We start from the raw sequence: 50151 nt of genomic DNA on the forward strand, positions 1-50151 counted from the left end.
GGAGATGCTGCCCGTCGTCGTCGTGCCGGACGGCGAACCCGTCCGGGACGCCCTGCTCGAGCTGGTCGAGGGGGACGACGCCGCACCCGACGTCATCGTCACCTCCGGCGGCACCGGGATCTCGCCGACGGACGCGACCCCCGAGGCAACCCGCGCCGTGCTGGACCGCGAGGTGCCCGGCATCGCCGAGCTCGTGCGCGCCAGGTCGCTGGCCCCCACGGACCCGGACAAGAAGGCCGTCCCCGGTGCCGCGCTCTCCCGGGGGATCGCCGGGGTCGCCGACCGCACCCTGATCGTCAACCTGCCGGGGTCGGTCGGCGGAGTCGTCGACGGGCTCGACGCCCTGGCCGACGTGCTGCCGCACGCCGTCGACCAGCTCGCCGGCCGCGACCACGACGGCGGGCACTCCCGCGGTCATGGCCACGGCCACCACCACCACGACACCGGTGCCTCGCGCGGTCGTACCGTCCGTCCCGGGGTCGCACCCGCCGGGTACGACCCCGGGACGGACGGTACGACCGCGGCGGACGGGGGTGAGGCAGGAGTCGCGAACGAGGCCGGGACGGCGACGGACCGGGCGACCGTCCTGCGCGCCGACGTCCTGGACACCCCGCTCGACGGCCTGCTGGTCGAGCTGAGCGACCTGGTCCGCGACGACACCTGCGGGGCGGTGGCCACGTTCGTCGGGCACGTCCGCGACCACGACGAGGGCCGCGGCGTGACCGCCCTGCACTACGAGGCCCACCCGCAGGCCGCCGAGATCCTCCACGAGGTCGCCGAGCGGGTGACCACCCGCACGGCCGCGGTCACCGGTGACACCGTGCGCACCGCCGTCGTGCACCGCACCGGGGACCTGCAGGTCGGGGACGTGGCCGTCGTCGCCGCCGTGGCCGCCGGGCACCGCCAGGCCGCCTTCACCGCCGCGAGCGACCTCATCGAGGAGCTCAAGGCCGAGGTGCCGATCTGGAAGCAGCAGGGGTTCACCGACGGCTCCAGCGAGTGGGTGGCCTCGCTCGGCTGACCCCGGGCACTCATCCGCTGTTTACCCTGGTGACAGGTGGTTGACGCCGTCCCGCCACGCAGCGTTCCTAGCGTCAGGGCTGGTCATGCCCCCTCTGCCCAGGAGAGCCCGATGACGATCACGCCCGAGTCCCGGCCGCAGCTGCCCGTGGTGGCCACGCCCCACTACGCTCGCGGCAAGCGTGCTGCGGCGACGTGCCGTTTCAAGTGCGCCGATGCCTGCGCGCACCCCGCGCCGAACCTCAGCGCCAACGAGTACTTCCGTGACATCGCCTCGCGGGCGCTGAGCCGCCGCGTCATGCTCGGCGGCGCCGCCGCCGCGGCCGCCGCCGTCGTCGTCGGCGCCCAGGCCCTCGGCGCCCCGCCCGCCGCGGCTGCCACCGTCGCTGGGAAGAAGCCGGTCAAGGGCCTGGCGTTCGGTGCCATCGCCGCCCAGCCCATGGAGCAGGACGCCTTCGTCGTCCCCGAGGGCTACGCGTGGTCGCCGATCATCCGGTGGGGCGACCCGATCCTGCCGAGTGGACGCGCCTTCGACCCGGCTCAGCAGACGCCAGAGCAGCAGGCCCGGCAGTTCGGCTACAACTGCGACTACCTGGACATCCTGCCCGAGGGCCCGCGGCACATCCGGTCCATGGTGGAGACCCGTCGCGGGACGAAGGGCGTGCTCGTGGCCAACCACGAGTACACCAACCCGGACATCATGTTCGACGCCTCCTACGACGCCGCGACGCGACGGGCCATCGAGCGGGCCGCGCACGGCATGTCCGTGGTCGAGGTGACCCGCGACAAGACCGGTACGCCGTGGGAGTACTCGCGCATCGCCCCGCTGAACCGCCGCATCCACCTGGGCACGGAGTTCACGATCGACGGCCCCGCCGCCGGCGACGACCTGCTGAAGACGATCGACGACCCGACGGGCACCAAGGTCTTCGGGACGCTCAACAACTGCGCCGGCGGCACGACCCCGTGGGGCACCGTCGTCTCCGGCGAGGAGAACTTCCACGGGTACCTGCGCGTCAACGGTCAGGACGCGCGCGACGCCCGCTACGGCCTGCGCAACACGGCCACCCGCTACGGCTGGGAGCTGGACGACCCGCGGTTCGACGGCAACAACCCCGGCTACGAGAACGAGAACCGCCGCTTCGGCTGGGTCGTCGAGATGGACCCGTACGACCCGACGGCCGCGCCGGTGAAGCACACCGCGCTCGGCCGGTTCAAGCACGAGGGGGCCAACGTCATCCTGGCCGCGGACAAGCGCGCCGTCGTCTACATGGGCGACGACGAGCGGTTCGACTACGTCTACAAGTTCGTCTCGACCGACCGCATGCGCGAGGGCAACAGCGCGGGGGCGCGCGCCCACAACAAGACACTGCTGTCCTCGGGCGACCTGTACGTCGCGCGTTTCGACGGCGACTCCCCGGCCTCGGAGATCGACGGGTCGGGCGCGGTGCCCTCCGACGGCGCCTTCGACGGCACCGGCGAGTGGCTGCCGCTGGTGCTCGACGGCGAGTCGCAGGTGGACGGCATGTCGCTCGCCGAGGTGCTGGTCTTCACCCGCGTGGCGGCCGACACTGTCGGTGCCACCAAGATGGACCGCCCCGAGGACGTCGAGCCGAACCCGTTCACCGGCCGCATCTACGTCGCCTGCACCAACAACTCCAACCGCGCCCGCGACGGCTACCCGGGCGTCGACGAGGCCAACCCGCGCGGGTCGAACCGCGACGGCCACGTCGTGGAGATCATCGAGGACGGCGGCGACCAGACGGCCAGCACGTTCACCTGGAACCTGCTGATCGTCGCCGGCGACCCCGAGGTCAACGACTCGACCTACTTCTCCGGCTTCCCGGCCGACAAGGTCTCGCCGATCTCCTGCCCCGACAACGTCGCCTTCGACGCCGACGGCAACCTGTGGATCTCCACCGACGGCCAGCCGTCGTCGATCCAGAAGAGCGACGGCCTGTTCAAGGTGACGCTGGACGGCGCGGAGCGGGGCCGGGTCGAGCAGTTCCTCGCCGTGCCGCGCAGCGCCGAGACCTGTGGTCCGGTCGTCGACGTGCGGGACTCGATGGCGTACGTCAACGTCCAGCACCCGGGCGACGACGGCAGCTGGGGCGCGCAGACGTCGTACTTCCCGGACTACCTGGCCGACGGCGAGACGGTCCCGGCCGGTGCCTGGCGCGGGCCGCGGCCATCCACGGTCCAGGTGTTCCCGGCCGGTGCCGGGCAGATGCCGCGCGGGCAGCACCAGGGGCCCGGCCCCTTCCGCGAGCCCCGCGGCGGCCGCTGAGTCAGGACACGCTTCGCCGAGTCAGGGCGGATCCGCACGAGTCAGGGCCCGGCCCGTGCGGATCCGTCGGCGGTGGCCGGGGAAGGGCCCCTGACTCGCCAGGACCGGTACTGACCCGCGAAGATTTGTCCTGACCCGCGGAAAAGTGCCCTGACCCGCGGAAAAGTGCCCTGACCCGGCGAGATCGGTCCTGATTCGCGGAATGCGGGACGGGGGCGTCACGGTTCGTAGACTTGATGACCGTGACAGACCCCCGGGCGCCCGGCGCCTACCTCGACCACGCCGCCACGACACCCATGTCGTCGGCGGCGCTCGAGGCGTACGTCGCCGAGGCCTCCCGCACCGGGAACGCCTCGTCCCTGCACTCGGCCGGACGCTCCGCCCGGCGCACCGTCGAGGAGTCGCGCGAGACCGTCGCCGCCGCCCTCGACGCCCGCCCCAGCGAGGTGATCTTCACCGGCGGCGGCACCGAGTCGGACAACCTCGCCGTCAAGGGCATCTTCTGGGGGCGCCGCACCCAGGACTCCCGCCGACGGCGCGTGCTGATCTCCGCCGTCGAGCACCACGCCGTGCTCGACCCGGCCTTCTGGCTCGCCGGGCACGCCGGCGCCGAGATCACGCTGCTCGACGTCGACGACGAGGGCCGCATCGACCTCGACGCCCTCAAGGCCGAGCTCGCGAACGCCCCCGAGGAGATCGCGCTCGTCTCGGTGATGTGGGCGAACAACGAGGTCGGGACCGTCCAGCCGATCCGCGAGGTCGTCCGGCTGGCCCACCAGCAGGGCATCCCCGTGCACACCGACGCCATCCAGGCCGTCGGCCAGGTCGAGGTCGGGTTCGCCGCCTCCGGCGTGGACGCGCTGACCGTGACCGGGCACAAGCTCGGCGGACCGGTCGGCGTCGGCGCGCTGCTCGCCCGCCGCGACCTCCCGCTGGAGGCCGTCTCCCACGGCGGCGGCCAGGAGCGCGGCGTGCGGTCCGGCACGCTCGACGGCGCTGCCATCGCGGCCTTCGCGGTCGCGCTGCAGGACGCCGTCACCCACCGCGCCGAACGTGCCGAGCGCCTCGCCGCGCTGCGCGACGCCCTGGTCGACGGCGTCCGCGCCGTGGTGCCCGACGCCGTCCTGCGCGGTCCCGACCCGGCCGCCACCACGTCCTCGGGCGGACCGGCCCGCCTGCCGGCCAACGCCCACTTCACGTTCCCGGGCGCCGAGGGGGACTCGCTGCTGTACCTGCTCGACTCCGCCGGCGTGCAGGCCTCGACCGGCTCGGCCTGCCAGGCCGGGGTGCCCCAGCCCAGCCACGTGCTGCTCGCCATGGGGGTCGACGAGGCCGACGCCCGCGGCGCCCTGCGCTTCTCCCTGGGAGCGACGTCCACCCGCGACGACGTCGACCGGCTGCTCGAGGCGCTGCCCCAGGTCGCCGACCGCGCCCGCGCCGCCGGTCTCGTCTCCACTCGCCCGCTGACCGGAGGTGCCGCATGAGAGTCCTGGCCGCCATGTCCGGGGGAGTGGACTCCGCCGTCGCCGCCGCGCTCGCCGTCGAGGCGGGGCACGAGGTCGTCGGGGTCCACATGGCCCTGAGCCGCAACCGCGACCAGTTCCGCACCGGGTCGCGGGGCTGCTGCTCCATCGAGGACGCGGGGGACGCCCGTCGCGCCGCCGACGTGCTCGGCATCCCGTACTACGTGTGGGACCTGTCCGAGACCTTCGAGGAGACCGTCGTCGCGGACTTTCTGTCCGAGTACTCCGCCGGCCGCACGCCCAACCCGTGCGTGCGCTGCAACGAGCACATCAAGTTCACCGCGTTGCTCGACAAGGCCACCGCCCTGGGCTTCGACGCCGTGGCCACCGGCCACTACGCGCGCATCGAGCACGGCCCCGACGGCCCTGAGCTGCACCGCTCGCCGAACGACGCCAAGGACCAGTCCTACGTGCTCGCCGTGATGGGACCGGAGCGGCTCGCCCGCTCGGTGTTCCCGCTGGGCCACTTCGCCAGCAAGGACGAGGTGCGCGCCGAGGCCGAGCGCCGCGGGCTCTCGGTCAGCGCCAAGCCGGACTCCTACGACATCTGCTTCGTGGCCGACGGCGACACCCGCGGGTTCCTGCGCGACCGCCTCGGGGAGAAGCCCGGCGAGGTCGTGGACACCGACGGCACGGTCGTCGGCGAGCATCGCGGCGCGTTCGCCTACACGATCGGCCAGCGCAAGGGCCTCGGCCTGGGCCGCCCCGCCGCCGACGGGAAGCCCCGCTACGTCGTGGACGTCGACACCGAGTCCAACACCGTCGTCGTCGGCCCCTCCGAGCTGCTCACCGTCGACCGCATCGACGCGGGCCGGGCGACGTGGCTCGTCCCGGCCCCGACCGACTGGACCGACGTCACCGTCCAGGTGCGCGCACACGGCCGGGCGGTCCCCGCCCAGGTCCGGGCGACGTCCGACGACGGCGCGGCAGGCCTGGAGGTCCGGCTCGGCGAGCCGCTGCGCGGGATCGCGTCCGGGCAGTCGATCGTGGTCTACCGCGGCACCCAGGTGCTGGGGCAGGGCACCGTCTCCGGCGCGCGCCGCGCCGGTGCCGTGTCCAACGCCGCCCCGACGGCCACCGTGGCGCACGCGTGACGGCGGTCAGCGGGCACGGGCCCTGGCCGGGGGGAGAGCGCGACGTGCTGGAGGCCCAGCAGACCGTGCTTGGGGACCTCGCCGACCTGCCCACCGGCGTCGAGCCGATCCCGTTCCTCGTCCAGCTCACGGGCCGTGGTCCGGGTGCGGGGGCGACCGCCCGGACCTCGCTGCTGCTGGCCGAGCACACCGTCGAGCTCGGCCCGCACGGCTGGAAGCTCGCCGACCACGACGGCGTCGACGCCCGGCGCGCCCGCTCCCTGCTGGCCGAGGACCTCGCCACCCTGGCGATCGCCGGGCACGGGTACACGGGGCCGCTGGCCGTTGAGGTGACGGGCCCGTGGACCCTCGCCGCCGAGCTGTGGTCCGCGCGGGGCGACCGGGTGCTGGCCGATGTCGGCGGTCGGGCGGCCCTCACCGAGGCGCTCGCCGTGGGACTGGCCGACCACGTCGCGCAGGTGCGCGACCAGGTGCCCGGCGCGGACGTCGTCGTGCAGCTCGCCGAACCGCTGCTCGGGCAGGTGCACGCGGGTGTCCTGCCGACCTTCTCCGGGTACTCGCGCATCCGCGGGGTGCCCGGTCCGGAGATCGTCGAGGGTCTGCGCCCCGTGGTCGAGGCGGTGCACGACGCCGGTGCCACGGTCGTCGTCCACCTCGGCGGCACGTGGGTGGGGATCCCGCCCGTGGTGCTCGCCGGTGCCGACGCCATCGGTCTGGACCTGGCCGACGTCGGCCCCGAGGGCTGGAACGAACGGGCCTGGGAGCTCGTGGCGCGGGCGACCGAGCGCAAGGTCGGCCTTTGGGCGGGCCTGCCCCCGGCCACGGTGTCGCAGTGCGCGGGCCCCGAGCTGGGCGGTCTCGTGCGGCTCGTCGCCGAGCCGTGGCGCCGCATCGGGCTGCCCGCCGCCGGGCTCGAGTCGGTCACCGTCCTGGCGGCCCCGCGGCGCACGCCCGGCTCGGTGGACGACCACCGGGCGGGACTGGCGAACCTGGGCCGGGTGGCCGAGGCGCTCGCCGAGCGCGCCGCGGACTGACCCCGCGCCACCCGTCGCAGATGGTTGCCTCAGCCATCTGACCTGCGGATGTGTCCTGCCTCTCGCCCTGACCACTTGTGGTCTGACCACATCTTGTGAAAGTCTTCACTTGTCAGATCCGGAGGCCGAGGAACGGCCACAGCCCCTCAGGGGAGGGCGACATGAGCACCGACACCACCACGACCAGCGCCGCACCGGAGGTCACGCCGACCGACGTCCCGACGGTCGAGCCCCCGGCGCCGGAGGTCGCCGTCGACGCGATGGTCCAGCGCGGGCTCAAGGCGCTGGCGGCCTACGCGACGCTGACGCAGGAGGACGTCGACCACATCGTCAAGAAGGCGTCGGTCGCGGCGCTGCGGGAGCACGGCAACCTGGCCCAGCTCGCGGTCGACGAGACCGGGCGTGGTGTCTTCGAGGACAAGGCCACCAAGAACATCTTCGCCTGCGAGCATGTCACCCACTCGATGGCCGAGCTCAAGACGGTCGGTGTCGTCGCGCGCGACGAGCTGCGCGGCATCGTCGAGATCGCCGAACCCGTCGGGGTCGTCGCCGGCATCACCCCGGTCACCAACCCGACGTCGACCGCGATCTTCAAGAGCCTCATCGCCCTCAAGACGCGCAACCCGATCATCTTCGCCTTCCACCCGAACGCCCAGCGCTCCTCCGCGGAGGCCGCCCGGATCGTGCGCGACGCCGCGATCGAGGCCGGCGCGCCCGAGGACTGCATCCAGTGGGTCACCGAGCCCAGCCTCGCCGCGACGAGCGCGCTGATGCACCACGACGGCGTCTCGCTGATCCTGGCCACCGGCGGCAACGCCATGGTGCGCGCCGCCTACTCCGCCGGGAAGCCCGCCCTCGGCGTCGGCGCCGGCAACGTCCCCGCCTACATCGAGAAGACCGCGAAGATCGGCCGTGCCGTCAACGACGTCGTCCTGTCCAAGGGCTTCGACAACGGCGTGGTCTGCGCCTCGGAGCAGGCCGTCATCATCGACGACGAGGTCTACGACGAGGTGATGGACGGCTTCCGGACCATGCACGCCTACGTCGCCTCCCCCGAGGAGAAGGCCCGGCTCGAGGAGTACCTCTTCGGCGCCTGCGCCGACACGGCCGCCTGCAGCGGTGCCAAGCTCAACGCCGCCGCCGTCGGCAGGCCGGCGGCCTGGATCGCCGAGCAGGCCGGCTTCGAGGTCCCGGAGGACACCTCGGTGCTCCTGGCCGAGATCTCCGGCGTGGGGCCGCAGGAGCCGCTGAGCCGCGAGAAGCTGTCGCCCGTGCTCGCCGTCCTGCGCTCGCGCAGCACCGACGAGGGGGTCCGGCTCGCCGAGCAGATGGTGGAGTTCGACGGTCTCGGCCACTCGGCGGCGATCCACACCACGGACGCCGAGCTCGCCGAGCGGTTCGGGCACGCCGTCAAGGCGGTGCGGGTGCTGTGGAACCAGCCGAGCGCCCTGGGCGGCATCGGGGACATCTACAACGCGCTCATCCCGTCGCTGACGCTGGGCTGCGGCTCCTACGGGCACAACTCGGTGTCGAACAACGTCAGCGCCGTGAACCTCCTCAACATCAAGCGTGTCGCGCGGAGGAACAACAACATGCAGTGGTTCAAGGTGCCGCCGAAGACGTACTTCGAGCCCAACGCGATCCAGTACCTGGTCGACATGCCGGACGTCGAGCGCGTCACCGTGGTGACCGACGGCGTCATGCAGTCCCTCGGGATCGTCGACAAGATCCTCGACGTGCTCCAGCGCCGGACCAACAAGGTCGCCGTCCAGATCATCGACACCGTCGAGCCGGAGCCGAGCGTCGAGACCGTCGAGCGCGGGGCCCTGCTGATGCGGGACCACCGCCCGGACACGATCATCGCGATCGGCGGCGGTTCGCCGATGGACGCCGCGAAGGTCATGTGGCTCAAGTACGAGCACCCCGAGGTGGCCTTCAGCGACCTGCGCGAGAAGTTCTTCGACGTGCGCAAGCGGGCGTTCCGGTACCCGGAGCTCGGCGAGAAGGCCCAGCTGGTCTGCATCCCGACGTCCTCGGGCACCGGGGCGGAGGTCACCCCGTTCGCCGTGATCACCGACCACTCGACCGGGTTCAAGTACCCGCTGGCCGACTACGCACTGACCCCGTCGGTGGCGATCGTCGACCCGGTGCTCACCGCCACGATGCCGGCGAAGCTCGCCGCCGACTCCGGCATGGACGCGCTGACCCACGCCACCGAGGCCTTCGTGTCCGTCTACGCGAACGACTTCACCGACGGCCTGGCGCTGCACGCGATCAAGCTGGTGTTCGAGAACATCGGCACCTCCGTCCTCGAGGGCGGCGAGGCGATCGAGGCGCGGGAGAAGATGCACAACGCGGCGACGATGGCGGGCATGGCGTTCGGCAACGCGTTCCTCGGCATCGTGCACGCGATGTCGCACACCGTCGGTGCCACGTTCAAGCTCGTGCACGGGCGCACCAACGCGATCTTCCTGCCGCACGCGATCCGCTACAACGGCCTCATGCCGGGCAAGGTCACCGGCTGGCCGAAGGCTGAGCGGTACGTCGCCCCGGAGCGGTACCAGCAGATCGCGAAGCACCTCGGGCTGCCGGCCGCCACCCCGGCCGAGGGCGTCGAGTCCTACGCCCGGGCGGTCGAGGAGCTGACGCGAAGCATCGGCATCGAGCCGTCGTTCCAGGCGCAGGGTGTCGCCGAGGAGGCCTTCATCGGCGGGCTCGACACGCTGGCGATGCGGGCCTACGAGGATCAGTGCGCCCCGGCCAACCCGCGGCTGCCGATGCTGCAGGACATGAAGGACATCATGGTCGCGGCCTACTACGGCACCACCCAGAAGGCGGCTGCCGAGGCCCGCAAGTCCGACGGCGGGTACACGTCGCTCGGTCGCTGACCACGACGACCCTCGCACGTCCCGGCAGGGCACCGGACCACGGGCCGGTGCCCTGCCGGGCGTGCGCGGCGTGCTTCACCGGCGGTTCGCGCCCCAGGTGCCTATAGCCTGGGGTGGGGGCCGGTCGGCTCCCGTGCCGACCCGAAGGATCCCGGATGCCCGCCCTGCGTGCCGTGCTCTTCGACCTCGACGGGGTCCTGACCCCGACGGCCGAGGTCCACATGCGGGCCTGGGAGCGGCTCTTCGCCCCCTACGCCACGGCCCACGGCCTGGAGCCGTACACCGAGGCCGACTACTTCGCCCACATCGACGGCAAGCCCCGCTACGACGGTGTCGCGACGTTCCTCGCGTCCCGCGGTGTCCGGATCCCGCACGGCACGGCCGACGACCCCCCGGGCGAGGACACGGTCTGCGCGCTCGGCAACCGCAAGGACGAGATCGTCAACCGGATGTTCGTCGAGGAGGGTGTCGACCCGTACCCCGGCTCGGTGCGGTTCCTGGACGCCGTCACCGGCGCGGGTGCACGGGTCGCCGTCGTCTCGTCGTCCAAGAACGCCCCGGCCGTGCTCGCCGCCGCGGGCCTGGCCGACCGGTTCGACGTCGTCGTCGACGGCAACGTGGCGACCCGCGAGGGCATCGCGGGCAAGCCGGCGCCCGACACCTACGTGCGCGCCGCCGAGCTGCTCGGTGTGCCCGTGGCGGAGTCGGTCGTCGTCGAGGACGCGATCTCCGGCGTCCGCGCCGGCGCCGCCGGACCCTTCGGCCTCGTGCTGGGGGTCGACCGCGGCGTGGGCGCCGAGGCGTTGCGCGAGCACGGCGCCGACCTCGTCGTGGCCGACCTGGGTGAGGTCGACGCCTCGGTGCTCGACGGGCCCCGCCCCCGGGGTGCCGCGTGAGCTTCAAGACGCCCGACGAGGAGAGGACCGTCGACCGGCAGCGGTTCCCCGCGGAACCGTGGCGCCTCGTCGAGACGAGGTACTCCGACGAGGACCTCGGCACGACGGAGACCCTGTTCGCCGTCGGGAACGGCTACCTCGGCATGCGCGGGAACGTCGAGGAGGGGCGCGAGTCCTTCGCGCACGGGACCTTCGTCAACGGCTTCCACGAGACGTGGCCGATCCGCCACGCCGAGGAGGCCTACGGGTTCGCCAAGGTGGGCCAGACCATCGTCAACGTGCCCGACACCAAGGTGATCCGCCTCTACGTCGACGACGAGCCGCTCCTGCTGCCGGTCGCCGACCTCCTCGAGTACGAGCGGTCGCTCGACCTGCGTGACGGGATGCTGCGCCGTGACCTGCTGTGGCGCACGCCGTCGGGCAAGCTGGTGCGGGTGCGCTCGGACCGCATGGTCTCCTTCGTCGAGCGGCACCTCGCCGTCATGACCTTCGAGGTGACCCTCCTCGACGCGGCCGCGCCGGTCGCGATCTCCTCGCAGATCCTCAACCGGCAGGACGGGGAGGACGAGTACCACGTCAGCTCCGCCGCCCTGGGCGAGGGGTTCGACCCGCGCAAGGCGGAGGACTTCCGCGGCCGGGTGCTCCAGCCCCGCGCGCAGTGGGGCGACGACGAGCGGCTCGTGCTGGGCTACCGGTGCACCAACTCCGGGATGACCCTCGCGGTGGCGGCGGACGACCGGTTCGAGACCGAGAACGAGTGGACCGTCCGCACCCAGGTCGAGGAGGACCTCGCCAAGCACGTGTTCCGGGTCCAGGCGGAGCCCGGACGCCCGGTCCGCCTGACGAAGACCGTCGCGTACCACACCTCGCGCGGGGTCCCGCCGCGCGAGCTGGTCGACCGCTGCCGGCGCACGCTCGACCGGGCGGCGGACGGCGCGCTGGCGGAGCGGTACGCCGACCAGCGGGCCTGGCTGGACGACTTCTGGGAGCGGTCGGACGTCGAGATCGGCGGACAGGAGGAGATCCAGCAGGCGGTGCGCTGGAACCTGTTCCAGGTCGCGCAGGCCACGGCGCGCAGCGAGGGCAGCGGGGTGCCGGCCAAGGGGCTGACCGGGTCGGGGTACGGCGGCCACTACTTCTGGGACACCGAGATCTACGTCCTGCCGTTCCTGACGTACACGAGCCCGCGGTTCGCCCGCAACGCGCTCCGTGTCCGCTACCACATGCTCGACGCCGCCCGCCGCAGGGCGCGGGAGCTGTCCCAGCGCGGTGCGCTGTTCCCGTGGCGGACGATCAACGGGGAGGAGGCGTCGGCCTACTACGCGGCGGGCACGGCGCAGTACCACATCGACGCCGACGTCAGCTATGCGCTGCTCCAGTACGCCCGGGCGACGGGTGACACGGACTTCCTGCACCGCGAGGGCGTGGACATCCTCGTGGAGACCGCCCGGCTGTGGGCGGACCTGGGGTTCTGGCGTGCCAACGGCGACCACCTCTTCCACATCCACGGTGTCACCGGACCGGACGAGTACACGACGGTCGTCAACGACAACCTCTTCACGAACGTCATGGCCCGCTTCAACCTCCGCGCCGCGGCGCACGTCGTGGGAGCCCTGCGCAGGGAGGACCCCGAGGAGTACGAGCACCTGGTCAAGCGGCTGGGGCTCGAGCCCTCGGAACCGATGGAGTGGGCGCGTGCGGGCAACCGGATGGCCATCCCGTTCGAGGAGGGCGTCGGCATCCACCCGCAGGACTCGCACTTCCTCGAGCGGGAGATCTGGGACCTGGCCCGCACTCCCCGCGACCGGCGGCCCCTCCTGCTGCACTACCACCCGCTGGTGATCTACCGCTTCCAGGTGCTCAAGCAGGCCGACGTCGTCGCCGCGATGGTCCTGCAGGGGCACCTGTTCACCCCCGAGCAGAAGCTCGCGAACTTCGAGTACTACGACCCGCTGACGACGGGGGACTCGACGCTGTCCGGCGTCGCGCAGTCGATCATCGCGGCCGAGGTCGGGTACCACCGGCTGGCGCTGGAGTACTTCCTGTCGTCCGTCTACGTCGACCTCGCGAACCTGCACGGCAACGCCGCCGACGGTGTGCACGTGGCCTCGGCCGGCGGGACGTGGGCCGTCCTGGTCAGCGGGTTCGGCGGCATGCGCGACCACGACGGCGACCTGACGTTCGACCCGAGGCTGCCGCGGGGCTGGGAGTCCCTGACGTACCGCCTGACCTGGAAGGGGACACGCCTGCGGGTGACCGTGCTGCCGGGGTCGATCGAGCTCGTGGCCGAGACGGGCGGCGGGGTGACGGTCGCGGTGCGGGGCGAGGAGGTGACGGTCCGCCCCGGGGTGCCCGCGAGGGTCCCGCTCGACGGCCAGGGACCCGTGCGCCACGGGCGTCCGGGCCGGCGCGCGCTGGCGGGCAACCGGCGGGCGGACGGCACCCTCATCACGGCGATCGTCCCCCACTCCTGACCGGCGGCCCGCAGCGCGGACCCGTCAGGAGAGCCGGTCGTGCAGGAACGTCCACGCGAGAGCGGCCATGTGCGCGGCCTGGGCGTTGTTCGCCGCGCCGCCGTGCCCGCCCTCGATGTTCTCGTAGTACGTGACGTCCTGGCCGGCGGCGAGCATCTTCGCCGCCATCTTCCGCGCGTGGCCCGGGTGCACCCGGTCGTCCTTCGTCGAGGTCGTGAGCAGCACCGGCGGGTACTCCCGTGCCGGGTCGTGCCGGTGGTACGGCGAGAAGGTCTGCAGGAAGTCCCAGTCCTCGGGCACGTCCGGGTCGCCGTACTCCGCCATCCACGAGGCGCCGGCCAGCAGGTGGGAGTACCGCCGCATGTCCAGCAGCGGGACCTGGATGACCACGGCCCCGAACAGCTCGGGGTACCGGGTGAGCATGTTCCCGGCGAGCAGGCCGCCGTTGGAGCCGCCTTGCGCACCGAGGTGCTCGGGCGTGGTGACGCCACGCGCGACGAGGTCGCGGGCCACGGCGGCGAAGTCCTCGTACGCGCGGTGCCGCTTCTCGCGCAGGGCGGCCTGGTGCCACGACGGCCCGTACTCGCCCCCGCCGCGGATGTTCGCGACGACGTACACCCCGCCCCGGGCGAGCCAGGCACGGCCGACCGTGCCGGAGTACCCGGGCAGCAGCGGGATCTCGAACCCCCCGTACCCGTACAGCAGGGTCGGTGCCGTCCCCGGCCCCGACCCGTCGGCCGGCCGCACGAGGTCGGAGCGTCCGACGACGAAGTAGGGCACGCGGGTGCCGTCGTCGGAGGTCGCGAAGTGCTGCTCGGCGACCATCCCGGAGGCGTCGAAGAACGCGGGTGCCGTCTTCAGCACCTCCGGCTCGCGCGGCTCCTCGCCGGCCCCGACGACGGTGGCGAGCGCGAGCGTCGTGGGCTCGAGGTACCCGCTGCGCGTCACCCAGACGTCGTCGCTGTCGACCGTCGAGACCGCCCGGACGCCGACGGTGAGCAGCTCGCCCCCGACGGGCAGGTCGCCACGGGCCCAGGGGGACCGGGTGTCGTCTCCGGCGTCCAGGTCCGGCGGGGTGAGGGTGTACGCGGAGTGCGCGACGTCCTCGAGGACCGTCACCACGAGGTGGTGCCGCGTCCAGGCGCCGCCGACGAGCGACGTCGACGGGGTGGGCTCGAAGAGCACGGTGAGGTCCCGCGAGCCGGCGAGGAAGTCGTCGAGCACGACGGCGAGCAGGGCGCCGCCGGGGTACGTGCGGCCGTCGACCTCCCAGTCCTCGCGCAGCTCGATCGTCAGCCACTCGCGATGGAGACCCGTCTCGGCGCTGAGCGGCACGTCGACGCGCACCAGCTCCTGCCCGGGGGTCCCGACGCCCTCGACGAGGTACGTCTCGGACCGGTAGAACGCGATCGACCGGCGGACCAGGTCGCGTTCGAAGCCGGGCGTGCGCGAGCGGCTGCCCATGACGGCCATGTCGTCGGTGGAGCCCTCGTAGACGACCGGGGCCGACGTGAGCTCCGTCCCGCGACGCCAGAGCACGACGGTGCGCGGATAGCCGGACGACGTCGTCGTGCCCTCGCCGAGGTCGGTGAACGCGTACACGGTGTCCTCGTCCGCCCACGCGAGCCCGCCCTTGGCCAGCGGGCGGTGGAACCCGCCGTCGGCGGCCGGGACGAACCGCTTCTCGACCAGGTCGAACTCGCGCGTCACGTCGGCGTCCGACCCGCCGGGGGACAGGTCGACCAGCGCCCGGCGCCACGGCTCCCCGGCCGCCAGCTGCTCCGGGGTCGGGCGCAGCACCGAGGCGCCGTGCCAGACCCACGACTCGTCCTCGGCCTCCGCCAGGGCGTCGAGGTCGAGCACCGTCTCCCACGCGGGGTCCTCGCTGCGGTACGAGTCCGGCGTCGTGCGACGCCACAGGCCGCGCTCGTGCGCGGCGTCGCGCCAGAAGTTGTAGAGGTGGTCGCCGATCAGGGACACCGCGGGGATGCGGTCGTCCGAGTCCAGCACCTCGCGGACCGCCGCCCGCGTCCTGGTCAGGTCCGCTCCGCCGAGCGCCTGCTGGGCGTGCTCGTTGCGCTGCCGGACCCAGTCGAGCGACTCGTCGCCGACGACGTCCTCCAGCCAGCCGAACGGGTCGGTGTCGGGGTCCGGGGGGTCGGGACGGGCGGCTGGCGGGAGCGGGTCGGCACTCATGCGGGGACCCTATCCCGGTGTCGTCCGCCCGACGGTGGGGCGCCCTTTCGCGCGCGGGTCCCCTGTGGTAGAAACACCCTGGTCAGGGGGCCGACACCCCCACAGTCCGTCCGGGGGGTTCGCGGAACCCGCCATCCTGCCGACCGGGGGTGCGGTGAGCACGACGACCTCAGTCAGACCGCCCGTGATGGGTCGCGTCCTGGCGGCCGTGTGCGTCGCCGCGATGGTGCTGTGCATCGCGGCCCTGCCGCTGCTCGGCCAGCGGGGTCCCGGCTGGTCCGTGTGGGTCGTGGGCGCCGCCGCGCTGCTGCTGCCGGTCCTCGCCGCCGTCCTGCTGTCGGGGGCGGCACGCCGCGAGGACGCCGCGTTCCGTGCGCTGGCGGCCGAGCGCGACGAGCTGGCGGTCGCCCTGGACGAGACGTCCCGCCACCTCGACGACACCCGGCGCGCCGCGGAGGCGTTGGAGGCGGAGCGAGCCGGCGAGCGGGCCGCGGTGGAGACGGCGGTCATCGCGCTGAGCCGCAAGGTGCAGGCGTCGGCCCACCGCATCCAGGAAGAAGCGACCCGCATGGCGCAGCGGCACGCGGCCGACCACGACGTGCTCGAGACGTCCATGCGTGTCGACCACGCGGCCGCCCAGCACGCCCGCCAGGCACAGAGCCTCGTCGCGCTCTGCGGCCAGCGCCGGCCGGGCCAGGCCTGGGACGCCCCGCTCGCCCTGCCGGACGTGGTCCGCGGGGCCGCCGGGAGGATCACCGCGTACGGGCGCGTCGAAGTCTCCGGCGACCCCGGGCTCGCGGTGACCGGTCGGGCCGTCGAACCGTTGATCCACGTGATCGCCGAGCTGCTCGCCAACGCCACGCAGTGCTCCCCGCCCAACACCCAGGTGCTCGTCGTGATCCGGCAGGTGCAGCGCGGCGCCGTCATCGAGATCGACGACTGCGGCGTGGGCATGGACCCGCGGGAGCTGGACCGCGTGCGGCGCATCGCGGCCGGCGAGCACGAGATCACGATCTCCGACCTGGGCGAGGTCCCGCAGACCGGGCTCGCGGTCGTGGGGACGTACGCCCGCTCGCTGGGCCTCCGGGTCGAGCTCGCCGACTCCGTCTACGGCGGTCTGCGAGCGGTCGTCCGCATCCCGGAGGAGATCACCGAGACGGTCGACAACGTGCCCGACGTGCTCGCGGCGAGCGTCGACGAGCCGCCGCCGGTCCCCGCACCGGTCGGCGCCGACATCCCCGAGGCCCTGACGGACCCCCGGTCCGCCTCCGACCCGGTGTCCTCCGCGGGCCCGCCCGTGCTGCCGCAGCGCCGTTCCCGTCGCGCCGCCACGGGCCGCACCCCGACCAGCGGCCCCGGCATCCCCTCTGTCCAGGCACCTTCCACCGCACCGTCGGCGCCCCCGGCGCCGGAACCGACGGCCGAGGAGGCCGGTGCCTGGATCGGCGCTTTCTTCGCCGGCACCGACGCAGCGCCGCTGCAGGACACGGACACCCATGATCCGTCCGACGCGACGGGACCTCGGAGGACAGATGACGACGCAGAGCAGCGCTGACACGCCGCCCGCGACCGACCACCCGGACAGCTGGATGCTCGACCTGGTCTCGGGGGTCCGCGGGGTCCGGCACGCCGTCGTGCTGAGCTCGGACGGCCTGGTCAAGGTCCGCACGGACGTCACGGACCCCGACACCGCCGACAAGGTCGCCGCGGCCTGCGCCGGCCTCGTCGCGCTGGGGCTGTCGATGGGCCGGGAGTTCGGCGAGGGCGACCGGCTGCGCCAGGTCGTGGTCGAGTTCGGCGGCGGGTTCCTCTTCGTCCGCGGTGCCGGCGACGGGTCCCGGCTCGCCGTGGTGACCGACGCCGGCGTCGACCCGGGCCTGGTCGCCCAGCAGATGCAGGCCCAGGTGCTCATGATCGGCGAGCGGGCGCTCGGCACGGACCCGGTCGGGGCCTGAGGGGGGGGCGGACGATGGACACCGAGGGTTACCGCGACCACCCGGTGCGTTCGTACGTCCTGACCGGCGGGCGGTCCCGCCCGACCCGGAACACCCTGCGCCCGGAGACGCTGCTGTGCACGGTCGACGACGGGCGCGAGCTGCCGAGCCACGCCGGCCGGCACCAGCACACGCTGCTGCGCACCTGCCGCGGGACGCTGGCGCTGGCCGAGGTCGCCGCCTACCTGCGTCTGCCGGTGAGCCTGGTGGCGGTGCTGGCCTCCGACCTGCTCGACGGCGGCTTCCTGGCGCTGCGCTCGACGGCGACGCACGACCTGCCCGACACCGAGCTGCTCGAGGAGGTGCTCGATGGACTCCGCAGCCTCTGACCCGGCCGGCACCGCACCGGCCCGGGCTCGACACCTCGCCGCGACGGTCAAGCGATCGGTCAAGGTGCTGGTGGTCGGCCCGTTCGGCGTCGGCAAGACGACGCTGATCCAGTCCGTCAGCGAGATCCCGGTGCTCAGCACCGAGGAGAGCATCACCACGGCGAGCGTCGGCGTCGACCGACGCACCGGGGAGAAGTCCACCACCACCGTCGCGATGGACTTCGGGCGGGTCACGGTCGGCGGTGACACCGCGCTCTACCTGTTCGGCACCCCGGGGCAGCGCCGCTTCTGGGACCTGTGGTCCGGCCTGGCGGACGGTGCGGTGGGCGTCCTGGTGCTGGTCGACACCCGCAACCTCGCCGACAGCTTCGAGGTCCTGGACCAGCTCGAGGACCACACGCGGCTGCCGCTCACCGTCGTCGTCAACGAGTTCCCCGGCGCCCCGCGGCACAGCGTCGAGGAGGTGCGCACCGCGCTGGACCTGCCGGCCGGCACGCCCGTGGTCAGCGGTGACGTCCGGGGTCGCCCGCGGGCCGTCCAGGCGCTCACCACGCTGGTCGCCCACGCGCTCGAGCAGCGTGCGCGCCAGGCCGCGGCGGCATGAGCATCACCGCCGCGGGACGGGTGGTCCGCCTCGAGGACGTGGCGGACCGGCCCTTGCTGGCCGATCTCGCGGGCGCACCCGACCCGCACCAGCGCTACGACGCGCTGCGGTCGCGGTGGGGTGCCGTCGCCCCGGTCGACCTGGAACCGGGGGTGCCTGCCTGGCTCGCGCTCGGCTACGACGAGGTCAGCAGCCTCCTGCGCGACGAGGTGCACTTCACCCGGGAGTTCCGCCGCTGGCGCTACGAGCAGGAACGCCTGGTCGCCTGGAGGTCGCCGGTCCGGGCCGTCCTGGCCTCCCGTGACTCGCTCCTCGACGTCGACGGGGCCGAGCACCGGCGCCTGCGCGGGCCGGTCCAGGACGCGCTCGCGACGCTCGACGAGCGGCGTCTCGCCCGCACCGTGACCGTGGCCTGCACGTCGGCCCTCGACCGGTTGGCGGCGCGCGGCGCGGGTGACCTGGTCGCCGACTACGCCGTGGACGTGCCGGTCCGGGTCCTCGCCGACCTGCTGGGGATGACCCTCGCCGACGCCCGCCGGATGCACGAGCTGACCGTCGCCCTCGGCGCCGGCGGCGAGGACGCCCCGGACGCGGCGGACGAGATGGAGAACCTGCTGGCCACGATGGTCGCCGGCCGGCGAGCCGAGCCCGGCGACGACCTCGCCTCGGCCCTCATCGCGGACCCGCGCCACCAGCACGACCTGGAGCTCATGGGCGCCGTCGGGGCGCTGTTCCGGACCGCGCACGACGCCGCGACCGCCGCCGCGGCGAGCGCGATCCGTCGGGTCGTGGCCGACCCGGCCTTCGGCGCGCGGCTGCACGGTGGGCGGCTGTCCCTGGACGACGCGCTGGACGAGATCTCCCGCCGGGAGCCGCCGATGCCGCACCTGCTGCCGCGCTACGCGATCACGGACACGGTGCTCGGCGGCCAGCCGATCGCCGCCGGCGACGCGGTCGTGCCCGCGGTGGTGGCGGCCAACGGGGACGACGCCGTGCAGGCGGTGGACCCGTGGGAGCAGGTCGACTCCCGGTTCCACCTCACCTGGGGCCTGGGCGCGCACGCCTGCCCGGCGCACCGCACCGCCCCGCTGATGACCCGGCTGATCGTCGGGCACGTCGTGGCGCGCGTCGACGAGATCGAGCTGGCGACGGAACCGGACCAGGTGCCCGTCGTGCGCTCCGCGTGGTTCCGCTACCCGCGCGAGCTCCCGGTCCGGTTCCGCTGACCGCGGCTCAGGCCGACGTCGTGACCCGTTCCCGGACCGTGTCCGCGACCCGACGGTAGGCACCCGGGTCCACCGGCAGCAGCCACTGGGCCACCCGGGTCCGGCGCGGCAGGTCGACGTCGAGGTCGCGCATCATCTCGTCGATCTGGTGCAGGGAGAAGGGGATGACGTTCGTGCCCCGGGCGTGCCGGCCCTCGGTGCGCTTCTCCATCCAGTCGACCCTGTCGGCGACGTGCTCGCGGCGGACCTCGTCCGGGGGCAGGTCCATCGCGCCCGCGAGGTGGGCGGCGGTCCAGACGGCGGCCATCTCGGCCGACAGCGGGCTGAACAGGGACGAGTTGTACCCGGCGAACGTCAGGTGCGGCACGTCGTGGGGGAGCACCTGCCGGTAGAGCTGGAAGTTGCCCCGGTCGTCGAGGAGCCGCGCGGTCAGGTCGGCGTCCAGGAACGGCACGCGCTGATGGAACCCGGTGCCGCACACCACGAGGTCGGCGCGCACGGTGTCGCCGTCGCTGAGCACGGCCACGGGGGCGCCGTCGTCGTCCGTGGCGAACCGCTCGATCTCGGTGTCCCGGTGGACGACGATCGTGCCGTCGGCCACCTGCTCGTAGAAGCCGTCCGTGGCGAGGGAGACCGTCGACCGGGCGATGTCGGAGAACTCGCCGCGCGGGACCAGACCCAGCTCGTCCAGGTGCAGCTGCTTGCGCGAGACGGTGCCGACGCTGGAGACCATCGACCGCCGGACCGGGTCGCCCGCTCCGTGCAGGAAACGCTCCATCGAGCCGTCGAGCGTCTGGTAGCGGAACAGCGCCTCCCCGAGGCGCGTCAGCAGCAGGTACTTGTAGTTCAGCGCCTTGCCCAGCTTCTTGGGCAGCTTCCACAGCAGCTGGCGTGCGACGACGGAGGTCGAGGCGGCGACGGGGCCGATCTCGGCCGCCACGTCGCAGGCGGACTTACCGTAGCCGACCACGACGACGTGCTTGTCGCGGGCGTCCTCGACCGACCCGATCTGGCCGGAGGCCACGACCTTCCCGCCGGCCCGCAGGAGCTGCGCCATCCCCTCGAACCGGGGGATGACGGGGTCGGAGAAGATCCCGTTGGCCACCACCAGGTGGTCGAAGCGCTCCGGGTCGCCGACCGCCTCGCCGCTGCGGCGCGCGGTGACCAGCCAGCCGTCCTCGGCGTCCGTCAGCTCGGCGCGCACGACCTCGGTCGACAGCCGCAGCGACCCGGCCAGGTCGTTCACCGCGACGTACTGCTCGAGGTAGGCCTGGACCTGCTCACCGCTGGGCCACTCGGGGTAGTCCTTCGGCATGGGCAGGTCGGTGAAGGAGTACGAGTCCTTGTTGTTCTGGGTGAACAGACCCTGGTACCGGCGGGTCGAGCTCCAGACGCCGCCGACGTCGGGGGCCTTCTCGAACACGGTGACCTCGTGGCCGAACTCGCGGAGGGTCTTCACGCTGGCCAGTCCTGCGAACCCGGCCCCGACGACAGCGATCTTCATGAGCGTCCTTGGATCGATTCGGTCTCAAACGCCTGAATCGTAGCGGGGCGGACACTCCGGGCGATAGGTCTGACCAGGGATGATCTCCTCAGGCCGCGGCCGCGAGCGACTCCAGGCCGGTCCCGGTGACCCGGCCGCGCTCGAGGAGGTGGCGGCTCACGCGGTCACGGAGACGCCGGTCGGCGGCGAGCCGTCGGGCGACCGTCCGGTGACCTCCCCGGCCCGTCACCGCCGCCAGCTCGGCGTCGACGTGGAGCAGGTCCCACAGCGCCGACTGGGTGCCCAGCGGCACGGCCGCGCCGTCCGCGCCGGAGATCGCGCCGATCGTGGAGACGTACAGCGACCACGGCCCGTCGTGCCCGGCCAGGTGCAGGCCGTCCGCGCCCGAGCGGCGGACGTAGCTGTGCTCGGTCGCGTCCAGCGCCACGACCTGCTCGGTCGTGAGCAGGGAGACGACGACGGCGCTGCGGACGTCGGGCGCCGTGCGCGGGACGGCGGCGACGTAGCCCGCCGGGTTGACGCGGGGGATGTGCCCGACCGACACGTGGGAGAGCGCGCCGTGCAGCATGGGCACCGTCGTGCTCACGCCCAGCCGGGTGAACTTGCGATGCATCACCCCGGGAGCGGCGTTGGAGCCGATGGCGACCACCGCGTGCCGGTGGCGTCGCGGGGGGACGCGGGCGCGTCCCAGCAGCTCGTCCAGCGAGGTGCCGTCCTCGCCGATCCACGTGCCGCCGTCGTGCCGGAGCGCACCGAAGGTGCCGTCGTGCAGCAGGCCCGATGTGGGAGCGGCCGGGCCCGGGTAGTGCCAGGGCGTCACCCGCAGGTCGACGTCGATGCCCAGGTCGGCGAGCGTCGTGGACATGGCTCCATCCTCCCAGAGGTGCACCCTGGTCCGGCTTCACCCGGGTGAGATCCCGGGCAGAGGACCCTCCCGCCCGGCCGTGGCGCAGATCACATCCTTACTCTCGGGGGAGGTCGGGCGGGCGTTCGGCCGTGCGAGAGGGGACTCCCATGGCCGCAGGACCTGCCCGGCGCGAGCGACGCACGGCGGCACGACGATGGACCACGGCCACCGCGATGGCGGCCTCGGCCGCCCTGGTGGTGACCCTCACCGCGGCACCCGGCGTCGCGGAGCCCCTCGCGGACCCCGCCGTCGGGACGCTCGACGACGTCCCCGGCACGTCGCCGGACGATCTCGGGGGTGTCGACCTCGCCGAGCTGGACTACGGGGACCCGACCGAGGCGCTGTCCCTCGTCGAGCCGCCCGACCCGACGAGCGCCGGGGCCGCGCAGATGTCCTACCCGGTGCTCGTGCCGCCCGGCCGCGCCGGCGTCGAGCCGGACCTCGACCTGACCTACGACTCCTCGGGCGGCAACGGCTGGCTCGGCCTCGGCTGGGACCTCGACGCCGGGGCGATCGCGGTCGACCCGACCTACGGCGCACCCCGGTTCGCCGCCGACGTCGAGACCGAGACCTACGCGCTGGACGGCGCACGGCTGTTCCCGCACTCCATCCGGGACGGCGGCGACTACGGGGCGCGCGAGGCCGGGCCGCGCACCGACTTCGTGCGACAGGTCGAGACCGAGTACGAGCGCATCGTCCGGCACGGGGACACCCCCGGCGCCTACTGGTGGCAGGTCACCGACAAGGACGGCACGGACCGCTGGTACGGCGGCGACCCGGACGGCCAGGGACAGGTGCTGACCACCGCGGCCGGGAACGCCTTCCACTGGCCCCTGACGTACGTCGAGGACATCTCCGGCAACGTCATGCGCTTCGAGTACGACACCGCGACCGGGGTCGGCTACGGCAGCTCGTCGAGCGGGCCGGGCCTGGAGATGTACCTGCGGGAGATCACCTACACCGGCTTCGACGTCGAGCCGGACTCGGAGGGGGTCGTCGACGACCCGCCGTACAGCGTCTACTTCTTGCGCGACGGCGACGTCGGCGGCACCACCGTCGCCTCCGGCGGCTCCGTGGACGCCCGGCCCGACCCGCTGGTGGACGCCTCGGGCGGCGCCCCCGTGGTCACCGCGGACCTGCTGCGCGAGATCCAGGTGCGCTACCACGCCCCCGGTGCACGCACCGACGACGGCCCGGGCGAGATCGACGCGGGCAACCTCGGCGAGCTGCTCGGCGGGTACGCGCTGGAGTACAAGACCGGTCCCTTCGACAAGAGCCTGGTCAAGCGCGTCGGCCAGTTCGGCGGTGACGGCGTCGTCGAGGCGTGGCACCGCATGAAGTGGTTCGACGACGTACCCCGCGACGGGGACGCGTTCGACCTGTTCGGGGACCCGGTCCGCTGGGACACCGACACCGACTCCTCGGTGAGCACGGGGTCGAACGTGTCGGCCTCCAGCGCGCTGGCCACCTCGTTCCGCGGCGGTGCCGAGGGCGGCTCGTACATCGGGTTCAACCCGGTGGCACCCAGCAAGATCGGCTCGTTCGGCGGGTCGTTCAACCTCTCGGGCGGCAACAGCGAGGACGTCACCACGTTCATGGACATGGACGGCGACAGCCTGCCGGACCGTGTCTGGGTCGAGAACGGCGCGGTGAAGTACGCCCGCAACCTCTCGCGCCCCGGTGACGACCTGTCCGGTCACGCCGACCGGTTCGGTGCGCCGATGACGATCGACGAGGCCAAGATCGGTACCGGCACCGACTTCGGCGTCGACCTGCACGCCGAGTTCTACCCCGTGGCCTCGACCCAGGTCGGCGGCTCGTTCGGGTTCGACTGGGCGGACCGGTACTTCTCGGACGTCAACGCCGACGGCCGTCCCGACCTCATCAAGAAGGGGTCGAGCGGCTGGCAGGTGTTCTTCAGCGTCTACGACGAGTCGGACGGCTCCATCGAGTTCGTGGCCTCCTCCGCCGGCACCGCGGTGCCGATGGGCAGCTTCTCCTCGGAGCTCGCCAGTGCCGAGCCGGAGGGGGTCGACGAGCTCCTCGAGGCCTCCGCGCCGCGCTACGACACCGTGCGGCGGTGGGTCGCGCCCTACGACGGCGTCGTCGACGTCACCGGGACCGCGACCCTGGCCGACGCCGGCAGCTACGACGGCGACGGCGTGCGGGTCATGATCGAGACCCTGGACACCACGCCGAAGCGCCCGCTCGACGAGACGCTGACCGGCGCGAGCCCGAGCGTCGACCATGCCGTCTCCGTGTCGGTGGACGCCGGCGACGAGATCTTCTTCCGCACCCACGTCATCGACAACGGCACCGACGACCTCGTCGAGTGGGCGCCGGCGATCAGCTACTCGTCCGTCGGGTCGGGCGTGTCGACGAGCGACCCGCTGCCGGACGCGCAGGGACGCGACGTCCTGTCCTACGACGCCGCCGAGGACTTCACGACGTTCGGGCGGGACGGCGGCCGCACCCTGCTGCCGAACCCCGGGGAGGTGACCCTGACGGTCACTCTCGAGCGCACCGGCCTGCTGACCGACGACGTCGAGGTCGTCGCGAGCCACGGGCTCAACGCCGGCTCGACCGAGGGCACCTCGTCGGTCGTCACCCTCACCCCCGACGGAGGTGCCGAGGGGCTGCTGGGCGCCGGTCCGGCCCCCGGTGACGAACCCGAGGCACCACCCGGGGAGGACCCCATCGAGGTCGCCCCGACGTCGGTGGAGCTGACCTACACGTTCGACGTGTCCGAGGTCGGCCAGGTGGCCGAGCCCGCCGGCTGCTTCGACGACGGTGACGCCGAGGACTGCGACAGCGTCGTGGACAACCCCGACTGGCTCGCGCTGGAGGTCGCCTCGGACTCCCCGGTCGACCCGCGGTCGCTCGCGCTGGATGTCCAGCTCGAGCTCGCCGACCCGGTCGCCGAGACCGGCCCGAACGGCGAGGCCACGCCGGACGACCTGCCGGCCGACGCCGTGCTGCCGTCCTCCACGGGGCCCGTCGTCATCCCGTCGGTGCGGGTCTTCTCCGTCTCCGACGAGGTGACGGGGCCGTACCTGCCCTGGTCGCCGGACGCGGCCGGGACCTTCTCCCTCGACGTCGACGTCGTGGCGGACCGGATCTGGGACTACCTCGAGGTCGAGCCCGGCGACGAGGCGTGGGCGTCCTCGCCCGCCGTGGTGACGGTCAAGAGCGAGGACGAGCACGGCATCGTCGGCGTGGTGGCCAAGTCCGACGAGTTCACCGTCGAGCACAACCACGACGACGGGCCGTTCGTGCTGCCGTCCGAGTACCGGGTCGAGGGGGAGACGACCCTGGACTTCGACGCCGAGCCCGGCCAGGACTACTGGGTCGAGGTCTCCCTGCACGACGCCCCGATGGCGGCCCACGTGCTGGAGAACGGCAGCCTGAGCGTCGTGGCGACGTCGGACGACGACGAGGACGACAAGGGCGCCGACGACCTGACCGCCCGGCTCGTGGCCCCCGACGTCCAGACGGTGTTCGCCTCCGGCAACCGCGGGTGGACCGCCGCCGGCTACGACGCCGACCACCCCGACATCCCCCGCGACGACCCCGACGAGCCGCGCGGCGACGCCCTGCTGCAGCGCGAGCACTTCGAGCTGGAGCCGGAGGGCGTCGACGACTTCGACGAGGACACCGAGATCCCGGACGCCCCGGACGCGACCGAGGTCGCCGGCGAGCCCGGTGACCTGGGGTCGTCGGCCGACAAGGTGGCGGACTCGTTCGACAAGGCCCTGCCCTACTTCCCGCTGCCCGGTCCGGACGGCGACGCCGCCGACCGCTGGCGCGCGGCGTCCGAGGAGGGGCTGTTCGTCACGGCCACCGGCATCCGCTCGACCCGTATCGGCGAGGAGATCGCCGTGGTCGACCCGGGCGGCACGTCCGGCGGCTCGACGAGCCCGGGCAGCAGCGACGACGCCCGCCCGGCACCCCGCGTGCTGACCATCGACGGGGACTTCAACGCCGCGCTCGGTCTCGGGCCGGCCAGCCTCAGCGGGGCCATCGGCGGCGGCCGGACGGTCACCGACTTCCAGGACCTCAACGGCGACGGGTTCCCCGACGTGCGCTCCGGCAGCGACGCCGACTACACCGGTCCGCGCGGCGGCAGCCTGGACAGCGGCAGCGAGGTCGAGAACACGATCTCGACGGCGGTCTCCGTCGGCGGCGGTCTCGGCGGGTCGCCCGTCTCCATCGAGGGCAGCGAGCAGACGAAGACCTCCGCCGGCAGCCCGACGGTCGGGGCCCAGAACGGGACGTCCAAGAACAAGACCCGCGGCATGAGCATCGGGCTGGGCTTCTCGATCCAGGGCCAGTGGACCAACCCGTTCGGCGACAACACCGACGGGCTCGACGGGGGCGTCGACGACCTCCTGCCCGACGGCGACAGCACCGGCCAGGGCGTCCAGGTCAGCGTCGACCTCGACGACGTCAACGGCGACGGCGTGACCGACCTCGTGGAGACCTGGTCCGAGAGCGGCGTGCAGGTGGCGCTCGGCACCGGCTACGGATACGCCGACCCGGTGAAGTGGTCGGGCGGAGTGTTCGAGGCCTCCGAGAGCGTGTCGGGGGCGCTGTCCGGCGGCTTCCAGCTCAACGCCTACGAGTTCGGCGGCGGCGTCGGGGGTGCCGAGGGCGGGACCCTGTCCGAGGCGTCCTGGATCGACGTCGACGGCGACGGGGTGCTGGACCGCATGGTCTACGCCGACGGCAACGAGAGCGCGCCGAAGACCGTCTTCGGTGCGGCGGACGGCAACGGTCGCACCGCGAAGGTGCTGGGCACGTACCCGTCGCCCGACTTCGGCGTCGGCGACCTGACGATCGACAACCGGGCCGACCTGGCCCGCAGCACCTCGGTCAACGGCGGCTTCGACTTCACCGTCTCCGTCGGCCCGATCTGCCTGGTGGCCTGCTACGTCATCATCAACCCCGGCGTGCACGGCGGCTACGAGCGCTCGCGGACCGTCGTGGACATGACCGACATGGACGGTGACGGCCACCTCGACGTCGTGGAGAGCCTGACCGACGAGCACGTCGAGGTCCGGCTGAACCAGGCCGGCCGCACCAACCTGCTCCAGGCGGTCAAGAACCCGCTCGGCGGTGCTGTCCGGGTGGACTACGAGCGCACCGGCAACAGCATCGTGCAGCCGAACTCGCTGTGGGTCATGAGCGAGGTGGAGTACGACGACGGGCGGCCCGGCGACGGCACCGACGTCCAGCGCCGGGAGTTCTCCTACTCCGGCGACGCCTACGACCACCTGCACCGCACGATGCTCGGTTTCGACGCGGTCGAGCAGCGCGAGTACGACGTCGACGCCGACCCGGCCGACGGCCCGTCCTACGACCCGGGTCTGCAGCGCATCACCCGCTGGACGTACCGCAACGACACCCCGTTCGACGACGGGCTGGCCGAACGTGTCGACCTGCTCGCACCGGGTGACACCGAGGGCGACGACCGGCTGCTGGAACGGACCGACACCACGTGGGAGCTGGCGCACGTCGTGGTCGGCGAGCCCGGTGCCGGCGAGCCCGCCAACGGCGACGAGTTCACCGGCGTCGTGCCCGACGTCGGGGACCCGGCCCGCACGGCGCTCTTCGACCTCGCCCTGGCCCCGCGGCTGACGTCCGAGACGTTCACCCGGTTCGACGCCGACGGCGACGGGCACGCCCGGACGACCGACTTCACCTACGACGGGCTGGGCAACACGCTCACCGCCGTCGACCACGCCGAGACCGGCACGACGGGTGACGACACCACGACGGTGACGACGTATCCGCCGTGCACCACGCCGCGCTACGGCGGCGACGACAGCTCGTGGGTGCAGGTGCCCGCCACCGTGGCGGTGCACGCCGGCACCGACGACTCGGGTGAGGTGCTGAAGTACCGTGACGGCAGCCTCGACCTGTGCGGCAACGCCGTGCCGATCCGGATCGTGGAGACGCAGGGCCAGGACGTCTGCGGCGACGACGTCGTCGCGGTGACCGAGATGGCGTTCGAGCCGTACGGCAACTACGACGCCGTGCGGTACCCGGCGAACGTGCTCACGGGCGAGACCGACTCCTCGGCCTGCGGCGGCACGCCGCCGGCGCTGCCCGAGGAGTCGGTGTTCGAGGGCTGCGTCCCCGCGGCAGACGCCCCGCAGGACGAGGTGGACGCCGCCACGCGCGCTGCGGAGGAGCAGCGCTACTGCGTGGACTACGTCTACGACGACCACCGCGTGACCGACATCGCCCAGGTGACGGACTCGCACGGGGTGACCTCGACCTCGACGTACGACTACACGGTCGGGCTGCCGGCGACGACGACGGACGCCAACGGCAACACCACCGAGTACTGCTACGACGCGCTCGGGCGCATCGCCGCGGTGGCCACGCCCCGCGAGTCCGGGGACTTCGCCTGCGACGGCAGCGGGTCGGGCCCGGCGACGGTGACCTACGCCTACGGCGGGTTCAACTCCGACGGGCACGCGTGGGCGGCCGCACGCCACCACGACGCCGTGCTCGCGGACGGCACCCCGGCGGCCGACACCCTCGACACCGCGGCGTTCGTCGACGGCATGGCACGCGTGGTGCAGCGCAAGCGGGACGCGCAGGTCGTCGCGCTCGGCGACACGCCCGCGATGGTCGTCGAGGGCGCCGTCGACTTCGACGCCCTGGGGCGCGAGGTGCGCGAGTGGTACCCGGTCGTGGAGGAGGTCACGTATCCCGGGGGCGGCGACCTGCCGCCGGGTCTGAGGACCTACAACACCCGGAACTCGTCGGGGGACCCGGCCGACACGCACGTGCCGGTGACGGACCCGACCCAGCGCCGGTACGACCTGCTCGACCGGCTCACGCGGGTGGTGCTGCCCGACGGCAGCGTCGAGCGGCGCTCCTACGACATCACCGAGCCGCCGCACCTGAGCCACCAGGTCGCGAGCGTGACCGTCACCGACCCGCTGGAGCGGGAGGTGCAGCGGTTCTCCGACGTGCGCGGCGCGGTGCTGGCCGTGGTGGAGAGCCCGGCGCCGACCGGCGGCACCACGGACGGGCTGCTGGACGCCCTGCCGGCCGCCGGGATCGGCGACGAGCGGATCGTGGAGTCCGCCCGGACCGGGACGACGCCGCTGCTGACCACGTACGCCTACGACCCGTTGGCCCGCCTGACGAAGGTGACCGACACGGCCGGCGCGGTGAGCCGCTACGGCTACGACATGCTGGACCTCGGCACGTCCGTCGAGACGCCCGACTCCGGGCTCCTGGAACGGGCCTGGACCCCGGCCGGGGACGTCGCGGAGACGGTCGACGAGGTGCGCCGGGCCGAGGGCACGTCGGTGGCCTACGCCTACGACTTCGACCGGTTGCGCAGCATCACCTACCCGGACGACACCGGCGACGTCGAGTACACCTACGGCGACGAGCTGGGGGCCGGCGCGCCGGGCAACAGCGAGGGCCGGGTGGCTCGCGAGGCGACCCCGGCGGTGGCCCGCGAGTACGCCTACGACGTGGACGGCAACGTCTCCACCGAGGCGGTCACCCGCGGCATCGACCCGTTCGGCATCGGCCAGGACGAGCCGCAGCCCACGTGGGCCACGCGGTGGCAGTACGACTCGCTGCAGCGCGTCGTGACGCTCACGTACCCGGGTGACGACGGCGGCACCGGCGAGGTGCTGCACCACGAGTACGACCTGGGCGGCCAGGTCTCCGGGCTGTGGTCCCTGGCGCCGCAGCACGACGCCTACACCGTCGAGGGTGATCCCGTGCCGCGTCCGGACCGGGAGATCGTCTACGTCACCCACGCCGGTTACGACGAGTTCGGCGAGGTGCGCACCGTGACCACCGGCACGGGGGTCACCACGGAGAAGGACTACGACCCGGACCGCCGGTTCCTCACCGGGATCGCGACGGACGCCGCCGCGCAGGAGCAGTGGGACGGTACGACCTCGGTCGCCCGCGAGCTGCAGGAGCTGCGGTACTCCTACGACGTCGTCGGCAACGTCACCGACGTCGCCAACGCGCTCTACGACGGCGGGTCCGCCGGGACGCTCGACGAGCTCGGCGACATCCCGGCGAACAACCTGCCCGGGCCCGCCCAGCAGGCGTACACCTACGACCAGCACTACCGGCTGGCCGGGGCCGAGGGGCGCTACGTCGACCGGCAGGAGGACCGCACCTACGAGTACACCGCGGACCGGACGCCGAACGGCAACCTCGTCGACGTCACCCAGGCGACCGCGACCGAGTCCACGACCGGCAACGGCGGGGGCAAGGGGCCGGGGCGCTCGCAGCAGAAGACGAACTCGAAGAAGGGCGACGGCTCGTTGCCGGACTCCGGGTCGACGGACGAGCCGCAGTGCGACCCGTACAGCGGGTCGGGCGGCGGCTCGGACAACCAGGACCCCGAGTCGACGTACGCGTGGCTGGACCAGCAGTTCGACCCCGACCACCCGCACCAGGTGGTCCGGGCGGGCGGCCGCAGCTACGAGCACGACGTCAACGGCAACATGACCGGGTGGACCGAGCCCTGCGCGAGCTCGGACTCCTCCGAGCTGGACCGCCGCATGGTGTGGGACGCCGAGGACCGGCTGGTCGAGGTCGGCGAGGACGGCAACGACACCGAGTACCGCTACGACGCCGACGGCAACCTGGTGCTCGAGCGGGGGCCCGGCGGCACGTACTTCTTCGTCAACGAGGCCTGGCGGCTCGAGAACGACGGCCACCGGTACGCCGAGATCTACCTCGGCACGACGAAGGTCGCCAGCCACCGCACGGCCCCGGCGCCGCAGCCTCCCGAGGGCTGCGACCCGACCGTCGACGAGAACTGCGTGTGCGACCCCGCGACCCAGGCCTGCGCCTGCGACGTCGGGGCCGCCGACCCCGACGGCGACGGGCTGTGCCCGCCGGTCGAGGACCTGTACGTGCAGTTCTTCCACACCGACCTGCAGGGCAGCCTGCGAGTGGTGACCGACGAGGTCGGCAGCGTCTTCCAGTACCTGGAGTACCTGCCGTCCGGTCAGAAGTGGGTCGCCGGCCAGAGCCGGATCCAGGACACCCCGTACCTGTTCGCCGGCGGGTGGAACGACAGCACCTACAAGACGGTCAACTTCGGCGAGCGGTGGTACTCGTGGCGGGACCAGCGGTTCCTGTCCACCGAGCCGCTGCTCACCGAGGACCCCGACGCTGTCGTCGCGGACCCGGGCCTGCTCTCGGCGTACACCTACGCGGCGGCGAACCCGCTGCGGTACGTCGACTCCGACGGGCGGGCACCCGTCAGCGCCGGCCAGAACTTCGAGAAGAACAAGCAGGGGACGTTCACCGTCTCCGACACCACGCGGGCGAACCGGCCGTCGCCGGCCCGGTTCGGGCAGCTCCTGCTCAGCTACGACGCCGCGGGCCAGGCCCGCCAGCAGAAGTGGCAGGACGCCTCCGACAAGGTGGACAAGTTCTTCACCCTGCTGCGGTTCAAGGCCTCCGGCTCGCTGCGTAGCCCGTCGATCAAGCTCGAGGGCATCTCGCTGTGGGACATCGGCAAGAGCTCCGACTCCGCCGGTGCCCAGGCCGGGGGCGGTCAGCAGGGCGGGGCCGCGAACGGGCCCAACCCGGGCCCGGGCAACGCCGGGAACCAGGGCGGGGCCGGCGGTCCGGCGGCCGGCGGCGCGGCGCCGGGCGGCCAGGGCGCCCAGGGCGGTGGTGCCGGTGGCGGCGGCGTGCCGGCGGCCGCGAACCGCGGGCGGTCGGCGTCCTTCGACGCCGCGGGCGGCGGGGGTGCGCTCCCGCAGCCGGCGTCGGCCACCAGACCCCGGTCGGCGTCCTTCTGAGCCGCGGACGTGCGGTGTGGGTGTCCCACGGCAAGATGGGAGCGTGACCGACACCGACGCCACCCTCGACCCGTCCACGCTCGACGAGGCCTCGGCCCAGCGTCGCTGGGCCGAGCTCGTCGCCCTCGTCGAGGAGGACCAGGCCGCCTACTACCAGCACGACGCGCCGAAGGTCTCCGACGCGGAGTACGACGCGCGCATGCACCAGCTGGAGGCGCTCGAGGCCGCCCACCCGGCGCTGCGCCGGCCGGACTCGCCGACCCAGCGCGTCGGCGGGCAGGCCTCGACCGCGTTCGCGAACGTCGACCACCTCGAGCCGATGCTGTCGCTCGACAACGTGTTCAGCACGGACGAGCTGCGCGCCTGGGACGCACGGGTCGCCCGCGACCTCGACGTGCCCGGAGGCGCCGTCGGCTACCTGTCGGAGGTCAAGATCGACGGCCTGGCCATCGCGCTGCTGTACGAGCAGGGGCGCCTGGTCCGCGCCGCCACCCGCGGGGACGGCCGGACGGGCGAGGACATCACCGCCAACGCGCTGCGCATCGCGCAGATCCCGCACCGGCTCGACGGTGACGAGCACCCGGACGTCGTCGAGATCCGCGGGGAGGTGTTCATCCCGACGGCGTCCTTCGCGCGGCTCAACGAGCTGCAGGTCGAGCTGCGCGACCGGGCGGTCGCCGAGGCGCGGGAGCGTGCGGCCGCCCGCGAGTTCGACGAGGACCGTGCCCGCGTGGCCGCGCTGCGCCGCTTCCCCCAGTTCGCGAACCCGCGCAACGCCGCCGCCGGCGGGTTGCGTCAGCTCCTGGACAAGAAGACCGGGCTCGAGCACGAGGCGGGGCTCGCCCGCATCGAGGCGTTGCGCCTGTACGCGCACGGTGTCGGCGCGCTCCAGTGGACGGAAGGGCAGCACGAGGAGCTGGCCAACCTCTCGGACGCCTACGACCTCTTCGCGCGGTGGGGCATCCCGATCTCTCCCCACAACCGGGTCGTGGAGGGCGTCGACGCGGTGCTCGAGATGATCGACCACTTCGGCGAGCACCGCCACGACATCGAGCACGAGCTGGACGGCATCGTGGTCAAGGTCGACGCCCTGGCCGACCAGCGCCTCCTGGGCGCCACCAGCCGCGCGCCGCGCTGGGCGACGGCCTACAAGTACCCGCCCGAGGAGGTGAACACGCGTCTCCTCGCGATCCAGGTCGGCGTCGGGCGGACCGGTCGCGCCACACCGTACGCCGTCATGGAGCCCGTCCTGGTCGCCGGGTCCACGGTGCGCCAGGCCACCCTGCACAACCAGGACGTCGTCAAGGCCAAGGGCGTGCGCATCGGCGACATGGTCGTGCTGCGCAAGGCGGGCGACGTCATCCCCGAGATCCTCGGCCCGGTCACCGCGCTCGCCGACGACGGCTATCCCCGCGAGGACTTCGTGATGCCGGCGGACTGCCCCGAGTGCGGGACGCCGCTGCGGCCCATGAAGGAGGGTGACGTCGACCTGCGGTGCCCGAACGCCGAGTCCTGCCCCGCCCAGGTGCGGGGCCGTGTCGAGCACATCGGCTCCCGCGGCGGGCTCGACGTGGACGCGCTCGGCGAGGTGACCGCGGCGGCCCTGACGCAACCGCTCGAGCCGAAGGAGCCGCCGCTGCGCACCGAGGCGAGGCTGTTCGACCTGACGCTCGACGAGCTCGCGCCGATCCGCGCCGTGGTGCGGGACTCCGAGACCGGCCTGCCGAAGGAGTGGGACGGACGCGGGGAGTCGGCCGAGTTCGAGATGCCGGACGGCTCGGTCCAGACGGTCAAGGCGGTGCGGCCCTTCCAGAAGAAGCGCAAGCTGTCCAAGGTCGACGAACGAGCAGCCGTCGAGGCGGGGGAGTCGTTGTACGAGCCCAACGCCCAGGCCACCAAGCTCCTCGACGAGCTCGACAGGGCGAAGGTCAAGGACCTGTGGCGGATCCTGGTCTCGCTCAACATCCGGCACGTCGGCCCGGTCGCGGCCCGCGCGCTCGCGGACTGGTTCGGCTCGCTCGAGGCGATCCGTGCGGCGTCCCGCGACGAGCTCGCCGCCGTGGAGGGCGTCGGCCCGGTCATCGCGGACGAGGTCCAGGCCTGGTTCGACGTCGACTGGCACCGGGAGATCGTCGATACCTGGGCCCGCGCGGGCGTCCGCTTCGAGACCCCGGGACACCCCGGGCCGGCGGTGATGGCGGAGAAGGCCGCCGAGGGGCCGACGGGCCCGCTCGCCGGGCTGACCGTCGTCGTCACGGGGTCGCTGGAGAACTACTCGCGGGACGGCGCGAAGGAGGCCGTCGTCGCGGCGGGCGGCAAGGCCGCCGGGTCCGTGTCGAAGAACACCGACTACGTCGTGGCGGGGGAGAAGGCCGGTTCCAAGGCCACCAAGGCCGAGCAGCTCGGTGTCCCGATCCTCGACGAGGCGCAGTTCACGGTGCTGCTCGACGGCGGCCCGGAGGCCCTGGGCGACTGACTCGCATCCGGACGGGGCGACGGACGGCCCGGACGTCGCCGGTCAGCGCGGGTCGCGTGCCGCCCAGAGCATGCCGCGCGAGATCACCTCGTGGATCGTGGGGTGCCGGACGTCCGCCACCGTGTGGCCGACGGTGCAGGCGAAGACCTTGCCCGCGCCCCAGCGACGGGTCCAGGCCACGGGGACCGTGGCCGGTTCGTGCCACGGCACGCCCGGCCGCACCTCGTGGGTCGTGGACATCAGGACGTCGCACAGGGGGTCGGACTGGACCCAGTACTGCTCGGTCGTGAGGTGCGCACGGGGGGCCAGCCCGGCGACGACGGGGTGGTCGGCGCGCTCGGGACGGACCACGACGTCGTGCTCGACGAGGTCGCCGGGGTGGGCGACGAACTGTCCGCCGACCAGGTGGTGGTAGTCGGTCGCGTTCCGGAAGGCGTCGAGGAGGCCGCCGTGCCAGCCGGCGAGCCCGGTGCCGTTCTCGACGGCCACCCGCAGGCCGTGCATCTCGTCGACGAGGATGTCACCCATCGTCCACGACTGGACGATCAGGTCGGTGCGCTCCATCGCCGTCTCGTCGGCGTAGACCTCGAGGGAGTCCTCGACCGAGACCTCGAACCCGGCGTCCTCGAGAACGGGGATGAAGACGTCCGTCGTCCCCACGGGGTCGTGCCCGTCCCAACCTCCGCGGACGACCAGGGCGGTGCGCGTGCTCACGAGTCCTCCTTGGCGGTGATGAGGGTGTCGATCGAGGCGGCCGAGAGGTACTGCTCGGTCACGAGGTGCGCCGCTCCGACGACACCTGCCTCGGCACCGGCCCCGGTGGTGGCGATCCGGAGATGCTGGGTCGCCAGCGGCAGCGAGCGCTGGTAGACGATCTCGCGGATCCCGGCCATGAGGTGCTCTCCGGCCTCGGAGAGGACGCCGCCGACGATGATGCGTGCCGGGTTGAGCAGGCTTACCGACGCGGCCAGGACGGTACCGATGTCCCGGCCCGCCTGGCGGACGGCCTGGCCCGCGGCGAGGTCGCCGGCGCGCACGAGGTCGACGATGTCGGCGGTGCTGCTGACCGCAGCACCCTGGTCCCGCAGCCGCGACGCGATCGCGGCGCCGCCGGCCACGGCTTCCAGGCACCCCGTGTTGCCGCAGCGGCACGGGATGTCGGCGGCGCGGGGCACCGTGACGTGGCCGAGGTCGCCGGCCGCGCCCTGGGCACCGCGACGGAGCTCCCCGTCCATGATGACGCCGGCGCCGATACCGGTCGCCACCTTGACGAACAGCAGGTCGCTCACGGTGGGGCACATCGTGCGGTGCTCGCCCAGCGCCATGATGTTGACGTCGTTGTCGACGAGGACCGGGGCACGGAGCCGGGCGTAGAGCTCGCCGGGGACGTCCGTGCCGTCCCAGCCGGGCATGATCGGAGGGTTGACCGGTCGGCCCGTGGTGTGGTCCACCGGCCCGGGGAGCCCGATGCCGATGCCGACGAGCTCGTCGGCCCGACGGCCCGCCCGGGCGATGACCTTGGCACCGGCCTCGGCCACCCAGTCGAGGACGCGCGTCGGGCCGTCGGCGATCGCGAGCGGCTCCTGGAGGTGCCCGATGGGCTCCCCGGCCAGATCGGTGACGGCGATCCGCGCGTGGGTCGCACCCAGGTCGACGCCGAGCACGATGCGCGACGTGGGGTCGAACGCGAACGTCGACGGTGGTCGTCCACCCGTGCTCGACGCCTCGCCGGCCGGGGCCAGCAACCCGATCTCGCGCAGCGCGTCGATGCGCGCCGCGACCGTGGAGCGTGCCTGCCCCGTGGCGGCGACCAACGCGGCGCGTGTGCGTGGCCTTCCGTCCCGGAGCAGCTGGAACATCGCTCCGGCCCCCGTGGGTCGTGGGGGGAACTTCGCCAGCCCTTCCATAAGCACAGTCAACCACGCCTCCTCTCTCTGTTGCATGTGTCGACGAACCGTGTATCACGGGGGGGTAACGATCCGAAAGTACCGGAACTTATGATTGACGTCGAACAGAAGGTGGCCCTATGGTCGTCGCATGGTCACCGAAGACCCCGCAGCGCCGCTGCTGCAGATGCAAGGGATCGTCAAGCACTTCCCGGGTGCCAAGGCGCTCGACGGAGTGGACCTCGACGTCCGTGCCGGCGAGGTCCACTGTCTGCTCGGCCAGAACGGCGCCGGGAAGTCCACTCTCATCAAGGTGCTGGCCGGGGCGCACCAGCCCACGGCCGGCACGATCCGGCTCGACGGCGACGAGATCGCCTTCCCGCACCCCGACACCGCGCTCGAGCACGGCGTGGCGACGATGTACCAGGAGCTCGACGTCGTCGACGGCCTCACCGTCGCCGAGAACATCTACCTGGGGCACGAGCTCGCGTCGGCCGGGTTCACGCTCCGCCGCTCCGCGGCGCAGCGGACCCGGCAGCTCATGGACCGGCTGGGGCACCCGGAGATCTCGCCGCACCGTGAGGTCGGCAGCCTGTCCGCCGCCGGGAAGCAGATCGTGTCGATGGCGCGGGCTCTGTCCCGCGACGCGCGGGTCATCGTCATGGACGAGCCGTCGGCGGTGCTCGACTCCGGCGAGGTCGACAACCTCTTCCGTGTCGTCGACGAGCTGACCGAGCAGGGCATCGCCATCGTCTACATCTCGCACCGCCTCGAGGAGATCCGCCGGATCGGCGACCGGATCACGGTCCTCAAGGACGGGGTCACGGTCGGTCGGAACCTGGACGTCTCCACGACGGCGACGGACGAGCTGATCAAGCTGATGACGGGCAAGAACGTCGAGTACGCGTTCCCGGAGCGTCCCGGCGTCCCGGACGACGCGCCCGTCCGGCTCGAGGTCACCGACCTCGCGCTGGCCGACGTCTTCTCGGACGTCTCCCTGACGGTCCGTGCCGGCGAGATCGTCGGCCTCGCCGGGCTCGTCGGGTCGGGGCGGTCCGAGATCCTCGAGACCATCTACGGGGCGCGCCGTGCGACCCGCGGCCGGGTGGAGCTGGACGGGAAGTCCTTGCGGCGCGGTTCGGTCGGAGCCGCCGTGGCCGCGGACATCGGCCTCGCCCCTGAGGAGCGCAAGAGCCAGGGGCTGCTGCTCGACGAGCCCGTCTATCGCAACGTCACCCTGTCGTCCTTCGCGCGGATCGCCCGGGGCGGCTGGCTCGACGAACGGGCCGAGAGGTCTGCCGCCGCAGAGCAGGCCGCGGCGCTCGAGCTCCGGCCGAACGACGTGGAACGGCCGATCCGCACGTTGTCGGGAGGGAATCAGCAGAAGGTCATGCTCGCCCGGTGGCTCGTCCACGGCTGCGAGGTGCTGCTGCTCGACGAGCCCACTCGCGGCGTCGACGTCGGAGCGCGGTCCGAGATCTACGACCTGGTGCGTCGCCTCGCCGACGCCGGCACCGCCGTCCTGGTCGTCTCCAGCGAGATCCCCGAAGTCCTGGGCCTGTCCGACCGTGTCCTCGTCGTCTCCGACGGGCAGGTCGTGCACGAGGGGCCCGCCGAGCAGATCGACGAGCACCAGGTGCTCGACATGGTCATGGAAGGAAGTGTCGCGTGAGCGAGCAGCAGACGTCGTCCGGTGCGGCGACCCACACACCCACGGCGCGGGCCGGGGGCCGCCGCACCCGCGGCAGGCTCCCCGGGCTCTCCGGCCTGTCCGGCGCGACCGTCCGCAACCTCGGGCTGGTCGCGGCCCTCCTCCTGCTGTGCCTGGTCGGGTTCCTCACCGGCGGGGACCGGTTCGCGAGCCTGACCAACCTCATGATCGTCCTGAGCCTCGCCGCCGTGACCGGGGTCATCGCGATCGGGATGACCTTCGTCATCACCACCGGTGGCATCGATCTCTCGGTCGGGTCCCTGCTCGGCCTGACGACGGTGTGGGCCTCGACCCTGGCCACCCAGACCATGGCCGACCAGTACGGCTGGATCGTCATGGTGGGCTGCGCGCTCCTGGTCGGGCTCGCCGCCGGACTCATCAATGGCGTGGTCATCGCCTACGGGAACGTCGTCGCCTTCATCGCGACCCTCGCCATGCTCGTCGCGGCCCGCGGGCTCGCCGAGCTCATCGCGAACCGCCGCACGCAGATCGTCGACCAGCCGTCCTTCGAGACCACGTTCCAGGGCGATCTGCTGGGTGTCCCGAAGATCGTCTGGATCTTCGTCGTCGTGGCCGTGGCGGGCTGGTTCCTGCTCAACCGGACCACCTTCGGCCGCCGTACCGTCGCCGTCGGCGGCAACCGGGAGGCGGCCCGCCTCGCCGGCATCGACGTCAAGCGTCACCTGATGTACGTCTACGGGCTCTCGGGCCTGACGGTCGGCATCGGTGGCGTCATGCTGCTCGCCCGGACCGGTGCCGGGTCGTCGACCAACGGCCTGCTCCTCGAGCTCGAGGTGATCGCCGCGGTCGTCGTCGGCGGCACCCTCCTCGTCGGCGGTCGCGGCACGATCGTCGGCACCGTGATCGGCGTCCTCATCTTCGCGACGCTCACCAACGTCTTCATCATCAACAACATCGACAGCTCGGTGCAGCAGATCGCCCGCGGGGCGATCATCGTCGCCGCCGTGCTGCTCCAGCAGCGTTTCGCCCGCCGTTCCAAGGCCGGCTAGCCGTCCCTGTCCCTCCGACCCCTACCCGTCCCAGCACGCACCGGACCGAATCGAGGAAGATCATGTCCGCACGTACCACCCGCCGCCGTCGTCTGATCGCGGCCCCGCTCGCCCTGGCCGCCTCGGCCGCCCTGCTGGCCGGTTGCGTCAGCAACGAACCGGCCGAGGAGGAGGGTGACTCCGGGGAGACGAGCTCCGAGGAGGGCTCCGCCGGCGGCACCATGAACGACGAGCCCGGGGACACCGTCACCATCGGCTTCTCGGCCCCGGCGGCCGACCACGGCTGGATGGGCGCCATCACCTCGGCCGCCGTGGACACCGCCGACCAGTACGAGGACGTCGAGCTGCGTGTCGCGGAAGGCACGAACGACGTCAACGTGCAGATCAGCCAGATCGAGACGTTCATCGCCGACGGCGTGGACGCCATCGTGCTGCTGCCGTTCGACGGCGCCGCGCTCACCGACGTCGCGACCGAGGCCATGGACGCCGGGATCCCCGTCATCAACGTCGACCGGGAGTTCTCCAGCCCGTTCGCCGCACGGTCCACCGTGCTCGGCGACAACTACGGCATGGGGGTCAGCGCCGGCACCTACATCTGCGAGCAGCTCGGTGACCAGCCCGACGCCGTCGTCGCGGAGATCCAGGGCATCGCCTCGCTGCCGCTGACGCAGGACCGGTCGCAGGGCTTCGCGGACGCGCTGTCCGACTGCGGCCTCGACGTCGACAACCAGGTCTCGGCCGAGTTCACCGTCCAGAGCGGTGAGCAGGTCACGGCGAACCTGCTGCAGGCCGCCCCGGAGATCGACGCCATCTGGAACCACGACGACGACCAGGGTGTCGGAGTCCTCCAGGCGATCGAGAACGCCGGCCGCGACGAGTTCTTCATGGTCGGCGGCGCCGGTTCGCTCGACGTGATGGAGCACATCCAGTCCGGTGACACCGTGCTGCAGGCCACTGTCGTGTACCCGTCCACCCAGGCGGCGGACGGCATCAAGCTGGCCCGGCTGGTCGCGCAGGAGAAGGACCTGGACGACCTCGCGTCGTCGTCCGTCCCGCGCACCGTCCAGCTCTTCGCACCGGTCGTCACGGCGGACAACGTCGATCAGTTCATGGACATCGGGTTCCGTTCCTGACCCGACCTGGACGACACCCCCCGGCGGCGGGGCGCAGCGCCCCGCCGCCGCGGTCTTGCCCGACGGCGGGACCGGCCGCACGAGGAACGAAAGGACACTCACCAATGGCTGCAGCAGACCGCGCCCGCCTGGGCGTCGGCATGGTCGGCTACTCGTTCATGGGCGCCGCGCACTCCCACGCGTGGCGTACCGCACCCCGCTTCTTCGACCTGCCGATGCGCACCGAGATGACGGCGGTGGCCGGACGGAACCGGGAGAAGGTCACCGCCGCGGCGGAGCGGCTCGGCTGGGAGTCCGCCGAGACCGACTGGCGTCGGTTGCTCGAGCGGGACGACATCGACCTCGTCGACATCTGCACTCCCGGCAGCACGCACGCCGAGATCGCGATCGCCGCGCTGGACGCCGGCAAGCACGTGCTGTGCGAGAAGCCGCTGGCCAACTCGGTCGCCGAGGCCGAGCAGATGGTGGCGGCCGCGGACCGCGCCGCGCGCCGCGGGGTGCACGCGATGGTCGGGTTCACCTACCGCCGCGTCCCCGCGATCCAGCTCGCACGGCAGCTCGTCGTCGACGGGCGCATCGGCGAGATCCGCCACGTGCGCGCGCAGTACCTGCAGGACTGGCTCTCGGACCCGTCGACCCCGTTGAACTGGCGGCTCGACAAGGACAAGGCAGGGTCCGGCGCGCTGGGTGACATCGGCGCGCACGTCGTCGACCTCACGCAGTTCGTCACCGGCGAGCTGCTCACGGGCGTCGCCGGCATGCTCGAGACGTTCGTCAGCGAACGTCCGGTCGCCACCGAGTTCTCGGGTCTGTCCGGCTCCGGTGGCGCGGAGACCGGACCCGTCACCGTCGACGACGCCGCCGTCTTCTTCGGCCGCATGTCGGGCGGCGCGATGGCGACCTACGAGGCCACCCGCTACGCCGCCGGCCGCAAGAACGCGATCCGCATCGAGATCAACGGCTCTGCCGGGTCTCTCGCGTTCGACTTCGAGGACATGAACGTCCTGCACTTCTACGACGCGTCCGAGTCGGCGACGACGGCGGGCTTCCGCCGCATCGTGGTCACCGAGCCCGAGCACCGGTACATCGGGGCCTGGTGGCCGGCCGGGCACGGGTTGGGCTACGAGCACGCCTTCACGCACCAGGTCGTCGACCTGGTGGGCGCGCTGGCGGACGGTGCCGACCCGGCGCCGTCGTTCGCCGACGGTCTGGACGTCCAGCGGGTGCTGGACGCCGTGGAGCGCAGCGCGGCGGAGCAGCACCGCTGGATCAAGCTGCCCTGACGGACCTGCCCGGCCGACCTGGAAGGTCCCCGGTCCGCGAGTGGAGAGGAGCATGCCCGGGACCGGGGCGAGCAGTACTGACCGGAACGACCCGGTGACTCACGACGTCAGGGCCGACGCGTGGCGCACCCGGAGCGCAGCCAGACCCGTTCGACGATGACGACGAAGGAGATCTTGGTGAGTAGAAGGCTCTGGGGAGCCACGAGCGTGGGGGGACGGCTCCTCGCCGTCGCCGCCGCACTCGCGGTCGCAGCTCCCATCACCGTCGCCGGCGCCACGCCGGCCGTCGCGGCAGCACCTGCCGCTCCGACCGGACCGCTCGCCGCGGCACCGGCCGAGTCCGACCCGTTCGACGTGCTCGTCTTCTCCAAGACGGCCGGTTTCCGCCACGGTTCGATCCCGGCGGGCGTCGCCGCGATCGAGCAGCTCGGGACCGAGCACGGGTTCTCCGTGGACGCCACGGAGGACGCCGGTGCGTTCACCGACGAGAACCTCGCGAACTACGACGTCGTGGCGTGGCTCTCGACGACGGGCGACGTGCTGGACGCCGACCAGCAGGCCGCGTTCGAGCGCTACATCCAGAACGGCGGTGGGTACGCCGGCATCCACGCGGCGTCCGACACCGAGTACGACTGGCCCTGGTACGGCGAGCTCGTCGGTGCCTACTTCAACTCCCACCCCCAGAACCAGGACGCCACGGTCAAGGTCGAGGATCACGTCCACGCCTCCACCGAGCACCTGCCGGAGCGGTGGGAGCGGTTCGACGAGTGGTACAACTTCCGCACCGACCCGCGTGACGACGTGCACGTGCTCGCGTCCCTGGACGAGTCCACGTACGACGCCGGCAGCGGCGCGATGGGTGCCGAGCACCCGACCGCGTGGTGCCAGGCCTACGACGGCGGCCGGTCCTGGTACACCGGCGGCGGCCACACCGATGCCTCCTACAGCGAGCCGGAGTTCCTCGAGCACCTGCTCGGCGGTCTGCAGACGGCGGCCGGGGTCGTGGACTCCGACTGCGCGGCCACGCAGAGCGACAGCTACGAGATGGTGCCGCTCGACGAGGACACCGCCAACCCGATGATGCTGGACGTGGCCCCTGACGGCACCGTCTTCTACGTCGAGCGGGACGGTCGCGTGCGAGTGATCGACCCGGAGTCGAACACCACCAGCACCGCGATGACGTTGGCGGTCACCCAGTCGAACGAGGACGGGCTGACCGGCGTCGTGCTGGACCCCGACTTCGCCACCAACGGATGGGTCTACCTGTTCTGGTCCCCGGAGGACGTCGGGGAGGACGGCCCGCACAACCGCGTCTCGCGGTTCGACTTCGACGCCGCGTCGGGCACCATCGACCCGGCGACGGAGGAGACGGTGCTGGTCATCCCGACGCAGCGCCAGACCTGCTGCCACGCGGGCGGCGACATGGTCTTCGACTCCGCGGGCAACCTGTACGTGGCGACCGGTGACAACACGAACCCGTTCGAGTCGCAGGGTTACGCGCCGCTGGACGAGCGCGACGGCCGGGAGAACTACGACTCCCAGCGGACGTCGGCCAACAGCAACGACCTGCGCGGCAAGATCCTGCGCATCACCCCGCAGGACTCCGGCGGCTACACGATCCCCGAGGGCAACATGTTCGCCCCGGGCACGGCGGACACGCTGCCGGAGATCTACGCGATGGGGTTCCGCAACCCGTTCCGCATCGGCGTCGACCCGACGACCGACAACGTGCTCGTCGCGGACTACGGCCCGGACGCCGGCTCGGCGAACCCGGACCGCGGCCCGGCCGGGACCGTCGAGTGGAACGTCGTGAGCGAGACCGGCTTCTACGGCTGGCCCTACTGCACCGGTGACAACAACGCCTACCACGCGTACGACTTCGCCACCGGGCAGTCCGGTGCGGAGTTCGACTGCGCCGGCGGCCCCGTCAACGACTCCCCGCACAACACGGGGATCACCCAGCTCCCGCCGGCCGTCGAGGCCGAGGTCTGGTACGGCTACTCCACCAACCCGCTGTTCCCCGAGATCGGTGGCGGCGGAGCGCCCATGGGCGGCCCGGTCTACACCTACGACGCCGAGCTCGACTCGGACGTGAAGTGGCCGGAGTACTGGGACGGCAAGGCCCTGTTCGGCGAGTGGAACCAGGGGCGCATGTACTCGTTCCAGCTCGCGGGCGAGCAGCGTGACGACCTGGTCGACATCAACCGCATCCTGCCGGGCGTCTTCGACCCGAGCGTCGGCTTCGACCGTCCGATGGACTTCGACTTCGGTCCGGACGGCGCGCTGTACGTCGTCGACTGGGGTTCGGGATTCGGCGGCAACAACGACAGCTCGGGCGTCTACCGGGTCAACTACGTCGAGGGCGACCCGGCGCCGATCGCGAGGGCGTCCGCGGACGTCACCGACGGACTCGCCCCGCTCACGGTGCAGTTCTCCTCGGAGGGGACCCGGCACCCGTCCGGCGACCCGATCACGCTGCAGTGGACCTTCGGCGACGGCTCGGAGCCCAGCACCGAGGCGAACCCGACGCACACCTACACCGAGAACGGCAGCTACACCGCCCAGCTCGTCGCCACCGACGAGTCGGGGCAGACCGGCGTCGCGAACGTGACGGTCGTGGTCGGCAACGTCGCACCCGAGGTCAGCATCACCTTCCCCGAGAACGGAGGGTTCTTCGAGTGGGGCGACCAGGTCGTCTACGAGATCGACGTCAACGACCCGGACGGTGACGTCGCCTGCGAGGACGTCTCGCTGTTCACCTCGCTCGGGCACGACTCGCACGCGCACCCGTTCGACGAGCTGACCGGCTGCTCGGGCGTCATCCAGACCGCCCGCGACGAGGGTCACGGCATCGAGTCGAACATCTTCTGGGTGATCGAGGCGTTCTACACCGACGACGGCGGCGACGCCGGCGCGCCGCTGACCACCACCGACCTGCAGGTGCTCCAGCCCAAGCTGGTCCAGTCGGAGTTCTTCACGGCCACCGGTCGTGCGGACGGCATCGGCGACGGTACGGGGGACCCGGGCGTCCAGATCGAGGAGACCGGTGACAGCGCCGGCGGCGGCCAGAACATCGGCTACATCGAGCCCGGTGACTTCTGGGCCCACGAGCCGGTCAGCCTGGCGAACGTGGACGCGATCTCGCTGCGGGCGGCGTCCGCCGGCGGCGGCGGTGAGGTCTCGGTGCGCTGGGACGCTCCCGACGGTCCCGAGATCGGCTCGATCACGGTGCCCGACACGGGTGACTGGCAGCAGTACGTCGACGTGTCCACCGAGCTGACGAACGTTCCCGGTGGGTCCGGATCGCTGCACTTTGTGCTGCTGTCCGGCGGGATCAACGCCAACTGGATGGAGATCGACGGACGCGGTGTCACCGACAACGAGCGGCCGGAGGTCCAGCTGACGGTCGACCCGCTGGCGGGCGACGCTCCGCTGACCGTCTCGGCGACCGCCGACGCCACCGACCCGGACGGGATGGGCGAGCTCTCCTACGCCTGGGACGTCGGTCTCGGCGACGGATTCGTCGAGGGCGGCTCGGCCACCCTGGAGCACACCTACGACGAACCGGGCACGTACCGGCTCCAGGTGCGCGTCACGGACGAGGGCGGCGCCTACGCCGTCGAGTACGTCGAGGTGGAGGTCTCGGGCACGACGCCGGAGCCGACCCTGTGCCTGTCCGGCCGGTCGGACGACTTCCTCGGGGACGAGCTCGACCCGGAGCGGTGGACCGTGCTCGACCGCAACCAGGACCTGCAGGTCGCCGACGGGGTCCTCACGATTCCGGCGACGGCCACGGACATCTACGGCACGGACAACGTCACGGTGCCGAACCTCGTCCTGCAGGACCTGCCCGACGGTCCGTTCACGGCGACCGCCAAGGTGACGATCCCGGCCTACGCGCAGTACCAGCAGGCCGGTCTGCTGATCTACGGCGACGCGGACAACTACGCGAAGATGGTCCTCGAGGGCCGCTCGTCACCGGGCGACCCCGCGACGCGCATCTTCCAGTACATCCGTGAGGAGGACGGCGCCCCGAACGAGGTCGGCGACTCCAACACCGCCGCGCTCGGCGCCGACTACCCGGACACGGTGTACGTGCGGCTGTCCAGCAGCGACGGCGACGACCTGACGGCGTCGTACTCGGACGACGGCATGGAGTTCACGTCCATGCCGGAGACCAAGTCGCTGACCGGGATCGACGACCCGCAGATCGGGCTCGTCGCCCTGGCGGGCACCGGCTCGTCGGCGGAGATCGTGGACGCCGAGTTCGACTGGTTCCACATCACCCCGGACGACACGGCCGCGGCCCCCGGTCCCGACGACGAGTTCGAGGGCGACGCCCTCGACACCTGCCGCTGGGACGTGGTGCGCGAGGACCCGACGGGCTACCGGGTCACCGGTGGCGCGCTGGAGATCGACACCACGGCCACCGACATCTACACCGGCGACAACACCAGCACGCCGAACATCGTCGTGCAGGACCAGCCGGAGGGTGACTGGACCGTCGAGACCGTCGTCGACGGGTCGACGTTCGACCAGCAGTACCAGCAGGGCGGTCTGATCGTCTACGGCGACGACGACAACTACGTCAAGCTCGACCTCGTGACCGACAACGCGGCGGGCGACCCCGTCACGCAGCGTCTCGAGCTCCGCAGCGAGGTCGACGCCGTCGTGCAGGACCCGCAGCCTGGCGTGGAGGAGCTCACGTCGTCGGTGTGGCACCTGCGGCTGACGAAGTCGGGGACGACGTTCTCGGCCGAGTACAGCGCGGACGGCGAGGACTGGACGTCCTTCGCCGACGCGGTGACACACGAGGGTCTGCAGGACGCCCGGGTGGGGCTGTACGCCCTCGGGGCCTCGCAGCAGTCGGTGGCCACGGCGTCGTTCGACTACTTCCGCGTGCTCGGCTCCGCCGAGCCGCTCGAGGTGGTCGCGTTGCTCGACCCGTCGGAGCCGGACGGCCCGGACGGGCAGTGGCTCGGCCCGGTGACCGTCACGGTGGAGACCACCGGTGGACCTGAGGGTGCTCAGGTCTACCGCGAGGTCAACGTCGACGACGGTGGCTGGGCGGAGTACACCGCTCCGCTCGAGATCTCCGCAGCCGGCGCCCACACCGTCCAGGTGCGGGCCTCGGCGGGCGACGAGTCCGTGACCGGCGAGACGATCGAGCTCACGATCGCCGAGCCCGAGCTGACGGAGGCGACCCCCGCGGTCGAGCTCACCCAGCCGACCTGCTCCTTCGACGACGACGGCGCCACCGTCGTGTCGAACGGTGCGGTCCTGGGGGTGGGGACCGAAGGTGTCGAGCGCTACGTGGTGCGGGCTGCCGACGACCTCGGCACCTACATCGGCGACGGGTCGGACCTGCCGCCGGGTGACTACGTGGTGCGGGCCTGGCCCGCCGACGGCTACGAGCTCGTGGCCGCCGAGGGCTGGTCGGAGATCTTCCAGGGCCGCCTGCAGACGACCGTGACCCTGGCCGAGCCGGACTGCCCGGTCGTGCCGGCGGTCGAGACCGTCCAGCCGACGTGCTCCTACGACGCGGACGGGGCGGAGGTCGTCACCGGCGGCTCCCTGCTCCCGGCCGACCTCGACGGTGTGCGGTCCTACGTGGTGCGGGAGTGGGTCGACGGCTCGGCCGGCGACCGCCTGGACGACCTGGACGACCTGGCTCCCGGGGAGTACCGGGTCGCCGCCCGACCGGCCGACGGGTTCTTCCTCGTCGGTGAGGGTGACTGGAAGGTCCGGGACAACGGGCTCGCCGTGCTCTTCGTGACGCTCGAGGAGCCGGAGTGCCCCGACCCGAACACCCCGGACGTGGCGGTCGAGGCCGCCACGTGCGACGCCGGCGGCTCGATCTCGCCGGAGACGCTGCCGGGGGTGCGCAGCTACACCGTGCACCGGTGGGTCGACGGCTCGGCGGACGGCAAGGTCAAGGAGCTCGACGACCTCGCCCCCGGCGACTACCGGATCATCGCCTCGCCCGAGCGGAAGACCGAGCTCACGGTCACCGGCGACTGGACGCTCAGCCCCTCGGGCAAGGCGCGGCTAATCGCCACCGTCGAGGAGGTGTGCGACTGAGGGACCGGGGTGTGCGCCGGAGGCCCTGATCCCCGGCGCACACCCCTCGCCAGACCGCCGGCGGCGAGCACTGCTGCGCCGAAGCCCTGCGGACGACCCCGGCCCAGGGCGTCCGCGGGGTGCAGCGGGGCAGCCGCCGGCATCGGCCGACCACGGTCGGCCGACCCTCGGTACGGGACGGATGCGCTCCGGTCCCGTGCCGAGGGCTCTCGGGGCCCGTGCCGACGGGTCGACGTCATGAAGGAGCAGGACGATGAGAAGGATCGCTCGAGCGGGCGCCGTGACGGCGCTCGCGCTCGGAGTGGGCATGGGACCGGCGCTCGGTCCGGCCTCGGCGCACGGCGGGGAGATCGACGTCGCGCTCGGCACCGACGGCGGCGGGGGCGTCTCCGCGTCGTTGGTTTGGGCCGGCGACGGGCATCCCGTGGAGGAGTCCGCCGTCGTCGTCGTCCGGGCCGTGTCCGACGGCGGCGAGGAGGTCGGGCCGGTGACCCTGGTGTCGGCGTCCGAGGGCGTCGGCTGGTACCGCTCCGACGCCGAGCTGCTCGACGAGGGCCATTGGACGCTGACAGCCCAGGTGGAGGAACCGGAGAAGGTCGAGGTGTCGACGGAGGTCGACGTCGTGGCGCCGGCCGAGGCGCCCGCCGCGACCGACGAGCCGGACGAACCCCGGAGCGCGGAGGGTGACGCGGCGATGGCGGACGACTCCGCGTCGTCGCAGACCTTCCCGGCGGGGCTGCCCGGGTGGACCGGCTGGGCCCTGGTGGCGCTCGCGGCCGCCGGCGTCGCAGCCGTGACTCTTCGGTGGCGCCGCCGTCGATGACTGGATCAGGGGCCCGGCACCGTCGGGTCCGGGACGAACGAGAGGAAGAACGATGACACGACCGATCAGCCTGTTCACCGGGCAGTGGGCGGACCTGCCCCTGGAGGAGGTGGCCGGACATGCCGCGAAGTGGGGGTACGACGGCCTGGAGCTGGCCTGCTGGGGCGACCATCTCGACGTGTCTCGGTGGGACGACGCCGACTACGTCCAGGGCCGCCAGGACCTGATGGCCCGGCACGGGCTGCAGATCGTGGCGATCTCGAACCATCTGACCGGCCAGGCGGTCTGCGACGACCCGATCGACCGGCGGCACCAGGAGATCCTGGCGCCGGAGATCTGGGGCGACGGCGACCCGGAGGGCGTCCGGCAGCGGGCGGCCGAGGCGATGAAGGACACCGCGCGCATGGCCGCGAAGCTCGGCGTGCGGACCGTCGTCGGCTTCACCGGGTCCTCCATCTGGAAGACCGTGGCGATGTTCCCGCCGGTCCCGGCCGACATGGTCGAGGCGGGGTACCAGGACTTCGCCGACCGCTGGAACCCGATCCTCGACGTCTTCGAGGAGGTCGGCGTCCGCTTCGCCCTCGAGGTCCACCCGAGCGAGATCGCCTACGACTACTGGACGACGCAGCGGACGCTCGAGGCGATCGGGCACCGGGAGTCCTTCGGCCTCAACTGGGACCCGAGCCACATGGTCTGGCAGGACGTCGATCCCGTGGGCTTCCTGTGGGACTTCCAGGACCGCATCTACCACGCGCACTGCAAGGACACGAAGAAGCGCCTGAACGGTCGCAACGGTCGGCTGTCGTCCCACCTGGCGTGGGCCGACCCGCGGCGGGGCTGGGACTTCATCTCCACCGGCCACGGCGACGTGCCGTGGGAGGACTCCTTCCGGATGCTCAACGCCATCGGGTACGACGGCCCGCTGTCGGTGGAGTGGGAGGACGCCGGCATGGACCGCCTCGTCGGGGCGCCCGAGGGACTGGAGTTCGTGCGCCGGCTCGCGTTCGACCCGCCGGACGCAGCCTTCGACGCGGCCTTCTCCACGAAGGACTGAGGCCGACCCGCTCACTCCACGGGGGTGTGCAGCATGACCACGTCGTCGTGCTGCACACCCCCGACGTCATAGGTGCGGGCGCCGATCACGGCGAACCCGTGCTTGCGGTAGAAGGCCTGGGCGCGGGCGTTGTCCCCGTTGGTCCCCAGCCAGAGCGGCAGCCCGGGCGCGAGCTCGCGGGCGGCCTCGACGGCCCCGGTCATCAGGACGCCGGCCGTCCCGTCACCCATCCGGTCGGGATGGACGTAGATCTTCGACAGCTCGACGTACGGTCCCGCGCCGACGGCCGTCCGCAGCGCCTCGCGCTCGGCGGCGCCGTTCGGTTCGCCCCGCAGCAGCAGCGCGTAGCCGACGAGTCCGCCGGCGTCGGCGACGAGGAGGGAGCAGTCGTCGGCCCGGATCCAGCTGCGGAAGGTCTCGGGCGTGAGCCGGTGCGCGATGTGGTGGGCCATGGTGACGGTCGAGGTCCCGGGCGGGCACGCGAGGGGGAACGTCAGGGCCGCGAGCCAGGCGACCTCGGCAGCCTCCTCCGCGCGGGCGGGACGGGCGACGACGGGTGGTGCGCTCACGGTGCGAACCTAGCGCGAACCGCCTCGTTCCGCGGCGCAGTCCACCCTGCACGACCTGCGACGACGGTGTCGGCGGTCACTGTGCGCCGGGTCACCCCGCACGGGCTTGGACTCGGTGCCGGGGACGTGTAATGTTCTTTCACGTCAGCCCGACAGGGAACGGACACCGCGAGGTGGCCGCCGGGGCTGAAACTCTCCTCGAACGGACAGGACGCTTCGTGCGCCCCTCGGACGAGGCAGGGGCCTGACCTCGAGCAGGTCGCTCACCGGTTCGCAGTAGCGAGTTGGACAGGGCGGATCGGTTCGGGTAAGGTTGAAGGGTTGCCCCGGACGGGGT

The 50151-nt window shown here is 72.5% G+C and carries 28 protein-coding genes (1 of these 28 only partly in view); 22 read left to right on the top strand and 6 right to left on the bottom strand.

What is annotated here, in order from left to right; all coding sequences use genetic code 11:
- The 8 genes from HLI28_RS00495 to HLI28_RS00530 form a co-directional block, all read left to right on the top strand.
- On the top strand, positions 1-1021 hold the 3' portion of the coding sequence (locus HLI28_RS00495) for a molybdenum cofactor biosynthesis protein MoaE (protein ID WP_171245542.1). It extends 101 nt beyond the left edge of the window; the window shows 1021 of its 1122 coding nt (coding positions 102-1122); its start codon lies beyond the left edge, outside the window; it ends in the stop codon at positions 1019-1021.
- Positions 1022-1132: 111 nt separating this feature from the next.
- Complete coding sequence (locus HLI28_RS00500) at positions 1133-3307, top strand: PhoX family protein (protein ID WP_171245543.1); 2175 nt, start codon at positions 1133-1135, stop codon at positions 3305-3307.
- Between the two features lie 236 nt (positions 3308-3543).
- On the top strand, positions 3544-4791 hold the full coding sequence (locus HLI28_RS00505; protein WP_171245544.1) for a cysteine desulfurase family protein: 1248 nt from the start codon (positions 3544-3546) through the stop codon (positions 4789-4791).
- Complete coding sequence (mnmA, locus tag HLI28_RS00510; protein WP_171245545.1) at positions 4788-5924, top strand: tRNA 2-thiouridine(34) synthase MnmA; 1137 nt, start codon at positions 4788-4790, stop codon at positions 5922-5924. The genes HLI28_RS00505 and mnmA overlap by 4 nt, the downstream gene beginning before the upstream one ends.
- A complete protein-coding gene (locus HLI28_RS00515; protein WP_171245546.1) occupies positions 5921-6958 on the top strand; it encodes a uroporphyrinogen decarboxylase/cobalamine-independent methonine synthase family protein in 1038 nt (345 codons plus the stop codon). Before mnmA ends, HLI28_RS00515 begins: the two co-directional genes overlap by 4 nt.
- 161 nt (positions 6959-7119) lie before the next feature.
- Positions 7120-9846, top strand: coding sequence for a bifunctional acetaldehyde-CoA/alcohol dehydrogenase (gene adhE / locus HLI28_RS00520; RefSeq protein ID WP_171245547.1), 2727 nt, complete (start codon positions 7120-7122; stop codon positions 9844-9846).
- 155 nt (positions 9847-10001) lie between these two features.
- Positions 10002-10742, top strand: a complete 741-nt coding sequence (locus HLI28_RS00525; protein ID WP_171245548.1) for an HAD family hydrolase — start codon at positions 10002-10004, stop codon at positions 10740-10742.
- Positions 10739-13216: a glycoside hydrolase family 65 protein gene (locus tag HLI28_RS00530; RefSeq protein ID WP_171245549.1), complete on the top strand. Its 2478-nt coding sequence runs from the start codon at positions 10739-10741 to the stop codon at positions 13214-13216. The genes HLI28_RS00525 and HLI28_RS00530 overlap by 4 nt, the downstream gene beginning before the upstream one ends.
- 24 nt (positions 13217-13240) lie before the next feature.
- Here HLI28_RS00530 and HLI28_RS00535 read toward each other — a convergent pair whose 3' ends face one another.
- Positions 13241-15412 (bottom strand): prolyl oligopeptidase family serine peptidase, encoded by a 2172-nt coding sequence (locus tag HLI28_RS00535; RefSeq protein ID WP_171245550.1) that lies wholly within the window; start codon positions 15410-15412, stop codon positions 13241-13243.
- 187 nt (positions 15413-15599) lie between these two features.
- Between HLI28_RS00535 and HLI28_RS00540 the strand changes: the two genes are divergently transcribed.
- The 5 genes from HLI28_RS00540 to HLI28_RS00560 are packed head-to-tail and all read left to right on the top strand — an operon-like array spanning position 15600 to position 19565.
- Positions 15600-16967, top strand: a complete 1368-nt coding sequence (locus HLI28_RS00540) for a sensor histidine kinase (RefSeq protein WP_171245551.1) — start codon at positions 15600-15602, stop codon at positions 16965-16967.
- The gene (locus HLI28_RS00545) at positions 16945-17367 is read left to right on the top strand and encodes a roadblock/LC7 domain-containing protein (protein ID WP_216077205.1); all 423 of its coding nucleotides are present in this window, start codon (positions 16945-16947) and stop codon (positions 17365-17367) included. The genes HLI28_RS00540 and HLI28_RS00545 overlap by 23 nt, the downstream gene beginning before the upstream one ends.
- 14 nt (positions 17368-17381) lie before the next feature.
- The gene (locus HLI28_RS00550; protein ID WP_171245552.1) at positions 17382-17735 is read left to right on the top strand and encodes a DUF742 domain-containing protein; all 354 of its coding nucleotides are present in this window, start codon (positions 17382-17384) and stop codon (positions 17733-17735) included.
- Positions 17716-18339 carry a GTP-binding protein gene (locus HLI28_RS00555; RefSeq protein WP_171245553.1) on the top strand — a complete coding sequence of 208 codons (624 nt, stop codon included), beginning with the start codon at positions 17716-17718 and terminating at the stop codon, positions 18337-18339. Before HLI28_RS00550 ends, HLI28_RS00555 begins: the two co-directional genes overlap by 20 nt.
- A complete protein-coding gene (locus tag HLI28_RS00560; RefSeq protein ID WP_171245554.1) occupies positions 18336-19565 on the top strand; it encodes a cytochrome P450 in 1230 nt (409 codons plus the stop codon). Before HLI28_RS00555 ends, HLI28_RS00560 begins: the two co-directional genes overlap by 4 nt.
- 7 nt (positions 19566-19572) lie before the next feature.
- Here the strand turns inward: HLI28_RS00560 and HLI28_RS00565 are convergent, their stop codons facing one another.
- Together HLI28_RS00565 and HLI28_RS00570 are read right to left on the bottom strand one after the other, a co-directional pair.
- Entirely contained in the window at positions 19573-21069 is a 1497-nt protein-coding gene (locus tag HLI28_RS00565; protein ID WP_171245555.1) for a flavin-containing monooxygenase, read from the bottom strand.
- Between the two features lie 88 nt (positions 21070-21157).
- On the bottom strand, positions 21158-21934 hold the full coding sequence (locus tag HLI28_RS00570; protein ID WP_171245556.1) for a hypothetical protein: 777 nt from the start codon (positions 21932-21934) through the stop codon (positions 21158-21160).
- A gap of 149 nt (positions 21935-22083) precedes the next feature.
- Between HLI28_RS00570 and HLI28_RS00575 the strand changes: the two genes are divergently transcribed.
- Positions 22084-31788: a SpvB/TcaC N-terminal domain-containing protein gene (locus HLI28_RS00575; protein WP_171245557.1), complete on the top strand. Its 9705-nt coding sequence runs from the start codon at positions 22084-22086 to the stop codon at positions 31786-31788.
- Positions 31789-31831: 43 nt separating this feature from the next.
- Positions 31832-34264 (top strand): NAD-dependent DNA ligase LigA, encoded by a 2433-nt coding sequence (gene ligA, locus HLI28_RS00580; RefSeq protein WP_171245558.1) that lies wholly within the window; start codon positions 31832-31834, stop codon positions 34262-34264.
- 42 nt (positions 34265-34306) lie between these two features.
- On the opposite strand, the gene HLI28_RS00585 is transcribed toward ligA, so the two are convergent.
- Positions 34307-34978, bottom strand: a complete 672-nt coding sequence (locus HLI28_RS00585) for a ThuA domain-containing protein (protein ID WP_171245559.1) — start codon at positions 34976-34978, stop codon at positions 34307-34309.
- Positions 34975-36171 carry an ROK family protein gene (locus tag HLI28_RS00590; protein WP_171245574.1) on the bottom strand — a complete coding sequence of 399 codons (1197 nt, stop codon included), beginning with the start codon at positions 36169-36171 and terminating at the stop codon, positions 34975-34977. The genes HLI28_RS00585 and HLI28_RS00590 overlap by 4 nt, the downstream gene beginning before the upstream one ends.
- Positions 36172-36301: 130 nt before the next feature.
- On the opposite strand from HLI28_RS00590, the gene HLI28_RS00595 reads away from it, so the two are divergent.
- The 7 genes from HLI28_RS00595 (at position 36302) to HLI28_RS00625 (ending at position 49245) form a co-directional block, all read left to right on the top strand.
- A complete protein-coding gene (locus HLI28_RS00595; protein WP_171245560.1) occupies positions 36302-37822 on the top strand; it encodes a sugar ABC transporter ATP-binding protein in 1521 nt (506 codons plus the stop codon).
- Entirely contained in the window at positions 37819-38871 is a 1053-nt protein-coding gene (locus tag HLI28_RS00600) for an ABC transporter permease (RefSeq protein WP_171245561.1), read from the top strand. The genes HLI28_RS00595 and HLI28_RS00600 overlap by 4 nt, the downstream gene beginning before the upstream one ends.
- Positions 38872-38933: 62 nt before the next feature.
- Entirely contained in the window at positions 38934-40004 is a 1071-nt protein-coding gene (locus tag HLI28_RS00605) for a substrate-binding domain-containing protein (protein ID WP_171245562.1), read from the top strand.
- A 104-nt stretch (positions 40005-40108) separates the two neighbouring features.
- A complete protein-coding gene (locus tag HLI28_RS00610; RefSeq protein ID WP_171245563.1) occupies positions 40109-41287 on the top strand; it encodes a Gfo/Idh/MocA family protein in 1179 nt (392 codons plus the stop codon).
- Positions 41288-41443: 156 nt separating this feature from the next.
- Positions 41444-47368, top strand: coding sequence for a ThuA domain-containing protein (locus HLI28_RS00615; RefSeq protein ID WP_246246236.1), 5925 nt, complete (start codon positions 41444-41446; stop codon positions 47366-47368).
- A 253-nt stretch (positions 47369-47621) separates the two neighbouring features.
- A complete protein-coding gene (locus tag HLI28_RS00620; protein ID WP_171245564.1) occupies positions 47622-48191 on the top strand; it encodes a hypothetical protein in 570 nt (189 codons plus the stop codon).
- Between the two features lie 52 nt (positions 48192-48243).
- Complete coding sequence (locus tag HLI28_RS00625) at positions 48244-49245, top strand: sugar phosphate isomerase/epimerase family protein (protein WP_171245565.1); 1002 nt, start codon at positions 48244-48246, stop codon at positions 49243-49245.
- A gap of 11 nt (positions 49246-49256) precedes the next feature.
- Here HLI28_RS00625 and HLI28_RS00630 read toward each other — a convergent pair whose 3' ends face one another.
- Entirely contained in the window at positions 49257-49814 is a 558-nt protein-coding gene (locus HLI28_RS00630; protein WP_171245566.1) for a GNAT family N-acetyltransferase, read from the bottom strand.
- Between the last annotated feature and the right edge of the window lie 337 nt (positions 49815-50151).

The sequence above is a fragment of the Isoptericola sediminis genome, assembly GCF_013085345.1.
Taxonomy (GTDB): domain Bacteria; phylum Actinomycetota; class Actinomycetes; order Actinomycetales; family Cellulomonadaceae; genus Isoptericola; species Isoptericola sediminis.

Coding starts and splice junctions, on each gene's coding strand:
- HLI28_RS00575 (WP_171245557.1), top strand. CDS start 22,084: ATGGCCGCAGGACCTGCCCGGCGCGAGCGACGCACGGCGGCACGACGA.
- HLI28_RS00610 (WP_171245563.1), top strand. CDS start 40,109: ATGGCTGCAGCAGACCGCGCCCGCCTGGGCGTCGGCATGGTCGGCTAC.
- HLI28_RS00620 (WP_171245564.1), top strand. CDS start 47,622: ATGAGAAGGATCGCTCGAGCGGGCGCCGTGACGGCGCTCGCGCTCGGA.
- HLI28_RS00540 (WP_171245551.1), top strand. CDS start 15,600: ATGGGTCGCGTCCTGGCGGCCGTGTGCGTCGCCGCGATGGTGCTGTGC.
- HLI28_RS00505 (WP_171245544.1), top strand. CDS start 3,544: ATGACCGTGACAGACCCCCGGGCGCCCGGCGCCTACCTCGACCACGCC.
- HLI28_RS00550 (WP_171245552.1), top strand. CDS start 17,382: ATGGACACCGAGGGTTACCGCGACCACCCGGTGCGTTCGTACGTCCTG.
- HLI28_RS00535 (WP_171245550.1), bottom strand. CDS start 15,412: ATGAGTGCCGACCCGCTCCCGCCAGCCGCCCGTCCCGACCCCCCGGAC.
- HLI28_RS00545 (WP_216077205.1), top strand. CDS start 16,945: ATGACGACGCAGAGCAGCGCTGACACGCCGCCCGCGACCGACCACCCG.
- HLI28_RS00560 (WP_171245554.1), top strand. CDS start 18,336: ATGAGCATCACCGCCGCGGGACGGGTGGTCCGCCTCGAGGACGTGGCG.
- HLI28_RS00625 (WP_171245565.1), top strand. CDS start 48,244: ATGACACGACCGATCAGCCTGTTCACCGGGCAGTGGGCGGACCTGCCC.
- HLI28_RS00590 (WP_171245574.1), bottom strand. CDS start 36,171: ATGGAAGGGCTGGCGAAGTTCCCCCCACGACCCACGGGGGCCGGAGCG.
- HLI28_RS00525 (WP_171245548.1), top strand. CDS start 10,002: ATGCCCGCCCTGCGTGCCGTGCTCTTCGACCTCGACGGGGTCCTGACC.
- HLI28_RS00555 (WP_171245553.1), top strand. CDS start 17,716: ATGGACTCCGCAGCCTCTGACCCGGCCGGCACCGCACCGGCCCGGGCT.
- adhE (WP_171245547.1), top strand. CDS start 7,120: ATGAGCACCGACACCACCACGACCAGCGCCGCACCGGAGGTCACGCCG.
- mnmA (WP_171245545.1), top strand. CDS start 4,788: ATGAGAGTCCTGGCCGCCATGTCCGGGGGAGTGGACTCCGCCGTCGCC.
- HLI28_RS00565 (WP_171245555.1), bottom strand. CDS start 21,069: ATGAAGATCGCTGTCGTCGGGGCCGGGTTCGCAGGACTGGCCAGCGTG.
- HLI28_RS00595 (WP_171245560.1), top strand. CDS start 36,302: ATGGTCACCGAAGACCCCGCAGCGCCGCTGCTGCAGATGCAAGGGATC.
- HLI28_RS00570 (WP_171245556.1), bottom strand. CDS start 21,934: ATGTCCACGACGCTCGCCGACCTGGGCATCGACGTCGACCTGCGGGTG.
- HLI28_RS00605 (WP_171245562.1), top strand. CDS start 38,934: ATGTCCGCACGTACCACCCGCCGCCGTCGTCTGATCGCGGCCCCGCTC.
- HLI28_RS00500 (WP_171245543.1), top strand. CDS start 1,133: ATGACGATCACGCCCGAGTCCCGGCCGCAGCTGCCCGTGGTGGCCACG.
- HLI28_RS00615 (WP_246246236.1), top strand. CDS start 41,444: ATGACGACGAAGGAGATCTTGGTGAGTAGAAGGCTCTGGGGAGCCACG.